The sequence below is a fragment of the Rhizobium leguminosarum genome (assembly GCF_004123835.1).
Classification (GTDB): domain Bacteria; phylum Pseudomonadota; class Alphaproteobacteria; order Rhizobiales; family Rhizobiaceae; genus Rhizobium; species Rhizobium leguminosarum_M.
This window is the reverse complement of sequence record NZ_MZMU01000008.1, coordinates 1-44,601: the sequence shown is the minus strand read 5'-3', so window position 1 is coordinate 44,601 and position 44,601 is coordinate 1. Positions and strand designations below refer to the sequence as shown.

The 44,601-nt window shown below is 61.7% G+C and carries 43 protein-coding genes and 1 tRNA gene; 25 read left to right on the top strand and 19 right to left on the bottom strand.

What is annotated here, in order from left to right; translation table 11 throughout:
* The 5 genes from B5P46_RS12655 to B5P46_RS12635 all read right to left on the bottom strand — a co-directional run.
* A partial coding sequence (locus B5P46_RS12655; protein ID WP_164986485.1) for an electron transfer flavoprotein subunit beta/FixA family protein occupies positions 1–598 on the bottom strand: 598 nt, incomplete at its 3' end.
* 186 nt (positions 599–784) lie between these two features.
* The gene (locus B5P46_RS12650; protein WP_129418948.1) at positions 785–1,570 is read right to left on the bottom strand and encodes a rhomboid family intramembrane serine protease; all 786 of its coding nucleotides are present in this window, start codon (positions 1,568–1,570) and stop codon (positions 785–787) included.
* A 33-nt stretch (positions 1,571–1,603) separates the two neighbouring features.
* Entirely contained in the window at positions 1,604–2,182 is a 579-nt protein-coding gene (locus B5P46_RS12645) for a cob(I)yrinic acid a,c-diamide adenosyltransferase (RefSeq protein WP_129418947.1), read from the bottom strand.
* A gap of 382 nt (positions 2,183–2,564) precedes the next feature.
* A complete protein-coding gene (locus B5P46_RS12640) occupies positions 2,565–2,768 on the bottom strand; it encodes a twin transmembrane helix small protein (protein ID WP_064647232.1) in 204 nt (67 codons plus the stop codon).
* A 14-nt stretch (positions 2,769–2,782) separates the two neighbouring features.
* Complete coding sequence (locus B5P46_RS12635) at positions 2,783–3,616, bottom strand: SDR family oxidoreductase (RefSeq protein ID WP_129418946.1); 834 nt, start codon at positions 3,614–3,616, stop codon at positions 2,783–2,785.
* A gap of 76 nt (positions 3,617–3,692) precedes the next feature.
* On the opposite strand from B5P46_RS12635, the gene B5P46_RS12630 reads away from it, so the two are divergent.
* Positions 3,693–4,616: a YihY/virulence factor BrkB family protein gene (locus B5P46_RS12630; protein WP_003543284.1), complete on the top strand. Its 924-nt coding sequence runs from the start codon at positions 3,693–3,695 to the stop codon at positions 4,614–4,616.
* Here the strand turns inward: B5P46_RS12630 and gluQRS are convergent.
* Positions 4,581–5,462: a tRNA glutamyl-Q(34) synthetase GluQRS gene (gluQRS, locus tag B5P46_RS12625; protein WP_129418945.1), complete on the bottom strand. Its 882-nt coding sequence runs from the start codon at positions 5,460–5,462 to the stop codon at positions 4,581–4,583. The genes B5P46_RS12630 and gluQRS overlap by 36 nt on opposite strands.
* Here gluQRS and B5P46_RS12620 point away from each other — a divergent pair.
* A complete protein-coding gene (locus B5P46_RS12620) occupies positions 5,461–6,153 on the top strand; it encodes a DNA-3-methyladenine glycosylase family protein (RefSeq protein ID WP_129418944.1) in 693 nt (230 codons plus the stop codon). The genes gluQRS and B5P46_RS12620 overlap by 2 nt on opposite strands.
* 111 nt (positions 6,154–6,264) lie before the next feature.
* Positions 6,265–6,822, top strand: coding sequence for an HNH endonuclease (locus tag B5P46_RS12615; RefSeq protein ID WP_003543279.1), 558 nt, complete (start codon positions 6,265–6,267; stop codon positions 6,820–6,822).
* Between the two features lie 38 nt (positions 6,823–6,860).
* Here the strand turns inward: B5P46_RS12615 and B5P46_RS12610 are convergent, their stop codons facing one another.
* Together B5P46_RS12610 and B5P46_RS12605 are read right to left on the bottom strand one after the other, a co-directional pair.
* A complete protein-coding gene (locus B5P46_RS12610) occupies positions 6,861–7,376 on the bottom strand; it encodes a disulfide bond formation protein B (protein ID WP_129418943.1) in 516 nt (171 codons plus the stop codon).
* Positions 7,377–7,500: 124 nt separating this feature from the next.
* Positions 7,501–8,091, bottom strand: coding sequence for a YqaA family protein (locus B5P46_RS12605; RefSeq protein WP_065281419.1), 591 nt, complete (start codon positions 8,089–8,091; stop codon positions 7,501–7,503).
* A 197-nt stretch (positions 8,092–8,288) separates the two neighbouring features.
* On the opposite strand from B5P46_RS12605, the gene B5P46_RS12600 reads away from it, so the two are divergent.
* Positions 8,289–8,579 carry a hypothetical protein gene (locus B5P46_RS12600; protein ID WP_129418942.1) on the top strand — a complete coding sequence of 97 codons (291 nt, stop codon included), beginning with the start codon at positions 8,289–8,291 and terminating at the stop codon, positions 8,577–8,579.
* A gap of 117 nt (positions 8,580–8,696) precedes the next feature.
* Entirely contained in the window at positions 8,697–9,026 is a 330-nt protein-coding gene (locus B5P46_RS12595) for a hypothetical protein (protein WP_129418941.1), read from the top strand.
* Between the two features lie 51 nt (positions 9,027–9,077).
* Here B5P46_RS12595 and B5P46_RS12590 read toward each other — a convergent pair whose 3' ends face one another.
* Positions 9,078–10,826, bottom strand: a complete 1,749-nt coding sequence (locus tag B5P46_RS12590) for a cation:proton antiporter (RefSeq protein WP_129418940.1) — start codon at positions 10,824–10,826, stop codon at positions 9,078–9,080.
* 214 nt (positions 10,827–11,040) lie between these two features.
* Here B5P46_RS12590 and B5P46_RS12585 point away from each other — a divergent pair, with 214 nt between their 5' ends.
* Both B5P46_RS12585 and B5P46_RS12580 read left to right on the top strand, forming a co-directional pair.
* The gene (locus tag B5P46_RS12585; RefSeq protein ID WP_129418939.1) at positions 11,041–11,325 is read left to right on the top strand and encodes a hypothetical protein; all 285 of its coding nucleotides are present in this window, start codon (positions 11,041–11,043) and stop codon (positions 11,323–11,325) included.
* Between the two features lie 169 nt (positions 11,326–11,494).
* Positions 11,495–11,782, top strand: coding sequence for a hypothetical protein (locus B5P46_RS12580; RefSeq protein ID WP_003543268.1), 288 nt, complete (start codon positions 11,495–11,497; stop codon positions 11,780–11,782).
* A gap of 192 nt (positions 11,783–11,974) precedes the next feature.
* Here B5P46_RS12580 and B5P46_RS12575 read toward each other — a convergent pair.
* Positions 11,975–12,059, bottom strand: a tRNA-Leu gene (locus tag B5P46_RS12575).
* Between the two features lie 124 nt (positions 12,060–12,183).
* Complete coding sequence (locus tag B5P46_RS12570) at positions 12,184–13,479, bottom strand: MFS transporter (protein WP_129418938.1); 1,296 nt, start codon at positions 13,477–13,479, stop codon at positions 12,184–12,186.
* A gap of 128 nt (positions 13,480–13,607) precedes the next feature.
* On the opposite strand from B5P46_RS12570, the gene B5P46_RS12565 reads away from it, so the two are divergent.
* Positions 13,608–14,207: a TetR/AcrR family transcriptional regulator gene (locus tag B5P46_RS12565; RefSeq protein WP_129418937.1), complete on the top strand. Its 600-nt coding sequence runs from the start codon at positions 13,608–13,610 to the stop codon at positions 14,205–14,207.
* Here B5P46_RS12565 and B5P46_RS12560 read toward each other — a convergent pair.
* Together B5P46_RS12560 and B5P46_RS12555 are read right to left on the bottom strand one after the other, a co-directional pair.
* Complete coding sequence (locus B5P46_RS12560) at positions 14,188–14,985, bottom strand: class I SAM-dependent methyltransferase (RefSeq protein ID WP_129418936.1); 798 nt, start codon at positions 14,983–14,985, stop codon at positions 14,188–14,190. The two genes, B5P46_RS12565 and B5P46_RS12560, sit on opposite strands and share 20 nt — an antisense overlap.
* Before the next feature lie 179 nt (positions 14,986–15,164).
* Positions 15,165–16,145 carry an aldo/keto reductase gene (locus B5P46_RS12555; protein WP_129418935.1) on the bottom strand — a complete coding sequence of 327 codons (981 nt, stop codon included), beginning with the start codon at positions 16,143–16,145 and terminating at the stop codon, positions 15,165–15,167.
* 214 nt (positions 16,146–16,359) lie between these two features.
* On the opposite strand from B5P46_RS12555, the gene B5P46_RS12550 reads away from it, so the two are divergent.
* Positions 16,360–17,991, top strand: a complete 1,632-nt coding sequence (locus tag B5P46_RS12550) for an AMP-binding protein (RefSeq protein ID WP_129418934.1) — start codon at positions 16,360–16,362, stop codon at positions 17,989–17,991.
* On the opposite strand, the gene B5P46_RS12545 is transcribed toward B5P46_RS12550, so the two are convergent.
* The 3 genes from B5P46_RS12545 to secA form a co-directional block, all read right to left on the bottom strand.
* The gene (locus tag B5P46_RS12545) at positions 17,988–19,265 is read right to left on the bottom strand and encodes a GNAT family N-acetyltransferase (RefSeq protein WP_129418933.1); all 1,278 of its coding nucleotides are present in this window, start codon (positions 19,263–19,265) and stop codon (positions 17,988–17,990) included. The two genes, B5P46_RS12550 and B5P46_RS12545, sit on opposite strands and share 4 nt — an antisense overlap.
* Positions 19,266–20,681 carry a lipopolysaccharide biosynthesis protein gene (locus tag B5P46_RS12540; protein WP_129418932.1) on the bottom strand — a complete coding sequence of 472 codons (1,416 nt, stop codon included), beginning with the start codon at positions 20,679–20,681 and terminating at the stop codon, positions 19,266–19,268.
* 181 nt (positions 20,682–20,862) lie between these two features.
* The gene (gene secA, locus B5P46_RS12535; protein WP_129418931.1) at positions 20,863–23,580 is read right to left on the bottom strand and encodes a preprotein translocase subunit SecA; all 2,718 of its coding nucleotides are present in this window, start codon (positions 23,578–23,580) and stop codon (positions 20,863–20,865) included.
* 246 nt (positions 23,581–23,826) lie between these two features.
* On the opposite strand from secA, the gene B5P46_RS12530 reads away from it, so the two are divergent.
* From B5P46_RS12530 to B5P46_RS12505, 6 genes are all read left to right on the top strand, one after another.
* Positions 23,827–24,708 carry a peptidylprolyl isomerase gene (locus B5P46_RS12530; protein WP_129418930.1) on the top strand — a complete coding sequence of 294 codons (882 nt, stop codon included), beginning with the start codon at positions 23,827–23,829 and terminating at the stop codon, positions 24,706–24,708.
* 226 nt (positions 24,709–24,934) lie between these two features.
* On the top strand, positions 24,935–26,176 hold the full coding sequence (gene argJ, locus B5P46_RS12525) for a bifunctional glutamate N-acetyltransferase/amino-acid acetyltransferase ArgJ (RefSeq protein WP_129418929.1): 1,242 nt from the start codon (positions 24,935–24,937) through the stop codon (positions 26,174–26,176).
* Positions 26,157–26,963 carry a GNAT family N-acetyltransferase gene (locus B5P46_RS12520; RefSeq protein WP_129418928.1) on the top strand — a complete coding sequence of 269 codons (807 nt, stop codon included), beginning with the start codon at positions 26,157–26,159 and terminating at the stop codon, positions 26,961–26,963. Before argJ ends, B5P46_RS12520 begins: the two co-directional genes overlap by 20 nt.
* Positions 26,960–27,373, top strand: a complete 414-nt coding sequence (gene mutT, locus B5P46_RS12515; protein ID WP_011653687.1) for an 8-oxo-dGTP diphosphatase MutT — start codon at positions 26,960–26,962, stop codon at positions 27,371–27,373. Before B5P46_RS12520 ends, mutT begins: the two co-directional genes overlap by 4 nt.
* Positions 27,374–27,499: 126 nt before the next feature.
* Positions 27,500–27,817, top strand: a complete 318-nt coding sequence (locus B5P46_RS12510) for a hypothetical protein (protein ID WP_003543245.1) — start codon at positions 27,500–27,502, stop codon at positions 27,815–27,817.
* Between the two features lie 72 nt (positions 27,818–27,889).
* A complete protein-coding gene (locus tag B5P46_RS12505; protein ID WP_129418927.1) occupies positions 27,890–28,057 on the top strand; it encodes a Flp family type IVb pilin in 168 nt (55 codons plus the stop codon).
* 15 nt (positions 28,058–28,072) lie between these two features.
* Here B5P46_RS12505 and B5P46_RS12500 read toward each other — a convergent pair whose 3' ends face one another.
* Complete coding sequence (locus tag B5P46_RS12500; RefSeq protein WP_129418926.1) at positions 28,073–28,957, bottom strand: methyltransferase domain-containing protein; 885 nt, start codon at positions 28,955–28,957, stop codon at positions 28,073–28,075.
* A gap of 77 nt (positions 28,958–29,034) precedes the next feature.
* On the opposite strand from B5P46_RS12500, the gene B5P46_RS12495 reads away from it, so the two are divergent.
* The 4 genes from B5P46_RS12495 to B5P46_RS12480 are packed head-to-tail and all read left to right on the top strand — an operon-like array spanning position 29,035 to position 31,393.
* On the top strand, positions 29,035–29,811 hold the full coding sequence (locus B5P46_RS12495; protein ID WP_129418925.1) for a ComF family protein: 777 nt from the start codon (positions 29,035–29,037) through the stop codon (positions 29,809–29,811).
* A gap of 31 nt (positions 29,812–29,842) precedes the next feature.
* A complete protein-coding gene (gene grxC, locus B5P46_RS12490; RefSeq protein WP_129418924.1) occupies positions 29,843–30,100 on the top strand; it encodes a glutaredoxin 3 in 258 nt (85 codons plus the stop codon).
* A gap of 10 nt (positions 30,101–30,110) precedes the next feature.
* The gene (locus tag B5P46_RS12485) at positions 30,111–30,968 is read left to right on the top strand and encodes a carbon-nitrogen hydrolase family protein (RefSeq protein ID WP_129418923.1); all 858 of its coding nucleotides are present in this window, start codon (positions 30,111–30,113) and stop codon (positions 30,966–30,968) included.
* The gene (locus tag B5P46_RS12480; RefSeq protein WP_129418922.1) at positions 30,965–31,393 is read left to right on the top strand and encodes a DUF1178 family protein; all 429 of its coding nucleotides are present in this window, start codon (positions 30,965–30,967) and stop codon (positions 31,391–31,393) included. The genes B5P46_RS12485 and B5P46_RS12480 overlap by 4 nt, the downstream gene beginning before the upstream one ends.
* An 83-nt stretch (positions 31,394–31,476) precedes the next feature.
* Here B5P46_RS12480 and ubiG read toward each other — a convergent pair whose 3' ends face one another.
* Positions 31,477–32,223 carry a bifunctional 2-polyprenyl-6-hydroxyphenol methylase/3-demethylubiquinol 3-O-methyltransferase UbiG gene (ubiG, locus tag B5P46_RS12475; protein ID WP_129418921.1) on the bottom strand — a complete coding sequence of 249 codons (747 nt, stop codon included), beginning with the start codon at positions 32,221–32,223 and terminating at the stop codon, positions 31,477–31,479.
* A gap of 298 nt (positions 32,224–32,521) precedes the next feature.
* Between ubiG and B5P46_RS12470 the strand changes: the two genes are divergently transcribed.
* The 6 genes from B5P46_RS12470 (at position 32,522) to clpB (ending at position 42,079) form a co-directional block, all read left to right on the top strand.
* Complete coding sequence (locus B5P46_RS12470; RefSeq protein WP_011653679.1) at positions 32,522–33,796, top strand: aspartate kinase; 1,275 nt, start codon at positions 32,522–32,524, stop codon at positions 33,794–33,796.
* Between the two features lie 88 nt (positions 33,797–33,884).
* Entirely contained in the window at positions 33,885–36,152 is a 2,268-nt protein-coding gene (gene ptsP, locus B5P46_RS12465; RefSeq protein ID WP_129418920.1) for a phosphoenolpyruvate--protein phosphotransferase, read from the top strand.
* Positions 36,153–36,181: 29 nt separating this feature from the next.
* Positions 36,182–37,261, top strand: a complete 1,080-nt coding sequence (gene prfA / locus B5P46_RS12460; RefSeq protein WP_129418919.1) for a peptide chain release factor 1 — start codon at positions 36,182–36,184, stop codon at positions 37,259–37,261.
* Positions 37,258–38,118, top strand: a complete 861-nt coding sequence (prmC, locus tag B5P46_RS12455; protein ID WP_129418918.1) for a peptide chain release factor N(5)-glutamine methyltransferase — start codon at positions 37,258–37,260, stop codon at positions 38,116–38,118. Before prfA ends, prmC begins: the two co-directional genes overlap by 4 nt.
* 341 nt (positions 38,119–38,459) lie before the next feature.
* Complete coding sequence (locus B5P46_RS12450; protein WP_129418917.1) at positions 38,460–39,227, top strand: DUF4167 domain-containing protein; 768 nt, start codon at positions 38,460–38,462, stop codon at positions 39,225–39,227.
* A 251-nt stretch (positions 39,228–39,478) separates the two neighbouring features.
* Positions 39,479–42,079, top strand: a complete 2,601-nt coding sequence (gene clpB / locus B5P46_RS12445) for an ATP-dependent chaperone ClpB (protein ID WP_129418916.1) — start codon at positions 39,479–39,481, stop codon at positions 42,077–42,079.
* Positions 42,080–42,180: 101 nt separating this feature from the next.
* Here clpB and B5P46_RS12440 read toward each other — a convergent pair whose 3' ends face one another.
* Positions 42,181–44,121 (bottom strand): M23 family metallopeptidase, encoded by a 1,941-nt coding sequence (locus B5P46_RS12440; protein WP_033182109.1) that lies wholly within the window; start codon positions 44,119–44,121, stop codon positions 42,181–42,183.
* Between the last annotated feature and the right edge of the window lie 480 nt (positions 44,122–44,601).

Sequence of the window (44,601 nt, the reverse complement as noted above, 5' to 3'; positions counted from 1 at the left end):
CGAGCGGCTTCTTCTTCGCCTTCATGATGTTCGGCAGCGAGGCATAGCGCGGTTCGTTCAGACGCAGATCGGTGGTGACGACCGCCGGCAGCTTGATCTCGATCGTCTGCAGGCCGCCATCGACTTCACGGGTCACCTGAGCCTTGCCATCCCCGATCTCGATCTTCGAGGCGAAGGTCGCTTGGGGCATGCCCAGCAGCGCCGCCAGCATCTGGCCGGTCTGATTGCTGTCGTCGTCGATCGCCTGCTTGCCGACGATGATCAGCCCCGGCTGTTCGGCATCGGCCACAGCCTTCAAGATCTTGGCGACGGTGAGCGGCTCGATTTGATCGTCGGTCTCGACCAGGATCGCCCGGTCGGCACCCATGGCGAGTGCGGTCCTCAGCGTCTCTTCGGCCTTGGCAGGACCGATCGAGACGACCACCACTTCCTCGCACTTGCCGGCTTCCTTCAGCCGCAGCGCCTCTTCCACCGAGATCTCGTCGAACGGGTTCATCGACATCTTCACATTAGCAAGCTCGACACCCGTGCCATCCGGCTTCACCCGGATCTTCACGTTGTAGTCGACAACCCGTTTGACTGGGACGAGTATCTTCATGGGGTCCTTCCTTCAGGAGAAACTGGCTTCAGAGACTTTTCTAGAAAATGCGCGCTCGAGCGCCGCTCCGATTGTCGAATGGCGACATGGATACGCGCTTTTCCTCCAAATTCAACGCTTCCATGACGGCGGCAGGCGATTTGCCCGGCAATATATGGACGTTTACGTTCACGTCAATATGGGCACCTAGCGTCGACCCCAGGGAAAGCGTTGCGCCGTTCGCCCGTCCGTGCCGGCCGTGAGGGCAGGGCCAGGGCCCGGGTCGTTTCTGACGGCGCGGGGTGTGACGATCTGCCGGTCGAAGAGCGGCACACCAGGCCGGCGGAACAGCAGGATCAGGAAAGCCCCGGCAAGGATGCCGCCGACATGCGCGCCCCAGGAAACGTCGCCGTCAGGTGCAATCGCCAGCATGAAGAACTGCTGCCCGATCCATAAAAGCAGCGGCACGAAGGCCGGCAGGGGCAGCGGCACGCGGAAGAACACCAGCACCCAGACCCGGACGCGCGGATGCAGCATGACATAGGCGGCAACGACGCCGGAGACCGCCCCCGATGCGCCGACCAGCGGCGCTTCCGAGGTCATCGTCAGCAGGCCGTGGCAGAGCGCGCCGGCGGCCGCGCAAACGAAATAGAAGATCAGGAAGCGCAGATGCCCCATGGCATCCTCGACATTGTCGCCGAAGACCCAGAGGAAGATCATGTTGCCGGCGAGATGCCAGAAGCCGGTATGGACGAAGGCATAGGTGAGATAAGTCAGCGGCTCCGGCACGATTTCCAGCCCCTGCGCTAGTACCGCGTGGCCGAAGGCGATTGCCGGGATGTAGCCGAGCCCGACGGTCGTCGCCTGGGCTGCCTGCTCGCTCTCCAGGCTGGTCAAAAGCCAGACCGCGAAGTTCAGCGCGATCAGTGCGAGCGTTACCCACTGAACCTTGATATGTTTCAGCGTATTGGCATCGTGAAGTGGTATGAACATAAAGGCCCCTCGGCGATCGTGATCGCGACAAGCCTATCTGTTTTTTCCCGGAACCCAAAGCACATCCGCATGGCCCCGGTCATTTGCATGACGTGCGGCGACGAAGAGGAAATCGGAGAGCCGGTTGACATATTTCATCGCCGGCTCGCCGATGATTTCGCCGTCGGTGCGGGCAAGCGCCACCATCAAACGTTCGGCGCGCCGCGCAATCGTGCGGGCAAGATGCAGATGTGCGGCAGCTGGGCTGCCGCCTGGCAGGATGAAGGATTTGAGCGGCTCCAGGCCGGTGTTCAACTGGTCGATATCACGCTCGACGCGGTCGACCTGCGTCTCGGCGATCCGCAGGGGCTCATAGGCCGGCGGCTCACCAGTGTCGGGGGTGGCGAGATCGGCGCCGAGATCGAAGAGGTCGTTCTGGATCGACATCAGCATGGCGTCGAGTTCAGGCAAGCCGGCCGTGTGCAGCCGCGCCAGGCCGATCGCGGAATTGGCCTCATCGATCGTGCCGTAGGCCTCGACGCGCAGATCATCTTTTAGACGGCGCGGGCCGGACACCAGCCCGGTCGTGCCGTCATCGCCTGTTTTGGTGTAGATCTTGTTGAGTTTTACCATGTCACACCGCCCCTTGACGGGAGGGCGTTCGCATCATCCCATCCTCCCGCACCAAATCTGTTCAGCCTGGGGCCGATATTGTTGATTTCGTTGGCGGATGATGTCCCTGACACGGGCGTCTGCGCCGTGAATGGCTCCTTCTGCCTGCCCCGTCCTCCGTCATGCTCGGGCTTGACCCGAGCATCCACACCACGTCCATCAGCCGCTACGGGCATGGATCCTCGGGTCAAGCCCGAGGATGACGGAGAGCGGGGTTGGCCTTCTCGCCAAACTCGTCCCGGCATACTGACGCACACAGCGTCGGGGTGCTTCCGCAAGCCAGCGCTCACCTCTCCCCTGTCATTCCTGTCCGTGCCCGTCATCAAAATCCCCGTTCCATTGGTCAGGTCGGGCGGCCGCCGCCGGTCAGCCAGAGCGTTATCATGATCAGGACGACGGCGATCGCCTGCAACAGCACACGAAGCTGCATCAGCTTGTTGGAACGGTTGGGATCGCCGCCCTTCATCATGTTGAAGAGGCCGCGGATCAGGACGAGGGCGACGACGCCCATGACGATGATCGCGAGGATATAGGTGACCGTGGACATGGCATTCAGCTTTCTCAGTCCATCCAGCGCATCAGGCGGTAGAAGAGGTCTGCCGGAAGCAGCCGCTTCAGGAACATGCCCTGCTTAGCCGGAGTCGTTACAGGATAATGTGGCCTCGGATTTTTCGAGTTCAATGCGTGTTTCAACACGGAATAGACCGCTTCCGGGCCGAGTTTATGGCGGTTGACCGGCCCCGATCCGTCGAGTCTCGCCAGTTGGCGGCGGTAATCGACCGCGTGCGGCGAATTCTCGAGATCGATATGCTCCTTGATCTTTGCGAGCGCATTGGCCGTGAACCGCGTGGCGATCGGTCCCGGCTCGATCAGACTGACATGGATGCCGCTGTCCTGCAGCTCCATGCGGAGCGTAATGCTGAGGCCTTCCAGCGCGAACTTGGAAGCGGTGTAGGCGCCGCGATAGCGATAGGGGACGACGCCGAGGATCGACGAGCATTGCACGATCCGCCCTTGGCCACGTTTGCGCATCGGCGGAATGACCTGCCGCGTCAGTTCATGCCAGCCGAAGAAATTCGCCTCGAACTGCGCGCGCAGCGTTGCCGTCGACAGATCTTCGACGGCGCCCGGCTGGCCATAGGCGCCGTTATTGAAGAGCGCGTCGATGCGACCGCCGCTGCGTTCCAGAACCGCGCCGACCAGGTCGGAAATCGTCTCGGTCCTGGCATAGTCCATCAGGAAGGTTTCGATGCCTTCTGCTTCCAGCCCCGAAAGATCGTCCGGCTTGCGCACCGTCGCGAAGACACGCCAGCCATCGGCTTTCAGCGCCCGCGCGCAATGAGCGCCGATGCCGGACGAACATCCGGTCACGACGATGGTGCGCTCTCCCGCCATGGAATGATTCCTGTACAAAATGGGACTCGTTTCCCATATTCGGCCAGAGGATACAATCTGGAAAGCCGGAGACGGAATGCCGAAGGTGCTGCGCACGATCTACGACGTGGTCTATGATGCGATCTGTCACATGGTCGAGGACGACGGCTTTGCCATGGCAAGCCATGTGGCGCTGTCGAGCCTGCTTGCGGTTTTCCCCTTCCTGATCTTCGGCACCGCGCTTGCAAGCTTCCTCGGCGCCGATCAGTTCTCCTCGACCGCCATCCATCTGATCTTCGACACCTGGCCCGAGGCGATCGCCAAGCCGCTCGCCGACCAGGTGCTGCAGGTGCTGACCATTCCGCGCGGCGGGCTGCTGACGATCTCGGTGCTGGCGGCCGCATATTTCGCTTCGAACGGTGTCGAGGCGCTGCGCATTTCGCTCAATCGCGCCTATCGGGTGCAGGAAACGCGGGCCTGGTATTTCACCCGTCTCGCCAGCCTGGGCTACGTGCTGATCGCGGTCATCATCTTCACGGCGATCAGCATTTTGCTGGTCGCCCTGCCACTGGCGCTCGATTATTCGAGGAAATGGTTCCCGCTGTTCGCCGATACGCTCGACATCGTCTTCAGCTGGCGCATCTACGGCACGCTGGTGGTTCTGACCGTTGGACTGCTGGTCATGCATCTCTGGCTGCCGGCCGGCAAGCGGCGGGTCTTCGACGTCATTCCCGGTGTGCTGCTGACGCTGCTTCTCTGGCTCGCCGGGGCGCTGATCTTTGCCTATTATCTCGCGACCTTCGCCAATTATACGGCAACCTATGCCGGTCTCGCCTCTGTCATGATCGTGCTGATCTTCCTCTACATGGTCGGCGTCATCTTCATCATCGGGGCGGAGATCAATGCAGCGCTGATCAAGTTCCGCGTCTTCCGGATGTTCTCCCACACGCTTTCGATCGTCGGCAGAGAGCGTGTCGAAAGGCAATCAGAGCCCGACAAGGCGGCGAATATCCGCCCCTGACATGCCCTGGGCGCGCAATTCGCCAAGCCCGCTGTCGCCTTGGCTTTTCGAAAGCTTGCGGCCATCCGCGCCGAGAATGAGACGGTGATGGTGATAGACCGGCTGCGGCAGGCCGAGCAGCACCTGCAAGAGCCGGTGCACCGATGTCGCGTGGAAGAGGTCGAGCCCGCGCACTACATGGGTGACGCGCTGCAGCGCATCGTCGACGACCACAGAAAGATGATAGCTCGATGGCGCATCCGAGCGCGACAGGATGACGTCGCCCCAGACGTCGGGCTCGGCGGCGATCTCACCTGTCCTGCCATCGCCGGTTTCCGTCCAGAACAGCAGTTCGCCGATCAGGTCGAGCGCTTTGCGCATATCGAGCCGCCAGGCATGTTTCTTCCCCGAGGTCAGCATGTCCCGCCATTCGTCTGCCGGACGCTCGCGATCACTTGCGGGATAATGCGGAGTGCCGTCGGGATCGCGCGGCCAGGATTCACCCGCCGCCTCGTAGGCGGCGACGCGCGCCTTCACCTCGCCGCGCGTCAGGAAGGCCGGATAGACCAGTCCGCGCTCGATCAGGGCGTGCAGCGCCGCCTGATATTCAGGAAAATGTTCCGACTGGCGCCGCACCGGGCTTTCCCAGCTGATATCAAGCCATTCGAGATCCCTGAGGATGCCGGCCTCGAACTCGGGCGTGCAGCGCGTCTGGTCGATATCCTCGATGCGCAGCAGCAGGCGCGCTTGTTCGGTCTGCGCCATGTCGCGGTTCAGAAGGGCCGAGAGGGCATGCCCGAGATGCAACGGTCCGTTGGGGCTCGGCGCAAAACGAAAAACGGGTTTTTGACGCTCACTCGTGGTCATGCTTTCTTCTGCCATGGATTCGGCTTTTGAACCACTGCGAGGCAAAGTGCAGATCATCCGCAATGAAGACGATGTCAGGCAGGGGCTCGAAGCGCTGCTTCGCCTCGATCCGCGTCTTGCGCCGATCGTTGCGGAGGCCGGGGCCATTCCGCTCAGGTTGCGCGAGCCCGGCTTTGCCGGCCTTGCCCATATCATCGTCTCGCAGATGGTGTCGCGCGCCAGCGCCGACGCGATCTGGCGGCGCATGCTGCCGGCGGACGGTTCGCTGACGGCCGAAGGTTATGCGCTGCTTCACGCCGAGGCGTGGCGCGAATTCGGCCTATCGCGCGCCAAGGCCGAGACGCTGTCGCGGATTGCCGAAGCGGTCGCTTCCGGCCGTCTCGATCTCTCCGGGCTCTGCCTGAAGCCGCCGGGCGAGGCGCTTGGCGAACTGACCGCGCTGAAGGGTGTCGGGCCGTGGACGGCAGAGGTCTATCTGATGTTTTGCGGCGGCCATGCCGATGTTTTCCCGGCCGGCGATGTCGCGCTGCAGAATGCCGTCGGGACCGCCTTCGGTCTTGCCGCACGGCCGCAGGCGAAGACGCTTGCTGAGCTTTCGGCAGTCTGGTCGCCGTGGCGCTCGGTAGCGGCACGGCTTTTCTGGGCCTACTACGCCACGAAGATGCGCCGTGACATGGTGCCGATCGGCTGATCGGCAACACTCTTCAAATTGCCTTTATCCTCTGAATTTATTGGACTTCACAATCCTGTAACAACCGGCCTAATATACAGGTGCAGATGCCGAATCGATCAGGAGAGTCCCTTGACGATTGCAGTCTCCCCACAGGCCCTGCCGGCGCTCGTCCTGAACGCTGACTACCGGCCACTGAGTTATTACCCCTTGTCGTTGTGGTCCTGGCAGGACGCGATCAAGGCGGTATTTCTCGACCGTGTGAACATCATTGCAGAGTATGAACATTCGGTTTCCTCGCCGAGCTTCTCGATGCGGCTTCCGAGTGTCGTGTGCCTGAAGACTTACGTTCAGCCGTCCCGCAATCCCGCTTTCACCCGGTTCAACGTCTTCCTGCGCGACCGGTTCGAATGCCAGTATTGCGGCGCCCATGACGATCTGACCTTCGACCACGTCATCCCGCGCGCCCATGGCGGCGAGACGACCTGGGAGAATGTCGTGGCAGCCTGCTCGCCCTGCAATCTGCGCAAAGGCAGCAAGCTTCCCAAACAGGCAGGCATGTTCCCGGCGCAGAAGCCCTACCAGCCGACGGTGCAGGATCTGCACAACAACGGCCGGCTGTTCCCGCCGAACTATCTGCATGAAAGCTGGCTCGACTATCTCTATTGGGATACCGAACTGCAGCCCTGATCGAGGACCTGCAGCCCTTCGAATGCTGGATAATTTTATCAGGCGGCCTTGCGAACGCCGACAAAGGCGAAAGCTGCGAGCAGGATTCCGGCAATCACGTTCCAGCCCGCAAAAGACAGGCCGAGCACGCGCAGCGCCGCATCGGTGCAGGACGGGCCCCTGATGGTGTTGAGCTCACCAAGCAGATCGCCGGCATTGGTCGTCATGCTGCTTGCCGTCGTCGAGCAGGTGGCCGGGCCGGGCCAGAAATGCCATTCGACACCGGCGTGATAAACACCCATGCCTGCCGTCACCAGCATCAGGATGCCGGCGGCGAGAATGAGCGCCCGGGTGATCCAGTTCGGCAGGCCGACGAGCTCGGAGATTGCGGCCAGGATCGCGATCGGGATAGCGTAATAATAGGGCTGCCGCTGCAACAGGCAGAGCGCACAGGGAATATAGCCGCCGATATACTGGAAGCCGAGCGCCGTGCCGACGGCCGCCGCCATGCCGGTGGCGAGCAATATGGAATAGACAAAGCCGGGGCGGGCGAGCGGCGAGGCAGTGGCAGGCATGGCGGAACTCCGCGAAGTTTGGCTTAGAGCAATTCCAGCAAAAGTGTGAAGCGGTTTTGCGTCCGGAATTGCGTAATATATAGTGAGAGAGCGTCTTCGTTATTCGAAGAAAAACGAAAATGCTCTAGTGAGCGAAAGAGCGGTAGCCGACATATAGCACGATCACCGTAGCGGCACCGATGCCAACGATCTGGCCGAGGCGCTTCTCGATGAAGTCACGGATCGGCTCGCCGTAGTGGCGCAGCAGCCATGCGAGGAAGAGGAAACGCGCGCCGCGTGCAATAATCGCCGAAACAATGAAAAGGCCCAGATTGACGTGAATGACGCCAGACAGGATCGTCACGATCTTGATCGGCGGCAGATGCGCAAGACCTGATGTGACAAGCAGCAGCAGGATCCACTCGTAGGTGACATAGGCCTTCATCTGCTCGAAGGCATCGAGCTTGCCGTAGAATTCGAGAACCGGCCGCGCCACCGTCTCATAGGCGTAAAAGCCGAGCGCCCAGCCGGCGATGCCGCCGAGTACGGAAGCGACGGTCGCGACCAGCGCGTAGCGATAGGAGCGTTCCGGCCTGGCAAGCGCCATTGGCAGGAACAGCACATCGGCGGGAACGAGAAAGACGGAGCTTTCGACGAAGGCGATGACGGCGAGCCAGATTTCGGCCGATTTGCGCGCGGCCAGAGACATGGTCCAGTCGTAAAGTCTGCGGAGCATTCCGTTTCCTTCCTGTTGCAGTGCAAAAGAGCTTTAGGGGCCGTGCGCGGCGCTGTAAATGCTCGTCCGTGTCCTTCGTGCCACCGCCGTCAAAAAATTTTCGTGATGCGGGGCGGCTGCGCCTCTCCCAAGATTTCACGGGATTGCGAATCGGCCATTCTGCGGCAAGCTGATTTAGGGTCGACGTGCAGGGTGGCATGAGAATGTTCAAAGTGATTGAAGGCGGCCGTGGGCGGGCCGTGCAAGTGGATGACCGGTCCGAGAAGGGGCGGGGACCGAGCAGAGACGACGTGCGCCGGGAAGCCGCGCGACGGATCGACGAGAGCGGTTATCATCTGTCCCGCATCCGGGAATTCGCGACCGGCGTGCCGATGCTGGCGTCTCTCAAACACTTGTCGCTGCAGATCGACTTCGCAGCCGAGGCGTTGTCGCGGCTCGACCCGATCCCGGAAGATTTCCGCGCCGACGGTTATTGGCCGGCGGGCTGAGGCAATCCCGCGACAGCGCCGCGCGTCTAGGGGATCAATCCCTAGGCCTGTCGGAACAACTATTTTCGCGCATGGTTTCTTTCTCATGATCAACAAAATCCCGAGGAGGATATTCCCATGCGGATGAAACTTGCTGCAGTCTCGCTGCTCGCCCTTGGCATGGCGACGGCAGCTTTCGCACAGAGCAACCCGCCGCAGGCTCCGACCAACAGCGGCGCCAATACGCCGAGTAGCTCAGAATATAACAGCACCGGCAACAGCGGCAGCGGCACGACGGTACCACTGGATCCCAATGCGACGAACAGCACGACGAACAATGGCTCCGCCAGTTCGATGAGCATGCCGATGAACAAGGCGAATTGCCCGGACCAGCCGAGCGGTGAGTCGCTTCAGACGCAAGGCGGCAATAGCGGCACGACGACCAGCGAAGCCTGCCCTGACAAGTAGTCCACTATTTGCCGAAACGCTGCAGCTCCGTCGGGAGCTGCGGCTTCCGTTTCAGGACAGGTCCATCGACTTTTCCCATTGCTGACGCAGGACGTTCATTTCCGTCCGCTTCTGAGCCATTTCGCTAACGGCGGCGCGCAGATGTGGGTGGTGCGACATGAACATGTTGAAGTCGCGCCGTTCGAGAACCTCGAACTGGCAGAAATCGACGGCAATGACGTCGGCGGTGCGCCGTGCGCCGGTCAGCAGTGCCATTTCTCCGAAGAAGGCTCCCGGCTCCAGGCGGATCGCGCCGCTGGCGAGCCGCACTTCCACCGCACCCGAAGAGATGAAATACATGCTGTCGCCGCGGTCGCCGCGGCGGATGACGCGTTCGCCGGGCGGCGCCGATTTCGCCTTGAAGAGCAGCAACAGCTCCTCTTGCGCGTCCTCGTTGACCTGGGAGAACAGCGGGAAAGTCTCGATCAGCTGCTGCATCTTCAGTTGATGCTGGCGCTCGCGCTCTTCGCCAAGCGCCCTGATCTTTTCCAGCTCCTTGCCGAGCGCCTTCTGCCTGCTCCTGCCGTAGCTTTCCCAGAGGGAGGGCCATTTCGAATGGATATATTTCTTCAGGCCGTCGGTTGCGAAGATCACGATCGGGTTGAGCGTGATCGACAGGATCGCGGCAGCCAGGATCAGATCCTGGCCCTCATGCGGCAGGAGGCCGAGTGAGACGCCGAGGCCGGCGAGGATGAAGGAAAATTCGCCGATCTGGGCGAGGCCGCCGGCCAATGTCAGTCCCATGCTGATCGGGTATCGCAGCAGGATGACGATGAGGAAGGTGATGATGCCCTTGCCGAGGATGACGAGCGCCAGCGCACCGATGACGGCCAGCGGCTGGCGCACCAGGATCGAGGGGTCGAAGAGCATGCCGACGGAGACGAAGAACAGCACGGAGAAGGCGTTCTGCAACGGCAGCGAGTCGGCCGCCGCCCTGTGGCTGAGCTGGGATTCGCTCATGACAACGCCGGCGAAAAATGCGCCGAGTGCAAAGGAGACGCCGAAGATCGCCGCCGAACCGAAGGCGATGCCGAGTGCGATCGCCAACACCGTCAGCGTAAAGAGTTCGCGCGAGCCGGTGCGGGCGATCATCGTCAGCAGCCAGGGCACGATGCGAGGGCCGAGGAAGATCGCCATGGCGGCGAAGGCCACAACCTTCAGCAGCGTCAGGCCGATCGTCAGCGCCAGCGGCAGGTCGCCGAGGCCGTGGTTGGTCGTATCGCTGGCGTTGCCACCCAGAAGCTCTGCGAGCGCCGGCAGCAGCACCAGTGCCAGCACCATCACCAGGTCCTCGACGATCAGCCAGCCGACCGCGACGCGTCCGCTTGCCGCGTTGACGAGATTGCGCTCCTCCAGCGCCTTCAAGAGTACGACGGTGCTCGCCACCGACAGGCTGAGGCCGAGGACGATGCCGGCGCCGAGGCTCCAGCCCCAGAGTTTGCAAAGGCCGATGCCCAAGAGGGTCGCGAGGATAATCCGTCCGATCGCGCCAGGCACGGCGATGCCGCGCACGGCGAGCAGGTCGGAGGCGGAAAAATGCAGGCCGACGCCGAACATCAAAAGAATGACGCCCATCTCGGCGAGCTGGCCGGCAAGGGCGGTATCGGCGACGAAGCCCGGCGTGAACGGCCCCATCAGGATGCCTGCCATCAGGTAGCCGACGAGCGGCGGCAGTCGAAGCCGGTCGGCGCCATAGCCCAGGATCGCCGCGAAAACGAAACTGACGGCGACCGTCGCGATAAGTCCTACTTCCTGATGCACGTCCGTCCTCTCTTGTGATAGCGGCGGCCACTTTGGACGAAGCGCAAGTAAAATTAAACAGTTGATTTGGGGGATGGGCTACTGTTTGAAGCCTTCGTTCTCAGTCCTGGCTAGCGCGGCGCAGACGTCGTCCGCGGCACGGTCGGGCCGTCACCGATGTTGGAACCAGTTGCGTCTTGTCTCGTTGCCCTTTCCTCAAGAAAGGAGAAACGACATGCGGAAGATCATCCTGAACTGTACTGTGGCGGCCCTTGCTGCCTGCTCGTTTGCAGCGCCTGCTCTTGCCGACAGCGTCTATGTCAGGGAGCGTTCCTATGACGACGGCTATCGCCATGAGCGGGTACGACCCGGCATTACCATCAGCGAACGCGGCGTCACTTTCGGTGCCGTGCGCGAACGTGAGCACCGCCGCTATCGCGATAATGGCTGCGAAACCAGGAGCGTCACCCGACAGACCGACGAAGGCGAGGTGACCAGGACGGTCCGGCGCTGCAATTAACGAAAAAATGCGCGATAAGGATGAAGCCCGGTTCCGACGTGCCGGGTTTTCGCCTTTTGTGGCACGAATATCTCAATGCGGTGGTGAAAGTCGTCTGTCGGTGTTATGAGCACGCCTTTGGTAAAAGCGCGTTCCCAGCGCAAACACCGCCCGCACAGGATCTTTTAGTATGATTGAGCTTACGCCGTCCCAGATCGCCGCACTTAAACTCGCCAGGGATGGAGACCTTTATCCTCAGCCAGCCAACAAATGGACGCACGAGAACGCGACAGTGACTTATGCAAAAACTGACCGGTGGAAAGAGCGGCCTCAGAAAATAAAATCGGTCACTGCCAAGACGCTGGGCGAGTTGAAGGAGCCGGGTTTTCTGGAGAGGCGGCACCTTGATGATGACGCGTCAAAAGACGTCTACGGCATCACGATGGCCGGCAAGATGTGGCTGTTGAAGAATAAGTAAGCTTCGCTTTGATGCGGAATTCGTTCCGGAGGGCCATCGGCCCTTTGAGGCCCAATGCATTTGAGATGATGGTGCAGCTAACCGGAGCATTATAGAACCGGTCCGCCTTCGTTCCTGACGGAACTACGGCGCGACAGCCTCCGCTTAGCTGCTCTCTTCGGCTTGCCAAGCCGAAGCTCACAGAGCGTAGGCTGGTGCCCCATGCCGGAGTCGAACCAGCACTTCTTTCGAAACTCGATTTTGAGTCGAGCGCGTCTACCAATTCCGCCAATGGGGCAACGGATACGAACGGGCGGCTGTCTAACATGCGAGCGCCCGGACGCGCAAGACGGGCAGACGAAGTTATCGGACTGATCCGGTAGAGAGATCCGGCCTCGCTCAAGGCCGGATCCTGTCTGATATCATTGGGCGGCGGCGGGTGCCGGGTTGCTCAGGCCGGACTTCTTCAGCGTAATTGCCAGGATCGAGGCCAGCAGGCAGAAGGCGCCGGCGACGAAGAAGGCGGGGAGGTAGCTCGAAAGCTCCGTGCGCGAGAGGCCGGCGCCATAGGCGGCGGTGGCGGCTCCCAGCTGATGTCCGGCAAAGACCCAGCCGAAGACGAGGCCGGTCTTTTCGGGGCCGAAGCGGTCGGCGGCGATCTTGACGGTCGGCGGCACGGTGGCAATCCAGTCGAGGCCGTAGAAGACGGCGAAGATTGAGAGGCCATAAAAGCTGAAGTCGCTGAAGGGCAGGTAGAGCAGCGAGAGGCCGCGCAGGCCGTAATACCAGAAGAGCAGCCAGCGATTATCAAAGCGATCGGACAGCCAGCCGGAACCGATGGTGCCGAAGAAATCGAAGATACCCATAACGGCCAGCACACTGGCGGCGGCCACCGGCACGATGCCGAAATCGCCGCAAAGGGTGACGAAATGGGTTTGGATCAGACCGTTGGTGCTGAGGCCGCAGATGAAGAAGGTGGCAAAGAGGATCCAGAAGGTCGAGGTCTTCGAGATTTCCTTAAGCACGGTGATCGGCGTCATCAGCGCGACGCCAAGCGAGGTGCTTGCCGGTGGCGGCGTCACCTGCGTCTCACCGAAGGAGGGCAGGTTGAGGTCGGCCGGACGGTCGCGCATGAAGGCAAGCACGGCAAGGGCTGCGACCATGATCATGGCACAGACGAAAAACACCGTCGAGCGCCAGCCGTAGCGTTCCGTTAGCTCCGCCATCAGCGGCAGGAAGACGAGCTGGCCGGTGGCCGAGCTTGCCGAGAGCATGCCGACGACGAGGCCGCGGTGCTTGGTGAACCAGCGGGAAGAGACGGTCGCGGCGAGCACCATGGCCGTCAGACCCGTGCCGAAACCAACGACGATGCCCCAGAGCAGCAGCAGTTGCCACAGCGTCGTCATGAACAGCGAACCGACGAAGCCCGCGCCGATCAGGGCGAGCGCGAAGACGATGACCTTGCGCACGCCGAAATAATTCATGAAGGCGGCGGCAAACGGACCCATGAAGCCGAACAGGATCAGGCGGATCGCAAGGGCCGAGGAAATCTGTGAGGTTTCCCAGCCGAATTCGTCCTGCAGCGGCTTGATGAGCACGCCAGGTGCGCCCATGGCGCCGGCGGTGACCAGCATGGTGAGGAAGGTCGCGGCAACGACGACCCAGCCGTAATGGATGTTGCGCCGGGCGAGGGTGGAGGCGAGGGCTGTGGAAACCATGGGCAAGATTCCGTTTAAATTCAGGTTCTGGAGGATACTGGACCGATTTACATGATGACCATCATATTTCTTGCGTATTGATGATGGACGTCATATATTTTGTCAAGCGACTATTTCTGGAGACGACAATGCGGGTCAGCCGCGAAAAATTTGCCGAAAACCGCGAAAAGATCCTGAGCGTTGCCGGCGTGCTTTTCCGTGAAAACGGTTTCGACGGGGTCGGCGTTGCCGACATCATGAAAGCGGCGGGGCTGACGCATGGCGGCTTCTACGGTCATTTCGGTTCGAAGGACGACCTGGCGCTTGAGGTCAGCCGCAAGCTGATCGACAAGGTCGAGACGCGCTGGAAGGAACATATTGCTGAATCGCCGGACCGACCGCTGGCAGCGCTTCTCGACCATTATATCCACTGGCGCACGGTTGACGACCCGGGCGGCAGCTGCGTCTTCGCAACGCTGATCCAGGAAGTGAGCCGCAGCCGCGGCGCGGTCCGCGCGGTCTTTAGCGATGGTCTGTCCGTGCTGGTCGATACGCTCGCCGATATCGTTCCCGGCGAAACGGAAGAGCAGCGCCGCGCCAATGCGACGACGACGCTTTCATCGATGATGGGCGCTGTCATTCTTGCCCGTGCGGTCGAAGACAGGGCGCTTGCCGAGCAGTTTTTGGTGACGATGCGCCGGCAGCTCGATCCTGAAGCCAGAAATAATCTCAGTCGCGAAAGGCGATGAGCGCGTTGCTCTCGACGATCTCGGTGAACTTCCCCTCCGGCGAGAGCGCGGCGAGTTCGCTTCGCAGCGCCTGCTCGAATTCCATCATCCCGTCGCCGAGCGCGTGTGGCGAGGTGACGGACATGGAGAAGGCGCGGCCGACGATCTCATCGGCATTGATCACCCTCTCAGTGACGGCGCCGATGCGTTCGAGGTTGCGGAAGGTCGAGCGCAGCAGAAATTCCTCGTGCTTTATCCAATCCGGCCCATGGTGAAACTGCCGGTCGGTCCGCATCCGCTCCGGTGAAAAGGTCTCAGACACACTCTCAATCGCCTCGCGCCAGGCAGGCGAAGAAGAAATGTGCCGGTCGCCGAAAAGAACGACCGCTCCGCCAGGTTCGGTCAGTGTGTCCAGCGTCGACAACGTGGCGGCGCGATCCATCCAATGGAACGAGCGACCCATGGCTGTCATCTTCAGCGGCCCGAAGGAAGGGCCGAGGTCATAGGATGAAGCGAGAACGAACCTCGCGTCGACTCCGGCCGCGATGGCATCTTCTCGCGCGGCGTCGAGCATTTCAGGTTCAGGATCGAGGCCGGTGACATCGGCGAGGGCGAGGCGTGCGAAGGCGATGCCGATCTGGCCCGGGCCGCAACCGAGATCGAGCACACGATCGCCGGGCTGAAGGTCAATCCTAGCGACCACGCGCTCGATCAGCTTGTCGGGATAGGGAACGCGGAAACGGCTGTAATAAGCGGCGGTGGTGCGGAAGCGGCGGGGCTCGAAAGGAATGGTGGTCATGGCGAACGATTCCTCGATGTCTAAGAACATTCGCTAGGGCCGAATCATGACTGCCTTGTGATGACTTGTGCCCGAGACATTCGCTTGACCGATGGAAGAAGAAGGAGGGGCAGCCGAACGATGATGCGGTCCCAGCCCCCACGAGTGAGGAGAGCCGGGAGAGCGGCGGCAACCGCTGCTTACTTGAAGCCGGCGATGGCGTGCGGGATGTAGGGTGCTTCCAGTGCCGCGATTTCCTCGGCGGTAAGCTTGACCGAGAGCGAGGCAACGGCGTCCGTGAGGTGGTTCGGTTTGGACGCGCCGATAATCGGGGCGGTCACCGCACTCTTCTGCAGAATCCAGGCGGTTGCGACCTGGGCGCGGGAGATGTTGCGGGCCTTGGCGATTTCGGCCACGGCCCCGACGATCTTGCGGTCGGCATCGATGGACTGCGTGTAGAGCGTCTTGCCGAATTCGTCGGTTTCGCTGCGCGCCGTCGTCTCGTCCCAGTCGCGGGTCAGGCGGCCACGGGCAAGCGGGCTCCAGGGGATGACGGCGATCTTTTGATCCTCGCAGAGCGGCAGCATTTCGCGCTCTTCTTCACGGTAGAGCAGGTTCAGGTGGTCCTGCATGCTGACGAATTCGGTCCAGCCGTTCAGCCGGGAGACGTAGAGCGCCTTGGCGAATTGCCAAGCATACATGGAGGAGGCGCCGATATAACGGGCCTTGCCCGATTTGACGACGTCGTGCAACGCTTCCAGCGTTTCCTCGATCGGCGTCGTATAGTCGAAGCGGTGGATCTGGTAGAGATCGACATAATCGGTGCCGAGACGACGCAGACTGTTGTCGATCTCGTCGAAGATCGCCTTGCGCGACAGGCCGGCGCCGTTCGGGCCCGGTCGCATGCGGTTGAACACCTTGGTCGCCAGCACGATGTCCTCGCGTTTGGCGAAGTCTTTTATGGCCCGGCCGACGATCTCCTCTGATGAACCATTGGAATAGGTGTTGGCGGTGTCGAGGAAATTGATGCCGAGATCGATCGCCTGCTTGATCATCGTCCGGCTTTCTTCTTCCCGCAGGCTCCAGGCATGATTGCCGCGGCCGGGATCGCCGAAGGTCATGCAGCCCAAGCAGATCTTCGACACTTCGAGACCGGTCTTCCCAAATTTTGTGTATTCCATGAAACGACTCCGTGATGAATTTGATAACCCCAGACGGCCTTCCATGATTTAGCGCGAGATGGCCAAAGTCGCAGGGCGGCAAATGAAGAATCTATGCTGCATGCGCACAATGATCCGTGATCCAAGCCGCGCTCGTCATTGCCGCTTCTGGCTTCAGCTTGCACATCCGCGCTGCAAGGTGTTAGCTGATGCAGCATTTTACCGGAATCCGACCATGCAACTGCCGTCCCACGATCGCTACGACGATCTTTATCGCGATTTCTCCTGGCGGATTCCGGAGGATTTCAATATCGGCCGCGCCGTCAGCGACGACTGGGCCGCGAAAGATCCGGAGCGCGTCTGCCTCGAGCATTTCAGCCCCGACGGCGATCACCGCGTGATGACCTATCGCGCGCTCGCCGATCGTTCCTCAGCCTTTGCAAATGCGCTCGTTTCACTTGATATCAAACGCGGCGATCGCGTCGCGCTGCTATTGCCGCAATCCTTCGAAACGGTGATCGCACATGTGGCGATCTACAAGACCGGCGCGATCGCGCTACCACTGGCGCTGCTTTTCGGCGTCGAGGCGCTGGAATACCGGCTGAAGACAGCAGGTGCAGCGGCCGTCGTCACCAATGGCTTCGGTCTCGAACGCATCCGGCAGATCCGCGATCGCCTGCCGATGCTGAAACATGTCATCAGCATCGACGGGGCGAGTGCCGATGCGACTGCTTTCGCCGAACTGGTGGACGGCCATCCCCCTGTCTTCGACATCGCGAAAACCGGTCCGGACGACCCGGCGCTGATGATCTTCACTTCGGGAACGACGGGGCCACCCAAGGGCGCGTTGCATGGCCATCGCGTCCTGCCCGGCCATATTCCCGGCATGCAGTTCGCCCATGAGGGTTTTCCGCGGCCGGGAGATAAGGTCTGGACGCCGTCCGACTGGGCCTGGGCCGGCGGGCTGCTCAACGCGCTGCTGCCAAGCCTACTGCTCGGTGTTCCCGTCGTTTCGTCGCCGGCGCAGAAATTCGATGCCGGCATGGCCTATCGCATCATGGCCGAAATGAAGGTGCGCAATGCCTTCATTCCTCCGACGGCGCTAAGGCTGATGAGATCCGTTGCCGATCCGCGCTCGAAATATGATCTGGTGCTGCGCACCATCGGCTCGGCCGGGGAGGCGCTCGGGCGCGAGACCTATGAATGGGCGCGGCATGTGCTCGGCATCACCGTCAACGAATTCTACGGCCAGACGGAGTGCAATTTCGTGCTCGCTTCGAGTGCGGCCTATGGCGTCACCAAAGCGGGCGCCATCGGATGGGCGGTGCCCGGGCATCGCGTCGCGATTGTCAGCGAGACGGGTGACGAATTGCCCGTCGGTGAACCGGGCCAGATCGCCATCGCCAGTCCCGATCCTGTCATGTTCCTCGGCTACTGGGATGACACGGTAGCGACGGAACGAAAATTCGCCAAGGGCTGGCTGCTCACCGGCGATATCGGCCGGCAGGACGCCGAGGGCTATGTGACCTTCGAAGGCCGCGACGACGACGTCATCACCTCGTCGGGATATCGCATCGGCCCGGCCGAGATCGAGGACTGCCTGATCGGCCATCCCGCCGTGCAGCTTGCCGCCGCCGTCGGCAAACCCGATACCGTGCGCACCGAAATCGTCAAGGCCTATATCGTGCTTTCACCTGGCCATCATCCGAGCGAGGCGCTGGCCGCCGACATAAGGGAATGGGTGAAGACGCGGCTTTCGATGCACGAATATCCGCGCGAAGTGGAATTCATCGATGCATTGCCGCTGACCACCACCGGCAAGGTGATCCGCCGGCTGCTGCGCGAAAGAGCGGCGGCTGAAGGTTAGCCCCGGCCGGCAAGCGACATGATCTTCTCCCGCAGCATTTTCGCCATATTGCGGGTGCTGCGGTACATGTGAAGTTGGGCGGTGACCTGGCGCATGTCGCGGTCGCTGTTCTGCGTCAGGCCGATCACCAGCGTTCCCATCTCCTCGCGCTCCTGCCAGAAGCGGCTCATGATCGGATGATCCGAGACGGCGCAGGAATCGGAGCGGACGATATTGGCGTCGTCGAGATGCCATTCGGTGAGTTCGCTCATCAGCAGCTTGCCCGGCGAATAGCGGGCATAGTTTTCGTCGTAGGCGGTCTTCCAGGTATAGGCCTCGCCGCCCATCATCAGCACGACGATGGCGGCGATCGCCTTGCCGTTGAGGTCGATCGTATGGATGCGCACGGCGTCGACGGCGGCAAGATTCGACACCGCCTCGCGGGCGAAGGCCGTATGATAACGATCGGTGACGAGAGCGCTTCGCCGCTTGCCCTTCCAGCCGCCGGCTTCCATCGCCAGGAATTCCTCAAAGCGGATATGGATTTCGCGCGGTTGCCGGGCGACGGTATAGACCGCTGTTCCCTTTTCCTCCAGCAGGCGCCACTGGCGGCGCATTTCGCGCATATGCGAGGAGGAGATGGTTTTGCCGAGATAGGCCGGCGCCTCTTCCTCGCTCTGCAGCATCGGGCGCAGGTAGGGATTGGTAACGGTGACAGGAAGATTGCGGCTCAGCGCCACGGCCTTGACCATGCGCACGAAGATACCGTTCAATCTGAGATCCGGCAGGACCAGTATGCCGGGCAGATTGAGATCACGCGCGGTCAGCCCCTCGAAGAGGTTGTCGAGGGTTTCGGCGGCATCCTCGCCATCGACGAGCGGCGTGCCGAGCGGACCGAAACTGTTCGACCAGCCGCGGATGATCGAGGGGCCGACGGCGAAGCCCGGCTTGTCGACCGAAAACGGCAAGAGGAAGCGCATGCGGCTGCGGCCGGCATTGTGATCGCGGATCAGGGCGAAGTTCACCTGCCGGTCTTCGAGCCGCGGCATGGCGGGGGCGAGGAAGCGGCCGGAGAAAAAGACGTTCGGTTCCATCGCCCGGTTGGAGAGGAAATCGAGCTCATCCTGAAGCTCATAGCCGAGCTTGCCGGGATAAAGGCAGAGCTCGCGTCCCGGCCGGCCGATCTCGGCGCGAGCCTCGGCCTGCGGCGCTTCGAAATGCAGCGCTGCGAGATCATGCACCATGCGGTTTGCGGCGCTGTGGGTGCTTTCGGTAACGGGGGGAACACGCACCATCTATCGAACTCTCATTTCTGGCGTTGCGGCGGAGGGGCTGGCGAAGGCGAAAAGAACGATGCCGAGCGTGCGGCGCACGGCGACATGCAGCAGAATTGCCTCGACGGCCATGGCGGAGGCCGTGGCGATCGCCGTGCCTTCGATGCCGTAATGCGGGATCAAAGCGAGGTTGAGGCCGACATTGGCCGTCAGTGCGCCGGCATAGAGCGCGACGCAGAGGTTCTGCTTGCCTGCCATCATCAGCAGCGTTTCGGCCGGGCCGACCAGCGACTTGGCGAGGATGCCGGCGAGCAGGATCGCCATGACCAGATAACCTGATGTGAAGGCGCCGCCGAAGAGCGACAGCAGCAGATGACCGGCCGCAAGCACGACAAGGCCGACCCCGAGCGCCGGCCAGAAGGTCCAGCGGGCGGCGTCGATGGCAGCGGCTGCCAGCTGGGCGTGGTCGCCTTCGGCGATGATCGAGGAAAAGCGCGGGCCGGAGGCCGCCTTGACCGAGAAATTGATGAAATGCACCAGTGCCATCGTTTTGGCGGCGGCGAAGTAGATGGCAACATCGTGCGGCTCGAGGAAGATACCGACGACGACGACGTCGGAATTGGTCAGGAGGAAGCTCACGCCCTCGATCAGGAAAATCGGAAAGGCGACGCTGAACCAGGCGAGGAAATCGACCTTGCGCGGGCCGTCATCATAATGCCGGCGAAGGCGGTAGAGCGTTGCGGCATACTGGCCGAGAGCGGTGACGAAGGTCGCGACGAGCGCTGCCTGCATCGCGGTGACGGCTGTGTGTTCGGCGCCGATGGCAATCGCGATCAGCATGAAGAGGATGATGAGGATCGGGCGGACGATATAGACCGGGCTCAGTGCCATCACCGGCCAATGGTTTGCCCGTGACGTGCCTTCGAGAATGTCGCCGAGCGCGATCATCGGCATGGCGAGCAGGCCGATGAAGATTGGGACGAGATAATAGACCTGGATCATATCGCCGAAGAAATGCAGCCCGAGCATGCCAGCGGCGAGCACCGCCGTGCCGGACAGCAGCGCAAAGATGCGCGCCGTGCCGGTCAGGCCGCGGATTTCCTCGAAAGCACCCGCTGCCCTGTATTGCGGCAGGAAGCGGACGATCGCGGTATGGAAACCGAGGCATGAGAGATCGCCGAAGACGACGACCAGCACCCAGACGAAAACGAAGATACCGTATTCATATTCGCCCATCAGCCGGGCGAGCACGATCTGGGAGACGAAGGCGAGTGCTGCGCTGAGGACACGGATCGAAAAGGCCGTCAGCGCCATGCGCTGGGCGGCCGCCCTCTCACCGCGTTCGGTGAGCACGGCAGCAAGCAAACGCAGCGTGCGGCCGCCGATCGGGCGCAGGCCCGCGGGCAGCATCTTTTCCGCTGTTTCTATGACCGCCATGATGAACACGCAAAACTCTGAGGTCAGGCAAATCGCCCCTGAAGTCTTGACAGAACAGGGTTAAGAAACGGTTCCGGATCGGGTCTGCCGTCCGACTCTGAAATTCCGGCTCTCCGGCATTGCCGCAGAAAAGAAAATGCCGCCCGGAGGCGGCATTTTCGCGGATCTTTGAGGGCTTGCCTCAGACCTGTTCGAAGGCGCCGTGGCAGTGCTTGTATTTCTTGCCGGAGCCGCAGGGGCAGGTCTCGTTGCGGCCGACCTTGCCCCAGGTGGCTGGGTCAGCCGGGTTGCGGTTTTCAGGAGAAACGATGACTTCCGATGCCTGGTAGATCGCCGGGGCGAAATCGTCCTCGCCGGTGGTCGGATCCAGGTGATGGGCCTGCATCAGCGGCGGTTCAGGCTCGGCAGGGGCCTGCTGCACCAGTTCGACGCGCATCAGCTGGGCGGTGACGGCCTCGCGCAGATTGTTGAGCAGCGCCGTGAAGAGCTCGAAGGCCTCCGACTTGTATTCCTGCAGCGGATCGCGCTGGGCATAGCCGCGGAAGCCGATGACGGAGCGCAGATGGTCGAGGTTGACGATGTGCTCGCGCCAGAGATGATCGAGCGTCTGCATGACGATCGAGCGTTCGACATAATGCATGATGTCGTCGCCGAAACGCTCGGCCTTTTCCGTGAAGGCCGCATTGGCGGCTTCCGTCAGGCGCTCACGGATGTCGTCCTCGCCGATGCCTTCTTCCTTCACCCAGTCCTCGACCGGCAGGTCGAGATTGAGGATGTTCAAAGCGCCGGTCTTCAGGCCGGCGGCATCCCATTGTTCGGCATAGGCGCGCTCGGGGATATGCTTTTCGACCATGTCCTCGATGACCTCACGGCGCATGTCGGAAACGGTCTCGGAAATATTGGTCGATTCCATCAGTTCGAGGCGCTGCTCGAAGACCACCTTGCGCTGATCGTTGAGAACGTCATCATACTTCAGGAGGTTCTTGCGGATGTCGAAGTTGCGGGCTTCGACCTTCTTCTGGGCGCGCTCAAGGGCCTTGTTGATCCAGGGATGGACGATCGCCTCGCCCTCCTTGAGGCCGAGCTTGGTCAGCATGCTGTCCATGCGGTCGGAGCCGAAGATGCGCATCAGGTCGTCCTGAAGCGAGAGGTAGAACTTCGAGCGGCCGGGGTCGCCCTGACGGCCGGAGCGGCCGCGCAGCTGGTTGTCGATGCGGCGGCTTTCATGGCGTTCGGTAGCGATGACGTAGAGGCCGCCGGCTTCGAGCGCCTTCTGCTTGAGTTCCTTGATCTCCTCGATGATCGCCTGGATCCGGGCGTCACGCTCCGGACCGGCTTCGACTTCGCCGAGCTCGCGCTCGATGCGCATGTCGAGGTTGCCGCCGAGCTGGATGTCGGTGCCGCGGCCGGCCATGTTGGTGGCGATGGTGATGGCACCCGGCACGCCGGCCTGAGCGACGATATAGGCTTCCTGCTCGTGGTAGCGGGCGTTCAGCACCTTGAAGTCGTCGAAGCCCTGCTTGCGCAGGCGCTCGGCAAGCAGTTCCGATTTCTCGATCGAGGTGGTGCCGACCAGCACCGGCTGGCCGCGCTTGTGGGCGTCGAGGATCTCCTCGATGATCGCCTTGAACTTCTCGTCGAAGGTCCGGTAGACCTCGTCGTCCTCGTCGAGGCGCTTGATCGGCAGGTTGGTCGGGACCTCGATGACATCGAGATTGTAGATATTGGCGAATTCTTCCGCTTCCGTCTGCGCCGTACCGGTCATGCCGGCGAGCTTGTCGTACATGCGGAAGTAGTTCTGGAAGGTGATCGAGGCCAGCGTCTGGTTTTCCGGCTGGATCTGCACCTTTTCCTTGGCTTCGAGCGCCTGGTGCTGGCCTTCCGAATAGCGGCGGCCCGGCATCATGCGGCCGGTGAACTCGTCGATGATGACGACTTCGTCGTTGCGGACGATATAGTCCTTGTCGCGCTGGAAGAGCTTGTGGGCCTTCAGCGCGTTGTTGACGTGGTGGACGATCGCAACGTTCTCGATGTCGTAGAGCGCGTTGCCCTTCAAGAGGCCGGCCTGGCGGAGCAGGTTTTCCAGCTTCTCGGTGCCCTCTTCGGAGAAGTTGGCCGAGCGCTGCTTCTCGTCGATCTCGTAATCGCTGGGCGCCAGCAGCGGGATGTAGGCGTCGATCGTATTATAGAGTTCGGAGCGGTCGTCGAGCGGACCGGAGATGATCAGCGGCGTGCGCGCCTCGTCGACGAGGATCGAGTCCACTTCGTCGACGATTGCGAAGTTGTGGCCGCGCTGAACCATCTGGTTCTTCTCGTATTTCATGTTATCGCGCAGATAATCGAAGCCGAGTTCGTTGTTGGTGGCGTAAGTGATGTCGCAGGCATAGGCCGCGTGGCGTTCCTCATCGGAAAGGCCGTGGACGATGACGCCGGTGGTCATGCCGAGGAAGCCGTAAACGCGGCCCATGGTGGCGGCATCGCGCTGGGCGAGGTAATCGTTGACGGTGACGACGTGCACGCCCTTGCCGGAAAGCGCGTTCAGATAGACCGGCAGGGTGGCGACGAGGGTCTTGCCTTCGCCGGTCTTCATCTCGGCGATCGCATTCGAATGCAGGATCATGCCGCCGACCAGCTGTACGTCAAAAGGTCGCAGGCCGAGAACGCGGCGCGAGGCTTCGCGCACGACGGCAAAGGCCGGGATCAGAATGTCGTCGAGCGTCTTGCCCTCGGCGAGCAGGGCGCGAAACTCCACGGTCTTTGCCGCGAGCTGCTCGTCCGTCAGGGCCTTCGTCTTCTCTTCGATAGAGTTGATGGCAGTGACGTTCGGCTGGTAGGACCGCACGCGGCGGTCGTTGGAAGACCCAAATAACTTGCGGGCTATACCGCCAAAGCTGACCATATGACTGGCCCTTTCTCAATATTCATCCCCGGCGTTTCTTGTTCGCGGCCCAGCCGAAAATCAGGCGCGCGCCTTAAAACGCCCGGAAACTGTTCTGGACGCGAGGTTGCGTGACAGATAAGAGGGGGGTCGAATGATGTCAACGGATTTGGCGGATACAGAAAGGCCACAATCCGGTGTTGATGGCTATTTTGAGCTGGATTCAGGGGATGCTGAAACCGGCGATGTAACTGTGAAGGGTATTTCATGTTGAGCACCAACAAACTTGCCGTTCTGGCGTTTGCAACTTTTGTTGCGCTCCAGGCCCCGGCCTATGCCGATGACGCCGTCATCGCCAAGGTCGGCACCCTGGAGATCCACCAGTCGGAACTCGACCTCGCCGTCGCTAATCTCGACCCTCAGCTGGCGCAGCTTCCCGATGACCAGAAGAAGGTCGCAGCCCTTTCCGCCGCCATTGACGTGAAGCTGCTTGCCGCCGACGCTGCGACCGAGAAGCTCGATCAGACCGACGAATTCAAGAAGCGCATGCAGTATCTCTCCGACCGCGAGCTTCACAATGCCTATTTCAAGAAGCATGTCGTCGACATCGTGACGCCTGACGAAGTCAAGGCCCGCTACGACAAGGAAGTCGCCGCCCTGCCGAAGCAGGAGGAAGTCCACGCCCGTCATATCCTCGTCAAGACCGAGGACGAAGCCAAGGACATCATCAAGCAACTCGACGCCGGCAAGGATTTCGCCGAACTCGCCAAGGAAAAGTCCACCGATCCGAACAAGTCGGAAGGCGGCGATCTCGGCTATTTCTCGCGCGGCCGCATGGTCAAGGAATTCGAAGACGCAGCCTTTGCGCTTGAGAAGGGCACCTATTCCAAGACGCCGGTTAAGACCGATTTCGGCTTCCACGTCATCAAGGTCGAAGATAAGCGCGACGCTCCGCCGCCGCCCTTCGAGCAGGTTCAGGATCAGGTTCGTCAGCTCGTCATGCGCGACAAGTATCTTGAGCTTCTGAACAAGGCGAAGGCCTCTGCCAAGATCGAGATCGTGGACGAGACGCTGCGCAAGGGTTACGACCAGGCCAACAAGCAGCCGGAGCCGAGCAGCGAGCCCGTCGCCCCGGCACCGAAGCAGTAATTTCGCATCAGGGCCCGGTTCTTCCGGGCCCTTCATTAGATCCGGATGATTAGGGCCTGATCGACCTGAAATCTGAATCCGGGTCTAAATCAAAAAGCAGAGCATGATGTCGTCCGAAAACCGCTGACACTTTTCGGCATCATGCTCCGGCATCGTTTGTTGTCGCATTTCCGGACGGCGAACCGGTTTCCATTTCGCCTGGAAATGCTCATTGGCAGGTCTCATCATGTCCGGTTCCGTCTCTCCGCTCGCTCCGAAGTCCTTCGTCTCGATGCCACCGCTGCGCGGCGTGCGCATGGCGACGGCTTCCGCCGGCATCAAGTACAAGAACCGTACCGACGTGCTGATGATGGTTTTCGACAGACCGGCGGCCGTTGCGGGCGTTTTTACCCGCTCTAAGTGCCCGTCGGCGCCGGTCGATTTCTGCCGGGCCAATCTCCCCCATGGCAGCGCCCGCGCCGTCGTCGTCAACTCAGGCAATGCCAATGCTTTCACCGGCCTGAAGGGCCGCCAGGCGACCGCACTGACGGCGAAGTCGGCTGCGGCTGCCGTCGGCTGCGCCGAAAACGAGGTCTATCTGGCCTCGACCGGCGTCATCGGCGAGCCGCTCGATGCCACCAAATTCGCAGACGTTCTGGATCGGATGCAGGTTGAAGCGACCGGCGATTGCTGGTTCGAGGCCGCCAAGGCGATCATGACGACCGACACCTATCCGAAGGTTTCGACCCGCAGCGCCGAGGTCGGCGGCGTGGCCGTGACGATCAACGGTATCGCCAAGGGCGCCGGCATGATCGCGCCTGATATGGCGACGATGCTTTCCTTCGTCGTCACCGATGCCGACATTGCGCCTGCCGCGCTGCAGGCGCTTCTGTCCGACGGCGTCGGCCCGACCTTCAATTCCATGACCGTCGACAGCGACACCTCCACTTCCGATACGCTGATGCTGTTTGCAACGGGCGCCGCAGCCGAGGACGGCCATGCTCGCATCGAGCGCGCCGACGACCCGCGCCTTGCCGCCTTCCGGGCCGCACTCAACGAAGTGCTGAAGGATTTGTCGCTGCAGGTGGTGCGGGACGGCGAGGGTGCCACCAAGATGCTCGAAATCACCGTGACAGGTGCCGAGAGCGATGCCGCCGCCAAGCGCATCGCGCTGTCGATCGCCAATTCGCCGCTGGTCAAGACGGCGGCCGCCGGCGAAGACGCCAACTGGGGCCGTATCGTCATGGCCGTCGGCAAATCCGGCGAGATGGCCGACCGCGACCGGCTCGCCATCTGGTTCGGCGATATCAGGGTCGCCGTCAATGGCGAGCGTGATCCCGATTATTCCGAGGCGGCGGCCTCGGACGTCATGAAGGCGCAGGATATCCCCGTCAAAGTCGATATCGGGCTGGGTGCCGGCACGGCAACCGTCTGGACCTGCGACCTCACCAAGGAATATGTTGCGATCAATGGCGACTATCGGAGCTGATCGTTCATTGGCGCAGGCATCCATTTCCTCACACAATCTGCCGCTGGTGCGCAGGCTGGAGGCCGTCGGCTTCCGCGCCTGGCCGGCGGCATCCGTGCAATATGACGGCAGCTGGCAGGTGCGGCTGACGGCCGGCCACCCGTCCAACCGGCTGAATTCGATCGTGCCGCTCGATCCCTCGGATCATCGCGACGTTGAAATCCGCCTGGAAAAAGCGAGCCGGAAGTTCGAGGCCTATGGCCGCGCCGCCGTGGTCCGTCAGACGCCGCTTGCCTCGCCGGTGCTGATCGAACTTCTGCGCGCCCAGAACTGGACGCGCTTCGACGAGACGGTGGTGATGACTTGCGACCTTGCCGAGGCGGAGCTGCCGGATACGCTCGATCACCTGCCGACCCATGATGTCGGCCGTTTCGTCGACGCCAACCTTGCTGTCGACCGAGCGGCGCCGACGCTGAAGCCGGCGCTTGCCGAAATCATTTCGGCGATCAAGCCGCCATCCGGCCTGTTCATGATCGAGAACGCGGCGGACGGCCCGCTTGCGACCGTGCTCTGTGTCCAGGACAACGACCTCGCCGGCATCATGTCGCTTTCGGTGTCCGAGGCGCGCCGGCGTGAGGGGCTCGGCACCGAGATCCTGACCTCGGCGCTGCGCTGGGCGCGCATGCGCAGCGCCCGTTCGGCCTGGCTGCAGGTGAAGCTGTCCAACCGTCCGGCCATCGCACTCTATGAGCGCCTCGGTTTTCGCAACGCCTATCATTATTGCTATTGGCAAAGGGAGCCGCGATGAGCGAGGCGGGCCGGAAGATATTGCTGGTCGCCGCCTGTGCGCTGATCGATGCCGATGGGCGTATCTTGTTGGCACAGCGCCCCGAGGGAAAGTCGCTAGCCGGGCTCTGGGAGTTTCCCGGCGGCAAGGTCGAGCCGGGTGAGACGCCGGAGGAAACGCTGGTGCGCGAGCTCGAGGAAGAGCTCGGCATCCACACCAAGATCGCCTGCCTTGCGCCACTGACCTTTGCCAGCCACTCCTACGAGACCTTCCACCTTTTGATGCCGCTTTATATCTGCCGGCGCTATGAGGGCATTCCCCAGGGCCGCGAGGGCCAGGCGCTGAAATGGGTGCGCCCGCAGGCGCTGCGCGATTATCCGATGCCGCCGGCCGACGAGCCGCTCATCCCGATGTTGCAGGATTTACTTTAGCATTGTCTGATTATTATTGTGCCACACCGTTTTCGGCTGTGGATATTAATGGATCGTTTAACACCTTCTGCCAAAGATCGGCCTCAATCAAGCATCTGGCGTGCGTGTATTAAAAGGCTTGACGTTATGGACGATGATTTCTGGAAAGCTGTCCGGGAAAAGGAACGGGCCTCGTCTGCCTCGCGCAGGACGGGTGCGCTGAATATCGCCCTCCTGTTCGGCACGGCGGTGGTCGCGCTGACGCTTATTCTGACGCCAATGCTTGCGGATTCCTCGAAGAAAAGCGTCTTTGCCAGTGCTCCGGCGGATTTCGATACGATCACGACAGGATCGATCCCCAAGAGCGAAAGCGGCAAGCGTTACACGATCCGCCGCAGCGTCCTCCAGGATACGCCCGGCTCGGTCTGCGTCGTCCAGGGCTACGGTGTCGGCGCCGGTTGCTGAAAAATACCGGCCATCGTCCCGATGGTCGTGGAATTGGGCGTTTGTTGTCGGTTTCTCGCGGCGGGTGGGGTCATGCGTCTTTTGAAAGCATTTGTTGCAGATACCAGAGGTGCGACGGCGATCGAGTATGGCCTGGTCGCCGCCCTCATTGGCGCCGCTCTCGTCTCCGCTCTTGGGGTCTTCTCCGGCGCCCTGCACGACGTCTTCAACGTGATCAACAACAATCTGACCGTGAATTGAAGAAGCAGCCGGCTGCTACTGTCTGAGCTTGTGCTCGTCCACCTTCAGCGCATCGGCAAGGCGTGCCTTGGCCGAGCCCGGCCTGAGCGGCTTTTGCTGGCTCTCGTGCGGCGCCCATCCTGAGACGTAGATGATCGAGAAGGTGGCGCGGATGCGTCCGTCGGGATCGGAATAACGTTCGGCGTAGATTTCCGCTGCACGCAGGAAGAAGGCGCGCGTCAGCGGCATCCGGGCGCGGGCTGCGAGCGGGTTGCTCATGCCCATCGCTCTTAGATCCCGCATCAGTGGAAAGAGTGAATCATAACGCACGGTATAGTTTTCCGCGTCGATCACCGGCAGCGTGAAGCCGGCGCGCTGCATGAGGCTGCCGACATCGCGCACATCGGCGAAGGGAATGACACGCGGGCTTGCGCCGCCTGTCATCTCGACCTCGGCAGCCAGCAGCACGTCGCGCAGCTCCTGCAGGGTTCCGGCGCCGGGGATCGCTGCCAGGAAAAGGCCGTCCGGCTTCAGGGCGCGGCGGATCTGGATGAAGACACCCGGCGTATCGTTGGTCAGATGCAGGCTGAGCGGCGCAAGGATGAGATTGACCGATTGCAGTTCGAGCGGCACGTCCTCGAGCGGCGCCTCGATCAAGATTTCGTCCGGCCCGGCATAGGCCTTCTCGCTTTCGACGCGGATCATCGTGCCGATCTTGCCCGTTGCCAGCGCGGCCCGGGCGGCAGCACCGGTCGCGCCATGCAGTTCGACGGCGGTCCCGAAGGTCCGCTCGACCACGGAAAGCCTTTCGCCCATTTCCTCAGCGGCGATGTCGAGCAGGAAGGCGGCTTTCGGATCGTTGTTGGCAAGCGCGCGATGGCGATGTGCGGCGATCAGGGCTCTGTCGAAGATCGTTTCCATGGCGATGTCCTTAGTCCCGCGCCGCCCGTGCGGCAAGACGATTTTCCTTTCGCGAAGAACACGCTAGTCTCGACGGCATGGTGCCAATCGATTTCGAAAGACCGGTAGAATTCTTGCGGGTGCATCTCTTGCGGCCGTTCTCGGTGCTTGCCGATTTTTTCTATCCGCCGGCCTGTTCCGTCTGCGGCATTTCGACCGGCGGCCATCGCGGGCTCTGCGCGAAATGCTGGTCCGGCATCCGCTTCATCGAACGGCCCTATTGCGAGGTGCTCGGCATTCCCTTCTCGCACGATCTCGGTGCCGGCATCCTCAGCGCCGAGGCGATCGCCAACCCGCCGCCCTTCGACCGGCTGCGGTCGGCGGCGACCTACGACCACGCGGTCCGCGATCTCGTCCATGGGCTCAAATATCGCGATCGCACCGATCTGGCGCCGATGATGGCAGCCTGGATGCTGCGCGCTTCCGACGGGACGGTCGAAAGCTGCGATGCGCTGATCCCGGTGCCGCTGCACCGTAGCCGCATGCTGGCGCGCAAGTTCAACCAGGCAGCCGAGCTTGCCCGCCATATGGCAAGGCTCTCAGGCAAGCCGCTGCTTGCCGCCACGCTTATTCGCGTCAAGCGCACCAGCCAGCAGGTCGGCCTTGGCGCCAAGGCGCGCGAGGACAATGTCAGGGGCGCTTTTTCGATTGCCAAGGGTTGCGAAAACGACATTTTCGGCAAGCGCATCGTCCTCGTCGACGACGTCTATACAACAGGGGCGACGGTCGCTGCGGCAAGCCGGACACTACGCAAGGCGGGTGCGGCCGACATAACGGTTTTGACCTTTGCAAGGGCTCTCTCCGAGCCTATATGACAGGAATACCCGGCATCAGTCTGGAGAGATTATGGTACCCGTCACCATCTATACACGGCAGTTTTGCGGCTATTGCACCCGCGCCAAGTCCCTTCTCGAAGAAAAGGGCGTCGAATATGTCGAGCGCGACGCGACCTTTTCGCCGGATCTTCGTCAGGAGATGATCGGTAAGTCGAACGGGCGTACCACTTTTCCGCAGATATTCATCGGCGCCGATCATGTCGGCGGTTGCGACGATCTCTTTGCGCTCGATCGGGCCGGCAAGCTCGACCCGATGCTGGCGGCCTGAGGAAGAACCGATGAGCTTCAAGGCCGCCGCCGTCCAGATGTGCTCCGGGGTCGATCCGGTGAAGAATGCCGCCGCCATGGCGCGGCTGGTGCGCGAGGCCGCTGGCCAGGGCGCGACTTATGTGCAGACACCCGAGATGACCGGCATGCTGCAGCGAGACCGTACAGCGGCACGCGCCGTGCTTGCCGACGAGGCGCATGACATCATCGTCAGGACCGGCTCAGAACTCGCTAGGGAATTCGGCATCCACATGCATGTCGGTTCGACGGCAATCGCCCTTGCCGACGGCAAGATCGCCAATCGCGGTTTCCTGTTCGGTCCCGACGGCAGGATTCTCAATCGCTACGACAAGATCCATATGTTCGACGTCGACCTCGACAATGGCGAGAGCTGGCGTGAAAGTGCCGCTTATACAGCAGGCTCGGAGGCCCGCGTCCTGTCGCTGCCCTTTGCCGAAATGGGCTTCGCGATCTGCTATGACGTGCGTTTTCCCGCCCTCTTCCGCGCCCAGGCGGTTGCCGGCGCCGAGGTGATGACAGTTCCTGCCGCCTTCACCAAGCAGACCGGCGAGGCGCATTGGGAGATCCTGCTCAGGGCACGGGCGATCGAGAACGGGGTCTTCGTCATCGCCGCCGCGCAGGCCGGCCGGCATGACGATGGGCGCGAGACTTTCGGCCATTCGATGATCGTCGATCCCTGGGGCACGGTGCTGGCGTCGGCCGGCGCCACCGGCGAGGCGGTTATCGTCGCCGAGATCGATCCGAGTGCGGTCAAGGCTGCGCATGACAAGATCCCGAACCTGAGGAATGGCCGGGAATTCTCGGTCGAGAAGATTGCGGGGGCAGTCGCCGGAGGCGTCGCCGCTTGATCCGCTATTCCCTCACCTGCGACAAAGCCCATGAATTCGAAGGCTGGTTTTCGGAGAGCGCCGATTTCGACCGTCAGGTCGAAACCGGCTTCCTGACCTGCCCGGTCTGTCATTCCGCCGCCATTTCCAAGCTGTTGATGGCGCCTTCGGTGTCGACCGCGCGTGGGAAGGACGCGATGCAGACGCTGGCGATGGATGCCATGCGCCGCGAGGCCCTGCAAAAACTCAAGGAGGCCGTTGCGGCGGTCAAGGCCAATTCCGAGGACGTCGGCACGCAGTTTCCCGAAGAAGCCCGCAGGATCCATTACGGCGAGGCGGATGCCCGCGGCATCATCGGCCAGGCGACGGTCGACGAGGCGCAGGCGCTTTTGGAAGAGGGCATCGAGATCGCAGCCATTCCCGTCTTGCCGGAAGACGTGAACTGACATGAAGTCCGCGCGTATGGCCCGCTACAATTTCGGTCTAGGTCGCGCCTGTTGAAAGTTAGCCGACTTATTGATGGTCGGAACTATGCCGGCCGCTTTGCCACCAGCATATAGTTGACATCCATATCCCTAGACAGATTCCACTGGTTCGACAGCGGATTGAAGAAGACGCCGGTGCGATCGGTGATCTCAAGGCCGTTTGCGGCCAGCGGCTTTTCCAGCTCTTCCGGGCGTACCAGCTTTTCATACTGATGTGTGCCGCGCGGCAGCCAGCGCAGAATGTTCTCGGCGGCGAAGATGGCAAGTGCTGCCGCCTTCATCGTGCGGTTGATGGTGGCAACAAAGATCAGGCCGCCGGGGCGGACCATTTTCGCGCAGGTCGTCATAAAGAATTCGACATCGGCGACATGTTCCACCACCTCCATGTTCAAGACGATATCGAAGGTTTCGCCAGCCTCAGTGAGTTCCTCGGCGGTGACAGCGCGATAGTCGACTGAAACGCCGGAGGCCTTCGCGTGAGTGGAGGCGATGCCAATATTTTTCTCGGACGGATCGGCGCCGACGACAGAAGCGCCCATGCGGGCGACAGGTTCGGACAACAGACCGCCGCCGCAGCCGATATCGAGCACGCGCAGGCCTTCGAGCGGGCGCGCGCTTTTCGGATCACGGCTGAAATTCTCGCAGGCTTTGTCGCGAATATAGCCGAGCCGGACGGGATTGAACTTGTGCAGCGGCCGGAATTTGCCGGTCGGGCTCCACCATTCCGCCGCCATCGCCGAGAAGCGGTCCACTTCGCCCTGGTCGATCGTGCTTCTGGCGGTTTCCGTCATCGTCCACTCCTTGCGTTCTGACATGTGAAGTCGGATGATCGGGGGCATAAGTCAAGGGGCGCAGATCAGGGGATTGGCGAGCGCGGAACCGCTCGCCAATAGCTTTTATCGCGCGCGCTTGCCTCCCCCCGCCAAACTCGCTAAGAGACGCCGCAACTTGGGGCCTTTGGGGCCTGGGCTTTTAGAGCGGTTCCAGAAGTTGGCAATCCGGTTCTTTGGCCCAAGCGGTCTGCCCCAGAGCTTTCGTGATGCCGGGTCCGGTTTTCCGCTTTCCCGGCGCCAGTCGTGGTAGAGGCATATGGCACGCATCGTAATGAAATTCGGCGGCACGTCCGTCGCTGACCTGGACCGCATCAAGAACGTTGCCCGCCACGTAAAACGCGAAGTCGATGCCGGGCACGAGGTGGCGGTGGTCGTCTCGGCCATGTCCGGCAAAACCAATGAACTGGTCGGCTGGGTCCAGGGCACGCCGAAGGTGATCGGCGCCAATTCTCCATTTTACGATGCACGGGAATATGATGCGGTGGTCGCATCCGGCGAGCAAGTGACCTCCGGTCTGCTGGCGATCGCATTGCAGGCGATGGATATCAATGCCCGTTCCTGGCAGGGATGGCAGATCCCGATCCGCACCGACAATGCGCATGGCGCAGCACGGATCATGGAGATCGACGGCTCCGACATCGTCAAGCGCATGGGCGAGGGGCAGGTCGCCGTCATCTCCGGCTTCCAGGGGTTGGGACCCGACAACCGTATCGCGACGTTGGGACGCGGCGGATCGGACACTTCGGCCGTCGCAATCGCGGCAGCTGTCAAGGCAGACCGCTGCGATATCTACACTGATGTCGACGGCGTCTACACCACCGACCCGCGCATCGTGCCGAAGGCGCGCAGGCTGAAAAAGATCGCCTTTGAGGAAATGCTGGAAATGGCCTCGCTCGGCGCCAAGGTACTGCAGGTGCGCTCGGTCGAGCTCGCCATGGTACACAAGGTGCGCACCTTCGTGCGCTCATCATTCGAAGATCCCGATGCTCCGGGCATGGGCGATCTGCTGAACCCGCCCGGAACGCTGATTTGTGACGAGGATGAAATCGTGGAACAGGAAGTAGTCACCGGCATCGCCTATGCCAAGGATGAGGCTCAGATCTCGCTTCGCCGTCTTGCCGACCGGCCGGGCGTCTCCGCGGCGATCTTCGGGCCGCTCGCCGAATCCCATATCAATGTCGACATGATCGTCCAGAATATTTCCGAGGACGGGTCGAAGACCGACATGACCTTCACCGTACCGTCAGGCGACGTCGAGAAGGCGATCAAGGTGCTCGGCGACCATAAGGAGAAGATCGGCTACGATGTCGTGCAGAACGAATCGGGGCTGGTGAAAGTATCGGTCATCGGCATCGGCATGCGCAGCCATGCGGGCGTTGCCGCTACCGCATTTCGTGCACTTGCCGAAAAAGGCATCAACATCAAGGCGATCACCACCTCCGAGATCAAGATTTCCATCCTGATCGACGGTCCCTATGCAGAACTCGCTGTCAGGACTTTGCATTCCTGCTACGGTCTGGATAAGAATTGATTCCCAGCGGGCGGCCTGCCCCTTCAGGTTGAGGAGATGAGGCCGGCCCGCCGGGACTAAGTGCGTTGTTTCGGGAGCTTGAGACGCCATGAGAGACCTTTCCGGCGGTCCGCGCGTGCTGCTCAGGCGGCTGCGCGAGTTGATGGCGGAGCCGCTGGAGCCGCAGGATCGTCTTGACCGGATCGTTCGCCAGATCGCCGGCAACATGGTGGCGGAGGTTTGCTCCGTCTATGTGCTGCGCGCCGACGGCGTCCTCGAACTCTACGCGACCGAAGGCCTCAACCGCGAGGCCGTGCATCTGGCGCAACTGAAGATGGGGCAGGGCCTGGTCGGCACCATCGCGGCCTCGGCCCAGCCATTGAACCTTTCCGACGCGCAGTCGCACCCTGCCTTCCGCTACCTGCCGGAAACGGGCGAAGAAATCTACCATTCCTTCCTCGGCGTGCCGATCCTCAGGACCGGGCGCTCGCTCGGCGTTCTCGTCGTGCAAAACAAGGCGAGCCGCAACTATCGCGAGGAAGAGCTGGAAGCGCTCGAGACGACGGCGATGGTGCTTGCAGAGATGATCGCCACCGGCGAGCTCAAGAAGATCACCAAGCCCGGCCTCGAACTCGACCTGACGCGTTCGGTCACCGTCGACGGCGACACTTATAATGACGGCATCGGCCTCGGTTATGTCGTGCTGCACGAGCCGCGCATCGTCGTCACCAATCTGCTGAACGAGGATGCCGAGAAGGAAATCCGGCGGCTGGCCGAAGCCATGGGCTCGCTCAGGATTTCGATCGACGACATGCTGTCGCGTCGCGACGTCTCGATGGAGGGCGAACACCGCGAGGTGCTCGAAACCTATCGTATGTTTGCGCACGACCAGGGCTGGGTGCGCAAGCTCGAGGAGGCGATCCGCAACGGTCTGACGGCGGAAGCGGCGGTCGAGAAAGTGCAGAGCGACACCAAGGCGCGGATGATGCGGTTGACCGACCCCTATCTGCGCGAACGCATGCATGATTTCGAGGATCTGGCGAACCGGCTGCTCAGACAGTTGACCGGTTATACCGGCCGGACGACCGGCGAAGGTTTCCCCAGCGATGCGATCATTCTGGCGCGCGCTATGGGAGCGGCCGAACTGCTCGATTATCCGCGCGCCAATGTGCGCGGGCTGGTGCTGGAAGAAGGGGCGGTGACGAGCCATGTGGTGATCGTTGCGCGGGCCATGGGCATTCCCGTCATCGGCCAGGCGGCGGGCGTGGTGGCGCTCGCCGAGAACGGCGATGCTGTGATCATCGACGCCGACGAGGGACATGTGCATCTGCGGCCGATGGCCGATCACCGGCGTTCCTACGAGGAAAAGGTCCGCTTCCGCGCCAGGCGGCAGGAACAGTTCCGGGCGCTGCGCGCCGTCGAGCCGGTGACCAAGGATGGGCAGCGGATCGCGCTGATGATGAATGCCGGCCTGCTGGTCGACCTGCCGCAGCTTTCGGAATCGGGTGCCGAGGGCATCGGCCTCTTCCGCACCGAGCTGCAGTTCATGATCGCCTCCACCATGCCGAAGGCGGAGGAGCAGGAGCAGTTCTATCGCAATGTGATAAAACAGGCGGCGGGCCGCACCGTCACTTTCCGTACGCTCGATATCGGCGGCGACAAGGTCGTGCCCTATTTCCGTGGGCATGAGGAAGAAAATCCCGCACTCGGCTGGCGCGCCATCCGGCTGTCGCTCGACCGGCCGGGACTGTTGCGCACCCAGTTGCGCGCCCTGTTGAAGGCATCGGCCGACACCGAGCTGAAGCTGATGGTGCCGATGGTGACCGAGGTTTCCGAGCTGAAGATGGTGCGCGAACTCTTGCAGAAGGAAGTGCAGCATCTCTCGCGCTTCGGCCACGGTCTGCCGCGCAAGCTGCAATTCGGGGCGATGCTGGAGGTGCCGGCACTGCTTTGGCAGCTCGACGAGTTGATGGAGGCGGTCGATTTCGTCTCGGTCGGTTCGAACGATCTCTTCCAGTTCTCGATGGCGGTCGATCGCGGCAATGCACGGGTTTCGGATCGCTTCGATCCGCTCGGCAAGCCGTTCTTGCGCATCCTGCGCGATATCGTGCGCGGGGCGGAGCGGAACAAGACTCCGGTGACGCTCTGCGGCGAACTCGCCAGCAAACCCATCTCGGCGATGGCGCTGCTCGGCATCGGCTTCCGCTCGATCTCGATGTCGCCGGCCTCGATCGGACCGGTGAAGGCGATGCTGCTCGGGCTCGATGTCGGGGCACTGACGAAGGCGATGGGCGAGGTGCTGGACGATCACCACGCCATGATGCCGATGCGCGAGGTGCTTGCCCGCTTCGCCGAGAGCCACAATATTCCTCTTTAGACAGAGATTAAGAAGAATCGGAGTGAAGGGTGGCGAAGCTTCCCGTTGAAAAGATGCGCGAGCTGGAACGTCGTTTCGGCGAGATCGAGGCGCGCATGTCGGCTGGCCCGGCTGCCGATGTCTATGTGAAGCTCGCATCCGAATATTCCGAGCTGCAGCCTGTCGTGACGAAGATCCGCGTCTATGAGAAGGCGGTCGCCGAGCTTGCCGATCTCGAAACGCTGCTCGAGGACAGGTCGGTCGACCGCGAGATGCGCGACCTCGCCGAGCTGGAGCTGCCCGAGGTGAAAGAGCAGATCGAGGCGCTGGAACAGGAGATGCAGATCCTGCTTCTGCCGAAGGATGCAGCCGACGAAAAGAGCGCGATCCTCGAAATCCGCGCTGGCACGGGTGGTTCGGAAGCCGCCCTTTTCGCCGGTGATCTCTTTCGCATGTATGAGCGCTTTGCGGCGGAAAAGGACTGGAAGGTGGAGGTGCTCTCGGCGAGTGAGGGCGAAGCCGGCGGCTACAAGGAAATCATCGCGACGATCACCGGCAGGGGCGTCTTTGCCAAGCTGAAATTCGAATCGGGCGTGCATCGCGTGCAGCGTGTGCCTGAGACCGAGGCGGGGGGGCGCATCCATACGTCGGCCGCAACGGTTGCGGTGCTGCCGGAGGCCGAGGAGATCGACATCGAGATCCGGGCTGAAGACATCCGCATCGACACGATGCGCTCTTCGGGTGCTGGCGGCCAGCACGTCAACACGACGGACTCAGCGGTGCGCATCACCCACCTGCCGAGCGGCATCGTCGTCACCAGCTCGGAAAAATCGCAACACCAAAATCGCGCCAAGGCGATGCAGGTGCTGCGCTCCAGGCTTTATGATGCCGAGCGGCAGAGAGCCGATAGCGAGCGCTCTGCCGATCGCAAAAGCCAGGTCGGCTCCGGCGACCGTTCGGAACGCATCCGCACCTATAATTTCCCGCAGGGGCGGGTGACGGACCATCGCATCAATCTGACGCTCTATAAGCTCGACCGAATGATGGAAGGCGAAATCGAGGAGGTCGTCGACGCGCTGATGGCCGATTACCAGGCCAGCCAGCTGGCGCAGCTCGGCGAGCAACAATGAGCTCGACGGTCGCCGATATGCTTGCCGAAGCGCGCCGTCGCTTCACCGAGGCCGGTATCGTCGACCCGGCGACCGATGCGCGGCTGCTTGTTGCGGGCCTTCTGAAATTGTCGCCGACCGAGCTGTTGACGCGATCGGGCGAAAGGCTCTCTCCTGAGCGGGCCGAAGTGATATTCAAGGCGCTGGAGCGGCGGCTCGGTCATGAGCCGGTGCATCGCATTCTCGGCGAGCGGGAATTCTATGGCCTGCCGTTGCGGCTCTCGGCGGAAACGCTGGAACCGCGGCCGGATACCGAAATCCTGGTCGATACGGTTCTCGTCTATCTCAAAGACCTTGCAAAGGCGCAAAGCCGTCTCCATATCCTTGACATGGGAACCGGGACCGGGGCGATATGCCTTGCGCTTTTGAGCGAGTGTCCTGATGGGTCAGGTGTCGGCAGCGACATATCGGCGGATGCACTTCTGACGGCAAGATCGAATGCAGAAAGAAACGGATTGCAGGATCGTTTTCAGGTCGTACAGTCGAGTTGGTTCGAGAACATCCAGGGATCCTTTCACGCGATTGTCTCAAATCCGCCCTATATTGCTTCCAATGTCATTCACGATCTCGCTCCCGAAGTGACGAAATTTGATCCGGCTGCGGCTCTGGATGGCGGCCCGGATGGGCTTGACGCTTACAAAGCCATAGCCAAGGATGCGGCACGGTTCATCAGGCCCGATGGGGTCGTCGGACTGGAGATCGGCTACGATCAGCGAAACGACGTGACGGCGATCTTTGAAGCGAAAGGCTTCAGGTGCCTCAAATCCGTGAAAGATTATGGTCAGAACGACAGGGTGCTCGTGTTCGCGCTCGCATGAGAGACGATAATGCGGCATTGAACAGGACATTATTGTTATTGCGAAGAAAAGGCTTGGATTTCCCGGTGAAGCAATATAGGCTGCGGTCACGTGTTGGGCAGATAGGAATGAACGAGATTCGTTCGGTACTTGGTTTGCCTCGGGGGTCCGCTCTTTTAAACGAGAGTTTCAACGGTTGAACACGACCCAATGCGTGAATCAGTCAAACTGATTTGAGAACCAAGCGGCAGGTCGGCGCAAAGGCGCAGTATGCTCGCGGCACAAAGGTCCTGACCCGGTTTCCGGTCATGGCGGTTGGTGCCATGTATCCATCACAAACAGAGAATTCAGGTGAACGATCTATGAGGCCAGGACAGCAGAACAAGCGCGGTCGAGGGCGTGGTAACAATAACGGCGGCGGTGGCGGCGGCGGTGGAAATAACAATAACAACAATTTCAACCGCAAGGGCGGCAATCCGCTCACCCGGACTTATGACAGCTCCGGCCCCGACGTGAAGATTCGCGGTACGGCGCAGCATATCGCCGAAAAATACGCGCAGCTGGCCCGCGACGCCCATAGCTCCGGTGATCGTGTGATGGCCGAGAACTATCTCCAGCACGCCGAACATTACAATCGTATCATCGCCAGCGCCCAGGCGCAGATGCAGGAACGCTTCCAGCGCGACGACCGCGGCGAGTACAATGATCGCGACGGTGCGGACCGCGACGGCGATGATATGGATAACAATGACAATGAGAATGACAATGACGGCGACGATGTCGTTATCGTCCAGCCGCCGCAGAGCAGGCCGCAACAGCCGCAGCAGAGTAGACAGCACCAGCCGCAGGCACAGCCGAAGCCGGTAGCCGCTCAGGCGCCGGCACCGGCACCCCAGTCCGAGGTCATCGATGGAACCGGCCCGCAGCCGGAGATCGAAGGCATTCCGGCCGAAGTCGCCATGGACGAGGAAGGTGCCGGCGGCCAGCCGCGCGAACGCCAGCCCCGCCGCCGCAGCACCGGCAGCCGTCCCCGTCGCCCGCGTCGCGGCGCTGAGGGCGAAGAAGCCGCCGCTGAAGGCGAGGGTGCCTCTGCCGAGGCGCCAGTGCTGGCTGACGTCGCATCGGAATGAGGATTTCGCTTCCCCTTCAGGGAGAGCGTGAAGTTCATGCCATCTACTCGAATTAGCTTGAAAATCCCCGGCCTTGTGCCGGGGATTTTCATTTTATGGGCTCTTTAAACTCGCAGAACAGGCTACCATATTCTCTTCGAACTGCTTCGCCCGAGCCCCAGCCGGGCAAAGTGCGACCTGCCTTTTCAGGGGGTCGATCTCAATCATCGGTCTGCGCCTCGTCAGGGCAGGGCGATCAATGGAGGTAGAATATGAATATCGAGAAATATTCGGAGCGGGTGCGCGGTTTCATCCAGTCCGCCCAGACCTATGCGTTGGCGCAGGGTCACCAGCAATTCACGCCCGAACATGTGCTGAAAGTCCTGCTCGACGACGATCAGGGCATGGCGGCGTCGTTGATCGAGCGCGCTGGCGGCGATGCCAAGGCCGCCCGCCTGGCCAATGACGCGGCTCTCGCCAAATTGCCAAAAATCTCCGGCGGCAACGGCAATATCTATCTGGCACAACCACTCGCCAAGGTCCTTTCGACCGCCGAAGAAGCGGCGAAGAAGGCCGGCGACAGCTTCGTCACGGTGGAACGCCTGCTGCAGGCGCTGGCGATCGAATCCTCGGCCTCGACCTTTTCGACGCTGAAGAACGCAGGCGTGACGGCCCAGGGCCTCAACCAGGTCATCAACGACATCCGCAAGGGTCGGACGGCGGATTCCTCCAATGCCGAGCAGGGTTTCGACTCGCTGAAGAAATTCGCACGCGATCTCACCGCCGAAGCCCGCGAGGGCAAGCTCGACCCGGTGATCGGCCGCGACGACGAAATCCGCCGCACCATCCAGGTGCTTTCGCGCCGCACCAAGAACAACCCTGTGCTGATCGGCGAACCCGGCGTCGGCAAGACGGCGATCGTCGAGGGGCTGGCGCTGCGCATCGTCAACGGTGACGTGCCGGAATCGCTCAAGGACAAGAAACTGATGGCGCTCGACATGGGCGCGCTGATTGCCGGCGCGAAATATCGCGGCGAATTCGAGGAGCGGCTAAAGGCTGTGCTCAATGAAGTCCAGGCGGAAAACGGCGAGATCATCCTGTTCATCGACGAGATGCACACGCTGGTGGGCGCCGGCAAGGCGGATGGAGCGATGGATGCCTCCAACCTCCTGAAGCCCGCCCTTGCCCGCGGCGAGCTGCATTGCGTCGGCGCGACTACGCTCGATGAATATCGCAAACATGTCGAGAAGGATCCGGCCCTTGCCCGCCGCTTCCAGCCCGTCGTCGTCGACGAACCGACGGTCGAAGACACGATCTCGATCCTGCGCGGCCTGAAGGAAAAATACGAGCAGCATCACAAGGTGCGCATCGCCGATGCGGCGCTGGTGGCGGCTGCGACGCTTTCCAACCGCTATATCACCGACCGTTTCCTGCCCGACAAGGCGATCGACCTGATGGACGAGGCGGCGGCGCGGTTGCGCATGCAGGTGGATTCCAAGCCGGAAGAGCTCGACGAACTCGACCGCCGCATCATGCAGCTGAAGATCGAGCGCGAAGCGCTGAAAAAGGAAACGGACGTCGCGTCCGCCGACCGTCTGAAGCGGCTGGAAACCGAAGTGACCGATCTCGAGGAACAGGCCGATGCGCTGACGGCCCGCTGGCAGGCGGAAAAGCAGAAACTCGGCCTTGCCGCCGATCTCAAAAAGCAGCTCGATGATGCCCGCAACGAACTGGCGATCGCCCAGCGCAAAGGCGAATTCCAGCGTGCCGGCGAGCTGACCTACGGCGTCATTCCCGACCTTGAAAAGCAGCTCGTCGATGCCGAGAAGCAGGATGGCGACCGCGGCGCGATGGTGCAGGAGGTGGTCACCCCCGACAATATCGCCCATGTCGTTTCCCGCTGGACCGGCATTCCGGTCGACAGGATGCTGGAGGGCGAACGTGACAAGCTGCTTCGGATGGAAGACGAGCTGGCGAAATCGGTGATCGGCCAGGGCGATGCGGTGCAGGCCGTGTCGCGCGCCGTCCGCCGCGCGCGCGCCGGCCTGCAGGATCCGAACCGGCCGATCGGCTCGTTCATCTTCCTCGGTCCGACCGGCGTCGGCAAGACGGAGCTCACCAAGGCGCTCGCCCGCTTCCTCTTCGACGACGAAACGGCGATGGTGCGCATGGACATGTCGGAATACATGGAGAAGCACTCCGTTGCCCGGCTGATCGGCGCACCTCCCGGCTATGTCGGTTATGACGAAGGCGGAGCGCTGACGGAAGCCGTGCGCCGCAGGCCCTATCAGGTCGTGCTGTTCGACGAGATCGAAAAGGCGCATCCCGACGTCTTCAACATCCTGCTGCAGGTGCTGGACGACGGACGCCTGACGGACGGCCAGGGCCGGACGGTCGATTTCCGCAACACGATGATCATCATGACCTCGAACCTCGGCGCCGAATATCTGACGCAGCTGAGGGACGGCGACGACAGCGACACGGTTCGCGAGCAGGTGATGGAGGTCGTGCGCGGGCATTTCAGGCCGGAATTCCTGAACCGCATCGATGAGATCATCCTCTTCCATCGGCTGAAGCGCGAGGAGATGGGCGCGATCGTCGATATCCAGCTGAAGCGGCTGGTGGCTCTGCTGTCCGAGCGCAAGATCGTCATCGATCTCGACGAGGAAGCCCGCCACTGGCTGGCGAACAAGGGTTACGATCCGGTCTACGGCGCAAGGCCGCTGAAGCGGGTGATACAGAAGTTCGTGCAGGATCCGCTGGCCGAGCAGATCCTGTCCGGCCAGGTGCCGGATGGATCGACGGTGACGGTGACGAGCGGTTCGGACCGGCTGCAGTTCAGGACGAGGCAGACGGTGAGCGAAGCTGCGTAAACCCAGTTTGCCGGATGAATGAGAAAATGGCGGCTTCGGCCGCCATTTTTCGTTTGGCGTGGGTAACGCCGGCGGGTCATCAGCTTGTCGGCTTAACGGAATTACTTGCTCGCCACCTGGTCTGGCGTCTGGTTGTTGAGCAGCGTATCGATGCGCTTGCGCTCGTCTTCGAATTTCGCCAGCGCCTCGCCCTGCAGCGATTTTCCGCCTGGCAGGCGAATGCGCAGCGGATCGACCTTGGTGCCGTTGACGATCAGCTCGTAATGCAGGTGCGGGCCGGTGGATTCGCCCGTCGTGCCGACCCAGCCGATCACCTGGCCCTGGCGGATCTTGGCGCCGGGGACGACGCCCTTGGCGATAGCGCTCTGGTGATTGTAGGAGGATTCATAGCCGTTGGCATGGCGCACGATCGTCTGGTTGCCATAACCGCCGGAATCCCAGCCGGCTTTTTCGACCGTGCCGTTGCCGGCGGCGATGATCGCCGTGCCACGCGGCGCTGCCCAGTCGACGCCGGTGTGCATGCGGGCGAAACCGAGGATGGGGTGGCGGCGCATGCCGAAGCCCGATTTGAAAATGCCGTTCGGCACCGGGTTGCGCAGCAGGAACTGGCGGATGCTCTTGCCGTTCTCGTCGAAATAATCGACCGTGCCGTCGTCGGGGTCCTGGAAGCGATAGAAGCGCGTCTGCGTGTCGCCGAAACGGGCGTTGACATAGAGCAGTTCGGAATCCTCGGTCGCCTGACCGGCGCTGTCGGCGACGGAGAAGAAGGCTTCGAGACTGTCGGTCGGCCTCAACTGCGCCTGGAAATCGACATTGCTGGCGAGCAGCTTGATGATCAGCGCCGTCATATCCTTGGTCATGCCGTAGGAAAGGGCAGCTCGATAGATGCCGTCATAGACGCGCGGCAGGTTTTGGCCGGGGGGCGGTGCGAAGGAATTGTCATCGAAGGCGGTGGCGATGGCATCCAGCATCGGCGGCTCACTGCCGGGCACGTATCTGCCCTTGTCGTCGACGGCCACGGTGACGAGATGGCGCGTGCCGCGGTAGACGCTGGCTCGGATGATCTTTGCCTGTTCGCCCTTCTGAATGATGCCGATGCGCAGCACGTCGCCCTTGTCGAGATCACCGGAACCCAATTGCTGCGCGATATAGCCGGCGATGCCATCGGCATATTGCTGCGGATAGCCTGAATCCGTCAGCGCCTTGGCAATCGGCGTGTCGACGCGCACCGGCAGGATGTCGTCGGCAAATTCTTCGGTCTGCGGCGTGATCGATTCCGATGCGGAGACCGTCATGTTCTGTTCGAGCACGCGGGCGGACAGACCGGCGGTCAGATCGACATCGGCGTCCTCGTTGGAGAAACGACGCGGATCGACGTAATAAAGGGCTGCGAGCTGAGTGTTGCCGTCGGTTAGCACCGAGCCGTTGGAGCGCACATTCTCTTCGACCTCCTCGAGCGACAGGCCGGATGCCATCTGCATGCTGGTCTTGCCGGTCGGGAAGGGAATGGTTTTGAGGCTGACTTCGGATTCGACGTCGGAGCCGTAAAGCGCGCCTGTGCGGCTTTGCGGCGCGGGCTGCGGCTCGTCGGCGGAGAAGATCGCCAGGGGATCGAAGTCGGGATAGTCCTCCGTCGCCACATGGTTGGCGGCCAGCGTCATCTTCACATGCGCGAAGGGCTGGCGGCGCACGACTTCCTTTTCGCCGTCGTGGACGACGGTTGAGACTTCCATGATGGCACGGTCGGACGGTTTTGCGGCGATGGCGGGCGCGATCAGCCGGCCGCCGCGGACCACTGTCGTATCCTCATGCGCGTCTGCCGCAACACTTGCATAGGCTTCGGCGGGGATCGCCAGTTGCTGGCGGCCGTCAAGGGCGGCAAAAAGAGCAACCCCCATCAGGACGGAAGATGTAATGCCGGTGAGGAACGTGCCCGAGAGCCAGCGCAAGGAAACTTCGCGCCGGTCGGGCGCGCGTCTGCCGTCGGCCAGAAGCGGAGGCTCGTTGCCTAACGAGCGGATCATCATTTTCTCCGTCATCATGGCAGTCGGGTCCGCGTCCTTACATCAGGCGTCTGTGGGAGCATTGATCGGCCATCCTGGCTGGGGCGAAAGATGTGCATATTTTGGGCATGGAAGTCAAATCACTCAAGAACAGGCAGTCTGCCTGCATTTGCCTGTGTGAATCATGTGTCTCTTAAGACCAGCAGATTGTGATGATGTCGGGGCGCAGGAGACAAAAGAGCGCTCTTTCCACGAAAAGTCGAAAGGCGTTCATCTTTCCTGGCCGCGTAAGACCGGTCGGAATCCGGGAAACGATCGCATTCGCGTGTTGCCTGGAATTTTGCCTGTAAAAACAATTGCCTGAAAGAAAAATCAAATTTTTCGAAAAGCGCTGTTGACTGTTTGGGAGGGTTAGTTCTATAAGCCCACTCACTGAACGAGGGCGGCGGCGCTGCTGGCGACGAAGTCTTTCGTTCTAGTGAAACTCAAGCGGATTGGCGATTGCTGGTTTGTGTTCTG

Excerpts from the sequence above, each read along its gene's own strand:
- B5P46_RS12650 (WP_129418948.1), bottom strand. The coding sequence starts at position 1,570 with ATGTTCATACCACTTCACGATGCCAATACGCTGAAACATATCAAGGTT.
- B5P46_RS12645 (WP_129418947.1), bottom strand. The coding sequence starts at position 2,182 with ATGGTAAAACTCAACAAGATCTACACCAAAACAGGCGATGACGGCACG.
- B5P46_RS12640 (WP_064647232.1), bottom strand. The coding sequence starts at position 2,768 with ATGTCCACGGTCACCTATATCCTCGCGATCATCGTCATGGGCGTCGTC.
- B5P46_RS12635 (WP_129418946.1), bottom strand. The coding sequence starts at position 3,616 with ATGGCGGGAGAGCGCACCATCGTCGTGACCGGATGTTCGTCCGGCATC.
- B5P46_RS12630 (WP_003543284.1), top strand. The coding sequence starts at position 3,693 with ATGCCGAAGGTGCTGCGCACGATCTACGACGTGGTCTATGATGCGATC.
- B5P46_RS12620 (WP_129418944.1), top strand. The coding sequence starts at position 5,461 with ATGCTTTCTTCTGCCATGGATTCGGCTTTTGAACCACTGCGAGGCAAA.
- gluQRS (WP_129418945.1), bottom strand. The coding sequence starts at position 5,462 with ATGACCACGAGTGAGCGTCAAAAACCCGTTTTTCGTTTTGCGCCGAGC.
- B5P46_RS12610 (WP_129418943.1), bottom strand. The coding sequence starts at position 7,376 with ATGCCTGCCACTGCCTCGCCGCTCGCCCGCCCCGGCTTTGTCTATTCC.
- B5P46_RS12605 (WP_065281419.1), bottom strand. The coding sequence starts at position 8,091 with ATGCTCCGCAGACTTTACGACTGGACCATGTCTCTGGCCGCGCGCAAA.
- B5P46_RS12600 (WP_129418942.1), top strand. The coding sequence starts at position 8,289 with ATGAGAATGTTCAAAGTGATTGAAGGCGGCCGTGGGCGGGCCGTGCAA.
- B5P46_RS12595 (WP_129418941.1), top strand. The coding sequence starts at position 8,697 with ATGCGGATGAAACTTGCTGCAGTCTCGCTGCTCGCCCTTGGCATGGCG.
- B5P46_RS12585 (WP_129418939.1), top strand. The coding sequence starts at position 11,041 with ATGCGGAAGATCATCCTGAACTGTACTGTGGCGGCCCTTGCTGCCTGC.
- B5P46_RS12580 (WP_003543268.1), top strand. The coding sequence starts at position 11,495 with ATGATTGAGCTTACGCCGTCCCAGATCGCCGCACTTAAACTCGCCAGG.
- B5P46_RS12570 (WP_129418938.1), bottom strand. The coding sequence starts at position 13,479 with ATGGTTTCCACAGCCCTCGCCTCCACCCTCGCCCGGCGCAACATCCAT.
- B5P46_RS12565 (WP_129418937.1), top strand. The coding sequence starts at position 13,608 with ATGCGGGTCAGCCGCGAAAAATTTGCCGAAAACCGCGAAAAGATCCTG.
- B5P46_RS12560 (WP_129418936.1), bottom strand. The coding sequence starts at position 14,985 with ATGACCACCATTCCTTTCGAGCCCCGCCGCTTCCGCACCACCGCCGCT.
- B5P46_RS12555 (WP_129418935.1), bottom strand. The coding sequence starts at position 16,145 with ATGGAATACACAAAATTTGGGAAGACCGGTCTCGAAGTGTCGAAGATC.
- B5P46_RS12550 (WP_129418934.1), top strand. The coding sequence starts at position 16,360 with ATGCAACTGCCGTCCCACGATCGCTACGACGATCTTTATCGCGATTTC.
- B5P46_RS12545 (WP_129418933.1), bottom strand. The coding sequence starts at position 19,265 with ATGGTGCGTGTTCCCCCCGTTACCGAAAGCACCCACAGCGCCGCAAAC.
- B5P46_RS12540 (WP_129418932.1), bottom strand. The coding sequence starts at position 20,681 with ATGGCGGTCATAGAAACAGCGGAAAAGATGCTGCCCGCGGGCCTGCGC.
- secA (WP_129418931.1), bottom strand. The coding sequence starts at position 23,580 with ATGGTCAGCTTTGGCGGTATAGCCCGCAAGTTATTTGGGTCTTCCAAC.
- B5P46_RS12530 (WP_129418930.1), top strand. The coding sequence starts at position 23,827 with ATGTTGAGCACCAACAAACTTGCCGTTCTGGCGTTTGCAACTTTTGTT.
- argJ (WP_129418929.1), top strand. The coding sequence starts at position 24,935 with ATGTCCGGTTCCGTCTCTCCGCTCGCTCCGAAGTCCTTCGTCTCGATG.
- B5P46_RS12520 (WP_129418928.1), top strand. The coding sequence starts at position 26,157 with ATGGCGACTATCGGAGCTGATCGTTCATTGGCGCAGGCATCCATTTCC.
- mutT (WP_011653687.1), top strand. The coding sequence starts at position 26,960 with ATGAGCGAGGCGGGCCGGAAGATATTGCTGGTCGCCGCCTGTGCGCTG.
- B5P46_RS12510 (WP_003543245.1), top strand. The coding sequence starts at position 27,500 with ATGGACGATGATTTCTGGAAAGCTGTCCGGGAAAAGGAACGGGCCTCG.
- B5P46_RS12505 (WP_129418927.1), top strand. The coding sequence starts at position 27,890 with ATGCGTCTTTTGAAAGCATTTGTTGCAGATACCAGAGGTGCGACGGCG.
- B5P46_RS12500 (WP_129418926.1), bottom strand. The coding sequence starts at position 28,957 with ATGGAAACGATCTTCGACAGAGCCCTGATCGCCGCACATCGCCATCGC.
- B5P46_RS12495 (WP_129418925.1), top strand. The coding sequence starts at position 29,035 with ATGGTGCCAATCGATTTCGAAAGACCGGTAGAATTCTTGCGGGTGCAT.
- grxC (WP_129418924.1), top strand. The coding sequence starts at position 29,843 with ATGGTACCCGTCACCATCTATACACGGCAGTTTTGCGGCTATTGCACC.
- B5P46_RS12485 (WP_129418923.1), top strand. The coding sequence starts at position 30,111 with ATGAGCTTCAAGGCCGCCGCCGTCCAGATGTGCTCCGGGGTCGATCCG.
- ubiG (WP_129418921.1), bottom strand. The coding sequence starts at position 32,223 with ATGACGGAAACCGCCAGAAGCACGATCGACCAGGGCGAAGTGGACCGC.
- B5P46_RS12470 (WP_011653679.1), top strand. The coding sequence starts at position 32,522 with ATGGCACGCATCGTAATGAAATTCGGCGGCACGTCCGTCGCTGACCTG.
- ptsP (WP_129418920.1), top strand. The coding sequence starts at position 33,885 with ATGAGAGACCTTTCCGGCGGTCCGCGCGTGCTGCTCAGGCGGCTGCGC.
- prmC (WP_129418918.1), top strand. The coding sequence starts at position 37,258 with ATGAGCTCGACGGTCGCCGATATGCTTGCCGAAGCGCGCCGTCGCTTC.
- B5P46_RS12450 (WP_129418917.1), top strand. The coding sequence starts at position 38,460 with ATGAGGCCAGGACAGCAGAACAAGCGCGGTCGAGGGCGTGGTAACAAT.
- clpB (WP_129418916.1), top strand. The coding sequence starts at position 39,479 with ATGAATATCGAGAAATATTCGGAGCGGGTGCGCGGTTTCATCCAGTCC.
- B5P46_RS12440 (WP_033182109.1), bottom strand. The coding sequence starts at position 44,121 with ATGATGACGGAGAAAATGATGATCCGCTCGTTAGGCAACGAGCCTCCG.